Here is a 55,977-nt window from a genome sequence, read left to right as displayed (position 1 = left end):
CGGTAGGAGACGGCCCAGTCGTGCAGGGCGGTCCGCCAGTCCCGCCCGTCCTCGAACATCGACAGGTCGACCAGTGCGCTCACCGAGTCCGCCACCGCCTCCAGGATCTGGTCCTTGGTGCGGAAGTGGTTGTAGAGCGAGGGACCGCTCACTCCCAGCTCGGCGGCGAGGCGGCGCGTCGAGACGGCCGCGAGACCCTCCGTGTCGACGAGCCCCCGCGCCGTCTCGACGATGCGGTCGGTGCTCAGCAGGGGCTTGCGCGGTCGGGCCATGGCGCACATAGTAGGGCTGCGAACAGAAACTAGCAGTGCTAATTTAAATGTTCGGTATTCAAGCTCGGCCTGCCAGTACGGCCTTCCATGTGGGGTGACGCGTCATGAACCTGGAGCTCAGCGAGGAGCAGACCGCGGTCCGGCGGCTCGCCAGGGACTTCGTGGACCGCGAGATCGCCCCGAACGTCATCGCCTGGGACCGCGCCGAGGAAGTGGACCGGTCCATCGTCAAGAAGCTCGGCGAGGTCGGCTTCCTCGGCCTCACCGTCGACGAGGAGTACGGCGGCTCCGGCGGCGACCACCTCGCGTACTGCCTGGTGACGGAGGAGCTGGGCCGCGGTGACTCCTCGGTCCGCGGCATCGTCTCGGTCTCCCTCGGGCTGGTCGCCAAGACGATCGCGCACTGGGGGAGCGAGGAGCAGAAGCGGCGGTGGCTGCCGGGTCTCACCTCCGGTGATCTCGTCGGCTGCTTCGGCCTCACCGAGCCCGGCACCGGCTCCGACGCCGGCAGTCTGACGACCAGGGCCGTCCGCGACGGCGACGACTACGTCCTCGACGGCACGAAGATGTTCATCACGAACGGCACCTGGGCCGACGTCGTGCTCCTCTTCGCCCGCTCCACGGACGCACCCGGGCACAAGGGGGTCTCCGCCTTCCTCGTCCCGGCCGATGCCCCAGGCCTCACCCGGCGCACCCTCCACGGCAAGCTCGGCCTGCGCGGCCAGGCCACCGCGGAACTGGTCCTTCAGAACGTGCGCGTCCCCGCCACCGCGATGCTCGCGCCGGAGGGCAGGGGCTTCTCCGTCGCCATGTCCGCGCTGGCCAAGGGGCGCATGTCGGTCGCCGCGGGCTGCGTCGGCATCGCGCAGGCGGCACTGGACGCGGCGGTGAAGTACGCGACCGAGCGCGAGCAGTTCGGCAAGTCGATCGCCCACCACCAGCTCGTCCAGGAGCTGATCAGCGACATCGCCGTGGACGTGGACGCCGCGCGGCTGCTGACCTGGCGGGTCGCGGACCTCGTCGACCGGGGCCAGCCGTTCGCGCCCGAGTCCTCGAAGGCCAAGCTCTTCGCCTCGGAGGCGGCGGTGCGGGCCGCGAACAACGCCCTCCAGGTCTTCGGCGGCTACGGCTACATCGACGAGTACCCGGCGGGCAAACTGCTGCGCGACGCCCGGGTGATGACCCTCTACGAGGGCACCAGCCAGATCCAGAAGCTGCTCATCGGCCGTGCGCTGACCGGCGTCTCCGCCTTCTGAGTACGTCCTCGCGTGTTCCGTGAGTATCCCGGCGGATGTGGCCGCGGCCGCATCCGCCGAAGCTGTACCCATGAGTGAGACACCGGTCAAGCAGCAGTCCACGGCGGCCTTCTACGGCCAGGCAGTGGCCTCTTTCTCGGTCGCCATCGCGGCGACCGCCCTCGGCATCTTCCGGCTGGACGCCAACGCCTGGGTGCGCGGGTTCCTCGGCATCGCCGTCCTCTATCTCGTGACCTCGTCCTTCACCCTGGCCAAGGTGATCCGCGACCGGCAGGAGGCCGGGCAGATCATCAGCCGCGTCGACCAGGCGAGGCTCGACAAGCTGCTCGCCGAGCACGACCCGTTCGACCAGCGCTGACCACTTTCGCGCGCCGCTGAGCGGGCACTCTAAGCGCCCGCTCAGCTTCGGGGGTATGGTGTTCGTCCTGTCACTGGAAGGGGCGCGAGCGATGAGTACGGCGGAGGAGACGGCCGGCGGCGAGATGCAGCCGTGGGGAGAGGTCACCCCGGACGCGGCCCGGCGGCTGCTCGTGGCCGCCGTGGAGGCCTTCGCCGAGCGCGGCTACCACGCGACCACGACCCGGGACATCGCGGGCCGCGCGGGCATGAGCCCGGCCGCGCTCTACATCCACTACAAGACCAAGGAAGAGCTGCTCCACCGGATCAGCCGCATCGGGCACGAGAAGGCGCTCGCGATCCTGCGGGCGGCGGCCGACGGCGAGGGCGGCGCCGCCGAACGCCTCGAGGTCGCCGTCTCCTCCTTCGTCCGCTGGCACGCCGCCCAGCACACGACCGCCCGGGTCGTGCAGTACGAGCTCGACGCCCTCGGCCCCGACACCCGCGCCGAGATCGTCGCCCTGCGCCGCCAGGTGGACGCCCAGGTCCGCGGCATCATCCAGGACGGCGTGGCGTCGGGCAGCTTCGACGTGCCGGACGTGCCCGGCACGTCGCTCGCCGTGCTGTCGCTCTGCATCGACGTGGCGCGCTGGTTCAACGTCGACGGGCCGCGGACGCCCGACGAGGTCGGCGCGCTCTACGCCGACCTCGTCCTGCGGATGGTGGGCGCGAGGAAGTGACCCGCGGCCGGCGCCGGCTCCGGTCCGCCCCGGGTCAGAAGTAGTAGCGGGAGACCGACTCCGCGACGCACACCGGCTTGTCGCCGCCCTCGCGCTCGACCGTCACCGCCGCCGTGACCTGGACGCCGCCGCCCGCTTCGGTGACCTCCGTCAGGACCGCGGTGGCGCGCAGGCGCGAGCCCACGGGCACCGGCGCCGGGAAACGCACCTTGTTGGAGCCGTAGTTGACGCCCATCTTCATGCCCTCGACCCGCAGCACCTGCGGCACCAGGGCGGGCAGCAGCGACAGCGTCAGATAGCCGTGCGCGATGGTCGTGCCGAACGGGCCCGCGGCGGCCTTCTCGGGGTCCACGTGGATCCACTGGTGGTCGCCCGTGGCATCCGCGAACAGGTCGATCCGCTTCTGGTCGATCTCCAGCCAGTCGCTGTGCCCCAACTGCTCGCCCACGGCCGCCTTCAGCTCGTCGGCGGATGTGAAGATCCTCGGCTCTGCCATGTCCCTGGCCTCCCACGCGTCAATGTCTAAGCGACTGCTTAGCATGGTCCGGCTCGGGGCTCATGTCAACGGACCGGCCGGGTGACGGGGTGGGTAGGGTTCCAGGGGTGCCCCAGATTTCCGACAAGATCCACGAACTCACGGTCGGCCAGCTGTCGGCCCGCAGCGGCGCCGCCGTCTCCGCTCTGCACTTCTACGAGTCCAAGGGCCTGATCAGCAGTCGCCGCACCGCGGGCAACCAGCGCCGGTACCACCGCGACACGCTGCGCCGCGTCGCCTTCGTGCGGGCCGCGCAGCGCGTCGGCATCCCGCTCGCCACCATCCGCGAGGCGCTCGCCGAGCTGCCCGAGGAGCGCACGCCGACGCGGGAGGACTGGGCCCGCCTCTCCGCGGCCTGGCGGTCGGAGCTGGACGACCGCATCACGCAGCTGAGCCGGCTCCGCGACCACCTGACGGACTGCATCGGCTGCGGCTGCCTGTCGCTGGAGAACTGCGTGCTCTCCAACCCCGACGACGTCTTCGGCGAACGCCGGGCCGGCTCCCGCCTCATGGTCGAACCGGCCGCGACCGCCCGGCGGCACAACCCGCGGGAGTCCGAGGGCTGCCGCTGAGCGACAGCCCTCGCCCGCCGTTGCCCGCTACGGGCACACCGCGGGTCAGGGCGCAGCGCCCCGTGGCTCCCCGGCGCAGACCGTTGGGTGGAGCCAGCGGTTTCGGGGTTGCTACCGTCCTGGGCCCGGGCTCTTTGCCGCGTCGAGGCGACAGCGTCCGCCGTGGAGCCGCAGCGCCGCCGTCACCAACTGGGCGTTGGACTCCGCCCGCCGGCCGTCCGGCAGAGCCGGTGTGTCCTCCAGGCCGATCCGGGTCGCGAGCCCCAGCCGCCCGGCCAGGCGCAGCACCGGCCAGGCGCCGCCCTCCTCGCCGTGCAGCAGCACGGGCCTGCCGTGCGCGGCGCCGAGGTCGCGGAGCAGGACCCGCGCCGCATCGGGGGCCGTCGCGGGGGAGGGGTCGGTCACCTCCGCCAGGACGCGCAGCACCCGCCCGGCCAGCGGCGACGCCGCGAACCGCGCGGCGCCCTCCGTGCCGGACCAGATGCCCGCCTCGACGCCCACTCCCCGGTCCAGCAGCGCGGCCGCGACCGCCTCGGCGCCCGGCTCGTGCCAGTTGACCGAGGCGTGGTCGGGCAGCACCCTCCAGGCGCGGATCCGGGCCACCCGGTCCGCGGGATCCGGCTCGGCCCACGCGCCCGTGGTCACGCCGACCGGGACGCGGACCTGTGAACGTATCGCTTCGAGCACGGCCGCAACCGCCTGCGCGGACAATGTGTCCTGTCCACAGGGAGACTTGGGATGGACGTGGATGTCCGCCGCCCCGGCCGCCACGGCCCCGGCGGCGGAGTCGGCCAGCGCTCCCGGCGACATCGGCACGACCGCACCGGCCTCGGCCCCCCGGGCCCCGTTCAGACAGACCTGCATCATGCCCCCGATGGTGCCCGACGCCACTGACAACCGCCGGATCCGCGCGGAACCCGGCGCAGCGGAGGAGGAACACGATGAGTGTCGTCATCAGCTCGCTCAAGTGGGAGGCCGCGCGCTCGGGGACCCAGCGCATCACGTACGACGAGGACGGCTACCACCTCGTCCGCTTCCCCTACGGCGCGGCCGAGGAGTCCTACGACCCGTGGCGGATGCACGACCCGGCGCACGGCGGCTCCGAGCCCTCCGCGTTTCCCGACGCCCGCTCCGGGCTGATCTGGCCGAGTCACGACGGCTGGGGCGTGCTGTCCGCCATGGTCTTCTGGGAGGCGGACACGCGCGCTCTGGAGTACCGGGCGCGCTTCGTGCGGGACCCGCTGAACTCGTCCACCGGGTACGACTCGACCGCCACGAACGACACGATGCTGACCCGGGGCGGCCAGTTCCGCACCTATCTGTGGCAGATGTTCGTGCATCCCGGGACCCCCGTCGGTCTGAAGATCTCGGCACGCGGCGCGGGGGACGCGAGGATCGCCACCCGGATCACGCTCGCCGAGTTCAAGCTCGCCGTCCACACGGACGTGCAGACGCCGTAGGCCGCCCGCACGGGGGTGCGTCCCCACGCGGCACACCCCCGCCGCCCTCACGCCGACATGAGCAGCAGCCGTCCGCGCCGCGTCTCCGCCAGGGCCTCGGGTGTCAGAACGGGCCGCGGCACGACGATGCCGCAGCCCGTGCACACCGGCCCCGACGACGGTTCGTGGGCCAGGTCGTACTTCCAGACGAGGCGGTCCTCCGCGCACACCGGGCAGACCGTGCCAGGCTCGCGCTCCAGCGCGGCGATCAGCCGCCGCAGCACCTCGGCGAGCGGTCCGTGCGGGTGGACCTCCGGGTCGTCGCACCAGGCCACCCCGAAGCCGCCCCAGGTCAGCCGGTGCCAGTCGTCCACGGTGCCCGGCCTGCGCAGTCCGTCGTGCTTCTCCTTCTTGCGGCGCTGCGCGAACGCGACCTCGTAGGCGAGCCAGACCTTGCGGGCCTCTTCCAGTTCGTCCAGCGCGGCCACGAGCCGCGCCGGGTCGGGGGATCGGTCCTCGGGGCCGAAACCGGCCCTGGAGCACAAGTGGTCCCAGGTCGCCCGATGCCCGTACGGGGCGAACCTCTCAAGGCACTTGCGCAGTGAATAGCGCCGCAGTGCCAGATCGCACCGCGGGTCGCGCACTTGTCTCGCCAGACTCCGGAAACCGGCCATCGCCCTGCACCTCCGTCACATCTGCACCTGAACTTCGGTCACTTCGGCGTCGTCGACCTGCGGACGTCGCCGAATAGACGTATCGACAGGCGATTCGGCTCCATCCGATGTCCGACGACCGCCACCATCCGTCCACCGATCCCTTCACGACGGGCCTCCCGCCGCTGTCAACCGCCTGCCGAAGTCCGCAGCGGACAAGGCCACTCGGCCCGGACCGCTCCGCGCGGAGCCGTCGTCCCGAGAAAGTGACGCATGTTCACCTTCCAGCGCGGGGATACCGGCGGTAACGTCCGGCACCACCCCGTCGGGAGGAGCTGCCATGCCACGGCACACCCCACGCACCACCCTCGACAGACTGAGAACTCCTCGCAGATTTCCCAAGTTCCTCAAGAGCGCATCCATATGCGTCCTCATTGCCGGTCTTTTGTCCCCCATTACCCAAGCGGCCGCCCGACCGGTGGCCGTCACCGCGGCCGAGGACCACTGCGGAGGCCGGTGTTCGGACATCCTTCCGCCCGGTGAGAACGGCAACGCCACCCTCGCCGAGATCCTGCTCAACCAGGCCTTCGGCACCCAGCCCGGCCACGCCGAGGACCAGCTCGCGCCGTACGCCAAACTCCCCTCGGGGTACTCCGCGCTCACCGACACCAAGATCAACGACTTCTTCAACGACGCGTCCTTCGGCGTCCCCTCCGATCAGGTCGCCTCGACCGTCAAGCCCGCCGGCCGCGGCGACGTGACGATCGTCCGGGACAAGAAGAGCGGCGTTCCGCACATCACGGGCACCACCCGCTACGGCACCGAGTTCGGCGCCGGGTACGCCGCCGCCCAGGACCGCCTGTGGCTGATGGACGTCTTCCGGCACGTCGGACGCGGCCAACTGACCTCCTTCGCGGGCGGAGCGCCGTCGAACCAGGGTCTGGAGCAGGAGTTCTGGCGCAACGCGCCCTACACCGAGGCCGACCTCCAGGCCCAGATCGACGACGCCACCGCGAACAACGGCCCCCGCGGGCAGCAGGCCCTCGCCGACGCCAAGGCCTACCTCGACGGTGTCAACGCCTACATCGACACCTCCGACAAGGGCCGTTACTTCCCCGGGGAGTACGTCCTCACCGGCCACAAGGACTCCATCACCAACGCCGGCACCATCGAGCACTTCAAGCTCACCGACCTGGTCGCGCTGGCCTCCGTCATCGGCGCGCTCTTCGGCTCGGGAGGCGGCGGTGAGGTCGGCAACGCCCTCTCGCTGCTCGCCGCCCAGTCCAGGTACGGCGTGACCGAGGGCACCGAGGTCTGGGAGTCCTTCCGCGAGCGCAACGACCCCGAGGCGGCGCTGACCGTCCACAACGGCGAGAGCTTCCCGTACGCCTCCAAGCCCGCGGACCCGCAGGGCCGGGCCCTGCCCGACGCGGGCTCGGTGACCCGGGAGCCCCTGGTGTACGACCGCACCGGGAGCGCGGCCACGTCCGGTGCCACCGGCGCCTCGGCCACGGCCTCCGCCGCCCTCACCTCGGCCAGGCGCGGCATGTCCAACGCCCTGGTGGTGAGCGGCAAACACACCGCGAGCGGCCATCCCGTCGCCGTCTTCGGCCCGCAGACCGGGTACTTCGCACCCCAGCTGCTCATGCTCCAGGAGATCCAGGGACCGGGGCTCAGCGCCCGCGGCGCCTCCTTCGCGGGCCTGAGCATGTACGTCGAACTGGGGCGCGGCCGGGACTACGCGTGGAGCGCCACCACCTCCGGCCAGGACATCATCGACACGTACGCGGTCGAGCTCTGCCAGGACGACCACCACTACCTGTACCACGGCACCTGCACGGCCATGGAGAAGGTCGAGCGGACCAACGCGTGGAAGCCGACCGTCGCCGACTCCACCCCGGCGGGCTCGTACCGCATGCAGGTCTACCGCACCAACTACGGACCGGTGGAGTACCGCGCGACGGTGGGCGGCAAGAAGGTCGCCTACACCACCCTGCGCTCCTCGTTCCTGCACGAGGCCGACTCGATCATCGGCTTCCAGATGCTCAACGACCCCGATCACGTGAAGGACGCGGCGACCTTCCAGAGCGCGGTCCAGCACATCAACTACACCTTCAACTGGTTCTACGCCGACTCCGAGCACACCGCCTACCACAACAGCGGCGACAACCCGGTCCGCGCCACCGGTGTCGACCCCGACTACCCGGTCCAGGCGCAGGCGGCCTACGAGTGGCGGAACTGGAAACCGGAGGACAACACCGCCGACTACACCCCGCCCTCCGCCCACCCCCACTCCGTCGACCAGGACTACTACATCTCCTGGAACAACAAGCAGGCCAAGGACTACTCGACGGCGTCCTGGGGCGACGGGTCCGTGCACCGCGGCAACCTCCTGGAGGACCGGGTCAGGAAGCTGGTGAGCGCCGGCGGCGTCACCAGGGCCGCGCTGGTGAAGGCGATGGCCGACGCGGCCCTCGCCGACCTGCGGGCCGAGGACGTGCTGCCGAAGCTGCTGAAGGTGGTGAACGGCGAGCCCGTCACGGACGCCACCGCCGCCGCGGCCGCCGGCAAACTGTCCGCCTGGGCGAGCGCCGGCGGACGGCGGGCCGAGACCGCGGCCGGCTCGAAGACCTATGCGCACGCCGACGCGATCCGGATCATGGACGCCTGGTGGCCGCTGCTGGTGAAGGCCGAGTTCGAACCGGGCCTCGGCGCCGACCTGTACACCGCCTTCACGAACAACCTGCCCGTCGACGAGTCGCCGTCCGCCGCGCACGGGCCGACCGGGGCACACGCCGGGAGCGCCTTCCAGTACGGCTGGTGGAGCTATGTCCACAAGGACATCCGGGCGGTCCTCGGCGAGTCGGTGCGGGGCGGCCCGGCGAAGAAGTACTGCGGCGGCGGCAGCCTCGGCGCCTGCCGGGACATCCTGATCAGCACGCTGAAGGAGGCGGCGGGAAAGACCGCGTCCCAGGTCTACCCAGGTGACGACCAGTGCTCGGCGGGCGACCAGTGGTGCGCCGACTCGATCGTGCACCGGACGCTCGGCGGCATCAAGCACGGCGGGATCGGCTGGCAGAACCGGCCGACCTACCAGCAGGTGGTGGAGTTCACGTCGCACCGGTGACCCCGGGTGACGCACCTCTCCGTACGGCGGCGGGCCGAATCGACACGATCCGCCGCCGCACGGGCCCGCCGGGGATGCCTCTGGACATCCCCGGCGGCTACCGGTAGAGGAGGTACTCCGCGCGCACGCGCCGGAACGCCGCCAGTTCTTCCTGCCAGGCCGCCACGACCTCGTCGGCACTCGCTCCCGCGTCGATCGTCGTGCGCACCAGCGTGGAGCCCGTCAGCTTGTCGATCCAGTTGTCCGGGCGCCACCCGAACCCGCTCCAGACCCGCTTCGCGGTCACCAGGAGCGCGATGCCGGCGCGAACGGGGTCGTACGCGGCCCGGTCGTGGACGTGGATCTGCACCCCGCCGACCGTCTTCCCCTGGAACTTGGAGAAGGTGGGCGTGAAGTACGCCTCCCTGAAGTGCACCCCGGGCAGCTCCAGGCGTTCGGCGGCCTCGGCCCACCGCCCGTCGAGCCCCTCCGCCCCGAGCAGTTCGAACGGCCGGGTCGTGCCCCGCCCCTCCGACAGGTTCGTCCCCTCGAAGAGGCAGGTGCCGGGGTACACGAGCGCGGTGTCGGGAGTGGGCATGTTCGGGCTCGGCGGCACCCAGGGCAGCCCCGACGCGTCGTAGAACTGCGACCGCCGCCACCCGGTCATGAGCACGGTCTCCAGCGGCACCGGCGTCGTCAGGAACTCGCCGTTGAACAGCCGGGCCAGCTCCGCCACGGTCATGCCGTGCGCCTGCGCGACGGGCTGCCGTCCGACGAAGGTCGCGAACTCCTTGTGCAGGACGGGCCCGAGGGCCGCCCGCCCGGTCACCGGGTTCGGCCGGTCGAGCACCACGAAGCGCTTGCCCGCGAGCTGCGCGGCCTCCATGCAGTCGTAGAGCGTCCAGATGTAGGTGTAGAAACGCGCGCCCACGTCCTGGATGTCGAAGACGACGGTGTCGACACCGGAGGCGGTGAAGACGTCGGCCAGCGGACGGCCGCTCTTCAAGTAAGTGTCGTAGACCGGGAGTCCGGTCGCCGGGTCGTCGTAGCGGCCCTCGGAGCCGCCCGCCTGGGCGGTGCCGCGGAAGCCGTGCTCGGGACCGAAGACGGCCGTCAGGTCCACCCGGTCGTCGGCATGCATCACGTCCACGATGTGGCGCACGTCGCGGGTGATGCCGGTCGGGTTGGTGACGACGCCGACCCGGCGTCCGTCGAGCAGCGCGTAACCGTCCGCGGCCAGGCGCTCGAAGCCGGTGCGCAGCCGCCGGCCGCTTCCGTGGGCGGCGGCCGGCGCCGCGGACACCGCGACCGCGGCCGAGGTGGCGGCGAGCAGGCCTCGTCTGGACAGCTTCATGCGGTGACCTCCGTGATCGACGGAACCGTCATGGTCACGCACGCTAGCGGTCACCGCGGCGCCACGGAACGAAGCGGACCGGCCTCGTCGGGGCCACCCCTTCCGCCACTACATACCGACTGGTTAGTCTGACGCTGCAGCAGGAGCCGATTCACGTCGCGCCGAAGGAGACCGATGGTGGAAGCCGTGCAGGATGCGGGAGTGGTCGTCACCGGAGCGGGGGGCGGCATCGGGGCCGCGCTGGCCCGTCGCTTCGCCGCCGAGGGCGCCCGGGTCGTGGTCAACGACCTCGACGCCGACAAGGCGAGGGCCGTGGCCGGCGAGATCGGCGGGACCGCGGTCCCGGGCGACGCGTCCACGATCGTCGCCGAGGCGCGCGAGGCACTCGGCGGCACGATCGACGTGTACTGCGCCAACGCGGGCCTCGCCTCCGGCGGCACCGAGGCGGCCGACGAGAAGGTCTGGGCGCTCGCCTGGGACGTCAACGTGATGGCCCACGTCCGTGCGGCCCACGAGCTGATCCCGGGCTGGCTGGAGCGCGGCAGCGGCCGCTTCGTGTCCACGGTCTCGGCCGCCGGACTGCTCACCATGGTCGGCGCCGCGCCCTACAGCGTCACCAAGCACGGGGCGTACGCCTTCGCCGAGTGGCTCTCGCTGACCTACCGCCACCGCGGAGTGAAGGTCCACGCGATCTGCCCGCAGGGCGTCCGCACGGACATGCTCACGGCCGCCGGCAGCGCCGGCGACCTGGTGCTGCGGCCGACGGCGATCGAACCGGACGACGTGGCGTCCGCCCTGTTCGACGGGATGGCGGAGGACCGGTTCCTCATCCTCCCGCACCCCGAGGTCGGCGCGTACTACGAGGCACGGGCCGCGCACCCCGACCGCTGGCTGACCGGCATGAACCACCTCCAGCAGAAATGGGAGGCGTCCCGGTGACCGCCTCCCGCTACGCGGCCAGGCCCTGGCTGTCCCAGCTCAACGAGGCGCAGCGGGCCCCGATCGACCCCCTCGACTCCCTCGTGCACGCCCTGCGCAGGGCCGCGGCGGCCACCCCGGACCGGCCCGCCCTCGCCTACTTCGACGGGCGGCTCGCCTACCGCGAGGTCGACGAGCTGAGCGACTCCGTCGCCGGGCACCTGGCCGCCCGTGGCATCGAGCGCGGCGACCGCGTGGCGATCCTGCTGCAGAACTCCCCGCACTTCGTGCTCGCGCTGCTCGGCGCGTGGAAGGCGGGCGCGATCGTCGTGCCCGTCAACCCCATGTACAAGTCGGGCGAGGTCCGGCACGTCCTCCAGGACGCCGAGGTCGGTGCCCTCGTCTGCGCCGACCGCGCCTGGGAGTCGTATCTCCGCGAGACGGCCGCCGACTCACCCGTACGCCTCGTCCTCACGGCCTGCGAGCTGGACCTGCAGACCCGCGACGACCCGCGCGTGCTCGGCTTCGAGCGGCTCCCCGCCGCCGCGGACGCCGACGACCTCCTGACCGTGGCCCGCCGGGGCCACCCGGCCCCCGGGGGCCGCGACGCGGCCCCGGCCGACATCGCGCTGATCAGCTACACCTCGGGCACGAGCGGCGCCCCCAAGGGCGCCACCAACACCCACGGCAACCTGATGCACAACGCCGAGCGCCAGCGCACCGGGCTCGGCCTGCCCGAAGCGCCGGTGTACTTCGCCATGGCGCCCCTGTTCCACATCACCGGGATGGTGGCCCAACTCGCCGGGTGCCTCAACAGCGCGGGGACGCTCGTCCTCGCGTACCGCTTCGAGGCGGGCGTCGTCCTCGACGCCTTCGCGGAGCACCGCCCCCTCTACACCGTCGGCCCCTCGACGGCGTTCATGGCGCTCGCCGCGCACCCCGCCGTCACCCGCGACCACTTCGCGTCGTTCCGGATGATCTCCTCCGGCGGGGCGCCGCTGCCGCCCGCCCTGGTGGAGAAATTCCGGGCCGGCTTCGGCCCGTACCTCCACAACGGCTACGGCCTGACCGAGTGCAGCGCGCCCTGCGCCTCCGTGCCGCCCGGCCGCGAGGCCCCGGTCGACCCGGTCTCGGGGACACTGGCCGTGGGCGTACCGGGCCCCGACACGGTCGTACGCGTCGTCGACGACCTCGGCCGGGAGGTGCCCTTCGGGGAGCAGGGCGAGATCCTCGTCCGCGGACCGCAGGTCGTCCCCGGCTACTGGCGCCGCCCCGAGGCCACCGCCGAGACCTTCCCCGACGGCGAGCTGCGCACCGGCGACATCGGCTTCATGGACGCCGACGGCTGGCTCTACGTCGTCGACCGCAAGAAGGACATGATCAACGCGTCCGGCTTCAAGGTGTGGCCGCGCGAGGTGGAGGACATCCTCTACACCCATCCCGCGGTCCGCGAGGCGGCCGTCGTCGGCATCCCCGACGGCTACCGCGGAGAGACCGTCAAGGCGTACATCAGCCTGCGCCCCGGCAGCGAGGCGGACCCCGACGGGCTCGCCGCGTACTGCAAGGAGCGGCTGGCCGCGTACAAGTATCCGCGCCGCGTCGAGATCCTGCCTGAGCTGCCGAAGACGGCGAGTGGGAAGATCCTCCGACGGGAACTGCGTTCCCGCCGGGACAGCACGTCACAGGCGGACAACGCGTAGCAGCGGACGACGCACCACAACAGGTACAGCGATACGGAAGGCAGGTGGCGGCAGTGCCCAGGACGACGGACGGGGACGGGCCTCCTGTTCCGCAGCGGCTGCTCGCCGCCGCCACCCGGCTCTTCGCGGAGCAGGGTTACGACCGGACCTCGGTGCAGGAGATCGTCGAGGCGGCGGGCGTCACCAAAGGCGCCCTCTACCACTACTTCGGCTCCAAGGACGACCTCCTGCACGAGGTCTACGCGCGCGTGCTGCGCGTCCAGCAGGAGCGGCTGGACGCCTTCGCGGACGCCGACGCGCCCGTCGAGGAGCGGCTGCGGGGCGCCGCGGCCGACGTCGTGGTGACCACCATCGACAACCTCGACGACGCGTCGATCTTCTTCCGCTCCATGCACCATCTGAGCCCGGAGAAGAACAAGCAGGTACGCGCCGAGCGCCGCCGCTACCACGAGCGTTTCCGCGCGCTCATCGAAGAGGGCCAGAAGGAGGGCGTCTTCTCCACGGCCACCCCCGCCGACCTGGTCGTCGACTACCACTTCGGGTCGATCCACCACCTGTCGACGTGGTACCGCCCCGACGGCCCCCTCACCCCCCAGCAGCTCGCCGACCAACTGGCCGACATGCTGCTGAGAGCACTGCGCCCCTGAGGGAGGATCCAGCCCCTCCGGCGCTTGGGGAGCGGGGTCCGCGGCGGAGCCCCGAGTCGGGACGGGTGGGGGCGGAGGGGGCGCAACCCACGCCCCCTCCGCCCCCACCCCCAGGCCCCGGCCGGTCACCCGTACTTCTTGATCTCCCGCCGCGCCAGCGACCGCTGGTGCACCTCGTCCGGCCCGTCAGCGAGCCTCAGCGTCCGCGCGCTCGCCCACAGCTCGGCCAGCGGGAAGTCCTGGCCCACCCCGCCGGCGCCGTGCAGCTGCACCGCCTTGTCCAGGATGTCCACGACCGTGCGCGGAGTGGCGATCTTGATGGCCTGGATCTCCGTGTGGGCCCCCTTGTTGCCCACGGTGTCCATCATCCAGGCCGTCTTCAGGACGAGCAGACGCAGCTGCTCGACGGCCACCCGGGCGTCGGCGATCCAGTTCTGCACCACGCCCTGCTGGGCGAGCGGCTTGCCGAAGGCGCTGCGGGCCACCGCCCGGCGGCACATCAGCTCGATCGCCCGCTCGGCCATGCCGATCAGCCGCATGCAGTGGTGGATGCGCCCCGGACCGAGCCGCGCCTGGGCGATGGCGAAGCCGCCGCCCTCCTCGCCGACCAGGTTCGACACCGGCACGCGCGCGTCGTCGAAGACGACCTCAGCGTGCCCGCCGTGCGAGTGGTCCTCGTAGCCGTACACCTGCATGGCCCGCCGGATCTCCACGCCCGGGGTGTCGCGAGGGACGAGCACCATGGACTGCTGGCGCCGGATGTCGGACCCCTCGGGGTCCGTCTTGCCCATCACGATGAAGATCCTGCAGTCCGGGTTCATCGCCCCGGAGATGTACCACTTGCGCCCGGTGACGACGTACTCGTCGCCGTCCCGCTCGATCAGCGTGGTGATGTTCGTGGCGTCGGAGGAGGCCACCTCGGGCTCGGTCATCGCGAACGCCGAACGGATCTCACCGGCGAGCAGCGGCTCCAGCCACTGCTTCTTCTGCCGCTCGTCGCCGAACTGCGTCAGCACCTCCATGTTGCCGGTGTCCGGGGCCGCGCAGTTCAGCGCGGTGGGTGCCAGATGGGGGCTGCGGCCGGTGATCTCGGCGAGCGGCGCGTACTGCAGGTTGGTGAGCCCGGCACCGTACTCGGAGTCCGGCAGGAAGAGGTTCCACAGCCCCTGGCGCCGCGCCTCGGCCTTCAGTTCGCCGACGACGGCGGGGGTGTCCCACGGCGAGGCCAGCCGCGCGCGCTGCTCCTCGGCGACGGCCTCCGCCGGGTACACGTACTCGTCCATGAAGGCGAGCAGTCTGCTGCGCAGCTCTTCGGTGCGCGCGTCGAATGCGAAGTCCATGGCGGGTCAGCCTTCCTGAAGGGTGGTCAGGCCGTGCTCGATGAAGACGGGGACCAGTTCGCCGATGCGGTCGAAGCCCGCGCCGACCGTCTGGCCGAGGGTGTAGCGGTAGTGGATGCCCTCCAGGATCACGGCGAGCTTGAACCACGCGAACGCCGTGTACCAGGAGACGGCGGACACGTCGCGCCCCGAGCGCGCGGCGTACCGCTCGACGATCTCGGTCGCGTCCGGGTGCCCGGCGGCCCTCGCGGTGGTGCTGATGGGGGCGTCGGGCAGATTCAGCGGCGCGCTGTACATCACCAGCAGCCCCAGGTCGGTGAGGGGGTCACCGAGCGTGGACATCTCCCAGTCCAGGATCGCCTTGATCCGGTCGTCCGTGCCGATCAGCACGTTGTCCAGCCGGTAGTCGCCGTGGACGACGGCCGGGGCGCCGGAGGTGGGCAGCTCGCGTCCCAGGGCCGCGTGCAGTTCGTCGATCCCCGCCAGCTCGCGGTTCCTGGACGCGTCCAGCTGCTTGCCCCAGCGGCGCAGCTGCCGGTCCAGGAAACCCTCGGGGCGGCCGAAGTCCGCGAGGCCGACCTCGGCGGGGTCCACGGCGTGCAGCTCGACCAGCGTGTCGACCAGGCCGAGGACCGCGCTGCGGGTGCGCTCCGGGCCGAGCGGGGCGAGCTGCTCGGCGGTCCGGTAGGGGGTGCCCTCGACGAACTCCATGACGTAGAAGGGCGCGCCGAGGACGGAGTCGTCCTCGCACAGCAGCACCGGGCGCGGCACGGGTACGGCCGTGGGATGCAGGGCGCTGATCACCCGGTGCTCGCGCTTCATGTCGTGCGCGGTGGCCAGGACGTGGCCCAGCGGCGGCCGGCGTACGACCCACTGCGTGGCGCCGTCCGTGACCGCGTACGTGAGGTTCGACCGTCCACCCTCGATCAGCCGGCCGGACAGCGTGCCGTTCACCAGTCCGGGCCGCTCGCCGTCCAGCAGGTCGCGCAACCGGTCGAGATCGAGACCCGGGGGGTGGTCTGGGCTCATCATTGCTCCTACGCACACGGAAAACAGGACGACACACATGATGCCGACCGGTCGGTATGTCGTCCAGTGTCCGCGCAGAACGTGATCGGCGTCTCCCCGCTCCTCCGGCCGCCGGAAGGCGCCGTGCCGGGTCCCGGACAGCCGGGGTCTCAGAACACCAGGGCCACCGCGCACGCCGCGATCGCCACCGTGCACAGTGTCGCCGCCGTCGCGTCCCGGGGCCTGAGCGCCGTCGTGCGGCCCGCGCCGGAGGCGAGGGTGCGGATACGGCGGTGGGCGACGGCCAGGAAACCCAGCCAGAGCGCGCAGCACAGCGCGCAGGCGACCAGCCCGAGCGGTGACGGCCCGCCGTGCAGGGCGGCCTTCACGGCGAGCACGGCGGCCACGGTGCTAGACAGGGTCGTACGCCGCCAGGCCAGCCGCGTACGTTCCGGCTGGAGCCCCGGGTCCCGGTCCCGGGCGGGCCCGGTCACCCTTCCCAGCCGACGAGGACGACCAGCACCATCGCGACGGCGACGACCGCGACGGCGATCCCGAGCAGCGCGGGGAAGCGGGACACCGGCAGATCCTCGCCCCGCCGCATCGCCCGCTCGCAGCGCACCCAGTGGTTGACCGCCCGCAGGGAACACAGCACGCCCGCCACGAGCAGCGCGAGAGCCAGTCCGACCCGCCATCCCCACCGGAGGTCGGGCAGGAACTGGTCCACGGCGAATCCGCCGCCGATGAGCGCCATCGCCGTGCGCAGCCACGCCAGGAAGGTCCGCTCGTTCGCCAGCGAGAACCGGTAGTCGGGCGTCCCGCCCTCCTCCCGGATCTCCTGGGGCGCGAACCACAGCCGGACGTTCCCTACGAATTCGATCACGCCAGGGACCCTACCGGGGCGCTCGCGGCCCACCCGGCCGGGGCGCCGGGCCCGGCACGGGCGCGCGGGAACGGTCAGCCCGGCGAGCGGTGGGCCTTCAGACGCTCGTACGCCGCCAGGCCGTCGGGGACCCACTCCCAGTCCGTCAGGCGCCGCTCCACCTCGTCCTCGGGCAGGAAGCCGTGCCAGGCGACCTCCTCGGCCTGCGGGCGCACCGGCAGCTCGCAGCGCACCTCGTACACGGCCGACCACCAGCTCTGCCCGCCGCCGTTGTCGTACAGGAAGGTGAAGAGCCGGCGCGGGCGGGGGAGCCCCCGGACGCCGAGCTCCTCCTCGGCCTCGCGCAGCGCCGCGTCGTCGTACGTCTCACCGGCGCCGACGACGCCACCCACGAACATGTCGTACAGCGAGGGGAAGACCAGCTTCGTCGGAGTGCGGCGGTGGACGAAGATCCGGCCCTCGGCGTCACGGACCTGGACGAACGCGCAGCGGTGGCGCAGGCCGCGCGCGTACGCCTCCCCGCGGGGCGACTGTCCGATCACCCGGTCGTTCTCGTCCACGATGTCGAGGATCTCGTCGGCGGCGCTCATGGCCCCATCCAAGCAGGTGCCGGCCGCCTTCGGAGCGGGGCCCGCGTGCACTCAGTGCGGCTGGAGGTCCCGGGACCGCTCGGCGTCCGAGGCCCCCTGGGGCATCGCCGGGTGCAGGCCCAGCAGCACGATTCCGGCCACGACGGCCGCGAGCCCGGCCGCCTGCCAGGCGAGCGCGCCCGTGTCCGTACGCAGCCGGTCCCCGAGGAAACCCACCCCGCAGACGATCCCGGCCAGCGGCTGGGCGGCGGTCAGCGCCGGCAGCGACATCCGCAGCGGTCCCGTCTCGAAGGCGCTCTGCACCAGCACCAGCCCGGTGACGCCGAGCACCAGCACGCCGTACGGCTGCCATCCGGTGAGCAGTCCGGCCCACCCGCCCTCGGCGAACCGCTCCCCGCAGACCCGGGTCAGCGCGTCCTGCACGCCGTAGAGCAGGCCCGCGGCCGTGGCCAGCAGCACCGGCGCCGAGCTGAGCCGGGTCCGTTTCGCGTACGCGGTCAGCAGCAGCGCGATCCCGACCATGATGCCGATGATCAGCCAGTGCCGCAGCGGGTCGGAGACCGCGTCGCCGCCCTCCGGCTGACCCGCCACGATGAACGCGGTGACCCCGCCCGCGAGCAACACGAGACCCGCCCAGCCCTGCCGACCGAGCGGCTGCTTGGTCTGGTGGCGCGAGAGGGCGAGCGCGAACAGGAGGTTCGTGGCGAGGAGGGGCTCCACCAGGGACAGCTCGCCGCGGCTCAGGGCGACCGCGCCGAGCACCATGCCGGCCACCATGAGCCCGATGCCGCCCAGCCAGGTGGGGACGCGGACGAGGTCGAGCAGCAGCCGGGGGGAGAGGAAGTCGCTCAGCGGGGCGTGGGAGGCGGCCTTCTGCTGGAGGACGAAGCCGAAGCCCAGACAGCAGGCCGCACTCACGGCGAGGACCAGAACCAGAACCGACACGCTGCGTACCTCGATGACTCGGACGGGCCACGGTGCGTATCCCGCCGACTGTAGCGCTCCGGGCTGTGACCCGCCCATGGGAGAACCCGGAACCCGGCAGTTGACTCGGTCAGCCATCTGCCGAAGGATCTGACCGACCAGTAACAACGCCCCCGGCGCCGCTGGTCGACTGTTACCACTGTCTCACCTGCCGGCCGCGAGCCGCCGTCCCGTGCGGGCGGCGATCCCGACCGGTCGGAATGCCGAGAGGACGCGTACATGGCCTACGACGCAGACGTGATCGTGATCGGAGCCGGCCTCGCGGGCCTGGCGGCGACCGCGGAGCTCGTCGATGCCGGCCGGCGAGTGATCCTCCTCGACCAGGAGCCCGAGCAGTCGCTCGGGGGCCAGGCGCACTGGTCCTTCGGCGGCCTGTTCTTCGTGAACTCCCCCGAGCAGCGCCGCATGCGGATCAAGGACAGTCACGCGCTGGCGCTCCAGGACTGGATGGGCACGGCCGGCTTCGACCGGCCCGAGGACCACTGGCCGCGCCGCTGGGCCGAGGCGTACGTGGACTTCGCGGCCGGCGAGAAGCGGTCCTGGCTGCACCGGCAGGGTGTCCGGTTCTTCCCGGTGGTCGGCTGGGCCGAGCGCGGCGGCTACGACGCCAACGGGCACGGCAACTCCGTTCCGCGCTTCCACATCACCTGGGGGACCGGGCCCGGCCTGGTCGCCCCCTTCGAGCGCCGGGTCCGCGCCGGGGTCGCCCGCGGCCTCGTGCAGCTCAGGTTCCGCCACCGCGTGACCGGTCTGGCGCGCAGCGCGGGCGCCGTCGACACGGTCACCGGCGAGATCCTGGAGCCGACCGGTATCGAGCGCGGCCGGGCCAGCAGCCGCACGGTCACCGGCGCCTTCGAACTCAGGGCGCAGGCGGTGATCGTGACCTCCGGCGGCATCGGCGGCAACCACGACCTGGTCCGTGCCAACTGGCCGGAGCGGCTGGGCAGCCCGCCCGGGAAGATGGTCGCGGGGGTGCCCGCGCACGTCGACGGCAGGATGCTCGCCATCGCCGAGGAGGCGGGCGCCCACCTCATCAACCGCGACCGCATGTGGCACTACACCGAAGGCATCCAGAACTGGAACCCCGTCTGGGAGAACCACGGCATCCGCATCCTGCCCGGCCCGTCCTCGCTCTGGCTGGACGCCCGCGGCAACCGGCTCCCCGTGCCGCTCTTCCCCGGCTTCGACACCCTCGGCACGCTCGAACACATCATGCGGACCGGGTACGACTACACGTGGTTCGTGCTCGACCAGAAGATCATCGGCAAGGAGTTCGCGCTCTCGGGCTCGGAGCAGAATCCCGACCTCACCGGAAAGTCCGTGCGGGGCGTCCTGGAACGGGCCCGCACCGAGGTGCCGGGACCGGTCAGGGCGTTCATGGACAACGGCGTCGACTTCGTCGTGGAGAAGGACCTGAGCGCGCTGGTACGGGGCATGAACGCGCTCACCGAGGAGCCGCTCATCGACGAGGCCGCGCTGCGCCGGGAGATCGTCGCCCGGGACCGGGAGATGGCCAACCCGTTCACCAAGGACCTCCAGGTGACCGCGATCCACGGGGCCCGCAAGTACCTCGGGGACAAGCTGATCAGGACGGCGACGCCGCACCGCATCCTCGACCCCAAGGCGGGTCCGCTGATCGCCGTCCGCCTGAACATACTCACCCGCAAGACCCTCGGCGGCCTGGAGACCGACCTCTCCTCACGCGTGCTGACGGAGGGCGGCGACCCGCTGGCCGGCGTGTACGCGGCGGGGGAGGCGGCCGGTTTCGGCGGCGGCGGGGTGCACGGGTACCGCTCCCTGGAGGGCACCTTCCTGGGCGGCTGCCTGTTCTCCGGCCGCACGGCGGGCCGAGCCGCGGCCAAGTCCGTGAGCTGACCCCGGGGGCCACCGTGCCGGAAGCGACCGTCCCGCCTGCGTGCCCTGTCGCCTCGGCACCTGTCCCGGAGGGGCCGCCCGAACCCAACCGGAAGCGAACCCCTCCCGCCGGGCGGCGACGCACCGGCCGACGCTGGAGCGGACGGGGCCCCGCCCCGGCGTCTCTGCCCGGCGGGAGCTGACGGCCCCCGCGGAAGCGGCTGGCTCGCGGCCCCGCAGTCGCGGACGCCCCGCCCACGGCTACCCGTGCTCCGCGCGGGAGCGGCCCCGCCGGCGTGGCCGCCCCGGCAGCGAACCCCTCCCGCCCGGCGGCGACGCACCGGCCGACGCTGGAACGGACGGGACCTCGCCCCGGCGTCTCTGCCCGGCGGGAGCCGACGGCCCCCGCCCCCGCGGGACTGGCCGCCCGCGGCCCGCAGGCGTGGCACGCCCGCTCCGCCGCGGAAGCGGCTCGCGGCCCCGCAGGTGCGGACGCCCCGGCCACGGCGACCCGTGCCCGCGCGGGAGCGACCCCCGTCGGCGTGGCCGCCCCCGCCGCCCCGGCAGCGAATCCCTCCCGCCCGGCGGCGACGCACCGGCCCCCGCCGCCACGCGACCGGCTGGCCCCCGCTGGAGCGGACGGGGGCCCCGCCCCCGGCGTCTCTGCCCCCGCGGGAGCAGACGGCCCCCTGGCCTCTGCGGGACTGGCCGACTCGCGGCCCCCGTCGGCGTGGCCGCCCCCGCCGCCCCGGCAGCGAACCCCTCCCGCCCGGCGGCGACGCACCGGCCGCCACGCGACCGGCTCAGCCTCCGCGCCTGTGGGAGCGGGCCGGGTCTGCCCGGGGCGGTCCGGCTCCCGGCCTGCGGCGAAGGGCCTCCGCTGCTCGGGAGCGGGCCGACCCCGCCCGTCGGCCACGGACCGCACCCGCCCCCCGCCCCGCGCGGGTCAACTCGGCCCGCGCCAGGGCATCCCGGCCGGAACCGATGAGCGACGAGAGCCAACCTTGCTGGCGCTGCGTACAGTTGACACGTGTCGGAAGACAAGCCGCCCTTGACGCCAGCCGTTGGCTGAGGGTTTGCTTTGCGTGATCAGGCCCCGCCGGGCCCCGCTCTGTCTGGACCACCCGCATAAGGACCGCCCGCGGTGCCCCCACCCCCACCCCCTCTCGGCCGCGGCCGCAAGCGCGCGACCCAGGCCTTCGACGCCGCGCTCGACGACGTCGAACTGGTCACCGCACGCGCCGCGTTGGCCCAGGGCCGGTGGGCCGGCGTCCGCGCGCTGCTCGGTGCGACCGGGGACGACTGGGACCGCCGGGGGCACCGTGTCACAGTGCTCGCCCAGGAACCCACGGCCCTCACCTGGGCGCGCGACTGGCTGCTCGCCGAACCCGAGTCGACCTGCGCCTCCGTGTTCCTCGCGGTCGCCACCGTCCAGCGCGCGCTGGACGGCAAGGAGCGGCCGGACGGCGCCCGTGAGGCATGCCGCGCCGCCGCCGCGCTCGCGCCCGCCGACCCCACCCCGTGGCTCGGACTGCTGATGCTGGAGCGCTCGATCGGCAGCGAGGAGGACGTCGTCCGCCTCTTCGACGAGGTCCGCCACCGCTACCCCGACCACCACCACGCGCACCACCTGATGGTCGCGCGCCTCGCCGAGCGCCGCGCCGACGCCGGCCAGGACCCGCTGCACGAGGTCTACGACTTCGCCAACTGGGCCGCCGAACAGGCCCCCGCCGACTCGCCGCTCGCCATCCTCCCGGTGGTCGCGCACGCCGAGCGCTACCGCGTGCTCGCCGCGGCGGGCCTCGAACCCGCCGACCCGGTCGCCTCCGGGCACTGGGTGGGACGCCGGGCCCGACAGGTGATGAAGGCGGCCTTCGACTGGTGGCTGGAGTGGGAGCGCGACGACCACCCACGCCGCCACATCGACCTCAACTTCCTCGCCCACGCGAAGTCCTGCGAGGGCCGGGGCGCCGAGGCAGCCGCCCTCTTCCACCGCATCGGACCGCACGCCACCCCGGCGCCCTGGTCGTACCCCGACCGCGATCCGCGCAAAGCCTTCCGTGCCGCCCGCGACAGCGCGCTGGGCACGGCCTGATCCGCACACCACCTGAGAGGACGACCCCGCCATGACGACGGGCAGTTCGAGCACGAGTGAGAGCAGCAGACCCACCGCCGGGACCGGCATCAGCACGTTCAAGGGGCAGGACCGCGCACTGCGCGCCGACCGGCTGGGCACGGCCGGCCTCCTGCTCTCCGTGCTGGCCGCGACCGGCCCCCTCATGGTCGTCGCGGGTGTCATGCCCACCACATTCGGGGTGATGGGGATCGTCGGGCAGCCGCTGCTCTTCGTCGTCCTCGGCGTGGTGCTGGCCCTGTTCTCCGTCGGGTACGCCGAGATGAGCCGCCACGTCCACAACGCGGGCGCCTTCTACGCGTACATCTCCCGCGGCCTCGGCGGCACCGCGGGCGCCGGCGCGGCACTGGTCGCCCTCGTCGCCTACAGTGCGCTCCAGGTCGGCATCTACGGCATCTTCGGCTTCGAGGTCTCCAACCTCTGCGCCACCTACCTCGACGTCGACATCGCCTGGTGGATACCGGCCCTGGTGTCCGTGCTCGTGGTCGGCGCGCTCGCCTGGCTGAAGATCGACGTGAACGCCCGCGTACTCGGCGTGCTGCTGCTCATCGAGGTGGCCCTGGTCGTCGCCTTCGACATCGCGGCCGTCGCCGACCCGGCCCGGGAAGGCCTGTCGCTGCACGCCTTCAACCCGGACACGCTCACCGGCGCGGGCGTCGGCACCGCCCTGTGCTTCTGCATCGCGGCCTTCACCGGCTTCGAACAGGCGCCGGTGTACGCCGAGGAGACCAGCCGTCCGCACATCCTCGTACCGCGGGTGATGTTCCTGGCGATCGCCTTCGTCGCCGTCTTCTTCGCGATCAGCTCCTGGGCGCTCACCGTCGCCGCCGGACCCTCCGCGATCGTGCCCGCCGCCCAGAAGCAGAGCGCGGGGCTGCTGTTCTTCCTCACCGAACCGCGGCTCGGCGACACCTTCACCGACGTCATGCACGTCCTGTTCGTGACCGGCATGTTCGCGGCGATGCTCAGCTTCCACAACGTCGTCGCGCGGTACGCCTTCGCCATGGGCCGCGAGGGACTGCTCCCCGCCGTCTTCGGACGCACCACCGGCGCCGGCGGCGCCCCCGGCACGGGCTCGCTCCTGCAGACGGCCGTGTCGGTGCTGATCGTCGGCGCCTTCGCGGTGGCGGACGACGGCCCGGCCGGCGACCCGACCGCGCCCGTACTGCACCTGTTCACCTGGGGCGGCAACGTCGGCGCCCTCGGCGTCATCCTCCTGATGGCCACCGCCTCCTTCTCGGTGGTCGTCTTCTTCGCCCGCCGCGGCGCCGCCCGCGCCCAGGCCTGGCGCCTGGTCACCTCCGTGCTCGCGGGCCTCGCCCTGCTCGTCATCGCGGGTTACACGGTCAAGGACTTCGACGTCCTCGTCGGCACCGGCCCGGACTCCGCGCTGAACTGGGCGCTGCCCGCCGTCATCGGGGCCGCTCTGGTCGTCGGCCTGGTCCAGGGGCTCGTCCTGCGCTCCCGCAAGCCCGAGGCGCACGCCAGGATCGGACTGGGCAACGAGGCGTTCCAGCTGGACAAGGCGGCGGGATCGGCGTCCTGAGCACGGCCCGGGAAGTGGTTACGGAATTCTGACGGGCACCCGCGGCCCCTGGCCCGAAGGGGGTCGCGGGTGGTCGAATCAGTACGTGAACTCCGAACGGCCCGACGAGCAGGGCAAACCCGTCGGCCGGCGGGTGTTGCTAGGCACCCTCGGCCTCGGCGCGCTGGGCGTGGTGACCGCGCCCACGCTCCAGCGCGGCCTGGAAGGCTTCCTGGGCGGCGCCGCCGACAAGGACCCCACCGGCCTCACCGGGCTCCTGCCCAACGGCGGCGGCTTCCGCTACTACTCGGTGACCTCGTCGGTCCCCCGCAAGAGCGCGCCGGACTACCGCCTCACGGTCGACGGACTCGTCGACCGCCCCACCGCCTACACCCTCGCCGACCTGCGGGCCCTGCCCCGGACCCGGCTCGTCCACGACGTGCAGTGCGTCACCGGCTGGCGGGTGCCCGGCACTCCCTTCGAGGGGGTGCGCCTGTCCCGGCTCCTGGACGCCGCGGGCGTGCACGCGTCGGCCGGGGCGGTCCGCTTCACCTGCTTCGACGGCGCCTACAGCGAGAGCCTCACGCTCGACCAGGCCCGCCGCCGGGACGTCCTGGTGGCCCTGCGCATGCAGGACAAGGACCTCGCTCACGCGCACGGCGGCCCGGTCCGCCTGTACGTGGCACCCATGTACTTCTACAAGTCCGCCAAGTGGCTCTCCGGCATCACCGTCACCGAGGACGTCGAGCCCGGGTACTGGGAGAAGCGGGGCTACGACGTCGACGCGTGGGTCGGCCGCTCGAACGGACGTGACGATGCGCCCACCGGCTGACACCCCGGCCCTCGCCGCCCGCGTACGGCGCTTCACGCCCGCCGAACGCTGGGTCCACCGCGCGACGGCCGCGCTGATGGGCCTGTGCGTCGCGACGGCGGCCTGCCTCTACCTGCCGGTCTTCGCCGAACTCGTCGGCCGACGCGCACTCGTCGTCCGGGTGCACGAGTGGACGGGCCTGCTGCTGCCCGTCCCGGTCCTGGCGGGCCTTCTCTCGCGCGCCTTCCGGGCGGACCTCGGCCGCCTCAACCGCTGGGGCCCGCACGACCGGACGTGGCTGCGCGCGGCCCTGCGCCGCCGCGCCGGCCGCCCCGCGGGCAAGTTCAACGCGGGCCAGAAGACCTACGCCGCCTGGATCGCCGGGGCGAGCCTGGTGATGCTAGGCACCGGGCTGCTGATGTGGTTCACCCACCTCACCCCCCTGCTGTGGCGCACCTCGGCGACCTTCGTGCACGACTGGCTGGCTCTGACGATCGGCATCGTCCTCGCCGGGCACATCGGGACGGCCCTCGCGGACCCGGAGGCCCGCCGGGGGCTGCGCACGGGCTCGGTGGCCCGGGAGTGGGCGGAGCGGGAGCACTCGCTCTGGCGCCCGTAGTCCCGGACGCGGTGCCCCTCCCGGGCCGTCCGCTAGATCACGAGGGACAGCAGCAGGACCAGCCCGCCGGCGACCACGGAGATGATGGTCTCCATGACCGACCAGGTCTTGACCGTCTGTCCGACGTTCAGGCCGAAGTACTCCTTGACCAGCCAGAACCCGGCGTCGTTGACATGGCTGAAGAAGAGCGAGCCCGCACCGATCGCCAGCACCAGCAGCGAGGTGTGGGCGGTCGACATGTCGGCGGCCAGGGGCGCGACGAGACCGGCCGCCGAGATCGTCGCCACGGTCGCCGAGCCGGTCGCGAGCCGGATCGCCACCGCGATCAGCCAGGCCAGCAGCAGCGCGGGGATCGACCAGTCCTCGGAGATGTCCAGAATCATCCGGCCCACCCCGCAGTCGATCAGCGTCTGCTTGAAGCCGCCGCCGGCACCGACGATCAGCAGGATCCCGGCGATCGGGGCGAGGGACTTCTCGACGGTCGTCGACAGCCGCTCCCGGGTGAACCCGGCCGCCCGGCCCAGCGTGAACATACCCACGATGACGGCCGTGAGCAGCGCGATCAGCGGCGAGCCCACGACGTCGAAGACGCGCTGGACCATGTGCGTGGGGTCGTCCACGACGATGTCCACGAGCGCCTTCGCCAGCATCAGCACGACCGGCAGCAGCATGGTGAAGAGCGTGGCACCGAACCCGGGGCGCTTGTGGAGGTCCTCGGACGCGCGGGCGGGGATCATGCGCTCCGGCGCCGGGACGTCCACCCAGCGGGCCGCGTACCTGGAGAAGACGGGACCCGCGATGATCACCGTCGGGACGGCGACCAGGACGCCGAGCGCCAGGGTGACGCCGAGGTTGGCCTTGACCGCGTCGATCGCGACGAGCGGGCCGGGGTGCGGCGGGATCAGGCCGTGCATCACGGACAGTCCGGCGAGGGCCGGGATGCCGATGCGCATCAGCGAGTAGTTGCCCCGCTTGGCGACCATCAGCACCACGGGGATCAGCAGGACGATGCCGACCTCGAAGAACAGCGGCAGACCGATCACGGACGCGATCAGCACCATCGCCCACGGCATGGCACGCCCGCCCGCTCTGGCGAGGATCGTGTCGACGATCTGGTCGGCGCCGCCGGAGTCGGCGAGCAGCTTGCCGAGGATCGCGCCCAGGGCGATGAGGACGCCCACGCCCGCGACGGTCGAGCCGAGTCCCGCGGTGAAGCTGAGGATCGTCTTGTCGAGCGGAGCCCCGGCGAAGGCGCCCAGTGCGAGCGATCCGATGGTCAGGGCGAGAAAGGCGTGCAGCTTGAACTTCGTGATGAGCAGGACGATGACGGCGATGCCGGCCAGGACGGCTATGCCCAGCCGGGCATGGCCTGCCGAGGTGATCGGCTCGACGGCGTCCGCTGCCAGCATCTCGACGCTGAGTCTGGTCACGGTGCTTCCCTTGCGAGTACGGGATGGTCGGAAAGACCCCGGGGCTCCGGCGGAGACCCCGGGGGACCTACTGCGGGGGCTCGGACAGACCGCGCAGCGCGGTCACGGCCCGTTCGGTGATGTCGCCGGGGCCGCCGGACACGTCGACCGCGACACCCGCCTCGTCCGCTCCCAGCGGCTGGAGGGTGGCGAACTGGGAGTCCAGCAGCGCGGCCGGCATGAAATGCCCCTGCCGCTGCGACATCCGGTCCTCGATGAGCTCGCGGTCGCCCGCGAGGTGGACGAAGACGACCTCGGGCGCCGCGGCCCGCAGCCGGTCGCGGTAGCTCCGCTTGAGCGCCGAGCAGCTGACGACGCCGCCGAGCCCGGCGCGGTCGTGCGCCCAGGCGCCGATCGCGTCCAGCCACGGCAGGCGGTCGTCGTCGGTCAGCGGCGTCCCCGCCGACATCCTGGCGATGTTGGCCGGCGGGTGGAAGTCGTCGCCCTCGGCGTACGGAACACCGAGCCGGTCGGCCAGCAGGGGGCCGATGGTGGTCTTGCCGGTCCCTGACACGCCCATGACCACGACCACGTAGGGGGTGTGCGTCTGCTGCATCATGCTCCCGCTGTCCTCGTCGACACCTGATGTCGACGACACTGAAACCCATTAGGTATGACGAATTCAAGAGTCTGTGACATATAAGTCTGACTTTTTCCCGGGGGTGAAGTCCTCGTACGCTGGCCCCATGAGCACACGGGGCCGGGGGCTGCACGGACACGTACTGGACACCCTCGGGCCGGCCATCACAGCGGGCGACTACCCGCCGGGCAGCGTGTTGCGCACGGACGAACTCGCCCAGCGCTTCGAGGTGTCGCGCTCGGTGATGCGCGAAGCGGTCCGGGTCCTCGAATCCATGTACCTGGTCGAGTCCCGCCGCCGCGTCGGCGTCACGGTCCGCCCCAGGGCCGAGTGGAACGTCTACGACCCGCAGGTCATCCGGTGGCGGCTGGCCGGCGCCGACCGCCCCCACCAGCTCCGCTCGCTCACCGTGCTGCGCTCCGCCGTGGAACCCGTCGCCGCCGGCCTGGCCGCACGGCACGCCACGGCCGCCCAGTGCGCCGAGCTCACCGAGTGCGCGCTGGGCATGGTCGCCACGTCACGCGGCCGGCAGCTGGAGAAATACCTCGTCCACGACGTCGCCTTCCACCGCGTGATCCTGGACGCGTCCGGCAACGAGATGTTCGCCCGGCTCGGTGACGTCGTCGCCGAGGTCCTCGCGGGCCGCACCCACCACGAGGTCATGTTCGAGGATCCCGCCCCGGCAGCCGTCACCCTGCACGTCCGGGTCGCCGAGGCGGTCCGCGCGGGCGACGGGGCCCGCGCCGAGGAACTCACCCGCGAGATCACGGTCGGCGCCCTGCGGGAACTGGACATCCTGGCCCCCTGAACTGCCTTCGCCGCGAGGGCCGCCTACGGCGGGGTCACTCCACGAAGTCACCGTCGACGTACACCCAGGCCCCCTCGACCCGCTCGAACCGGCTGCGTTCGTGCAGCACACCTCCGGCGTGGCCCGCCCGGAAGGTCACGGTCCCCTTGGAGTGGAACGCGGATCCCTCGCCCGTCTCCAGGATTTCCAGCCCGGTCCAGCGCATCCCCGGCTCGAACTCCACCCGCGGCGGCCGGGTCCCGGGGTGCCAGGTCCGCAGCAGATACCCCTCGTCGCGCTTGACGAAGGCGCTGTACCGCGAGCGCATGAGCGCCTCGGCGGTGGGCGCGGCGGCCTCGCCGCGGTGGAAGCGGCCACAGCACGCGGCGTAGGGCCGGGGGAGTCCGCACGGGCAGGAACGCGTGATCATGCCGGCCATTGTGTCGTGCCGACCCCGCCCGTCGCGCCGGGGACCGGCACACGACGAGCGAGGCCGTGACCTCGCGGTCACGGCCTCGCTCTGTGATGTGTCCGAGGGGGGACTTGAACCCCCACGCCCGATAAAGGGCACTAGCACCTCAAGCTAGCGCGTCTGCCATTCCGCCACCCGGACAAGGTGTCTGTCGTGCGGGGTTTCCCTCGCGGCGACAGAGGAAACATTACCAGGCTTCCACGGGCGCCCGATCACACCCCGTCGGGGCGTGAACGACGTGTGACGGGCCCGGCCCGCCCTTGGGGCGGACGGGGTGCCGGAGAGAGGATGAGGGGGACCACCAGCAGTGACAGCGGGAGGAAGCAGCGTGAGCGAGTCGAACACGGCCAGGGGTGTCTCCGGCGAGGACGAGGTCGTCGACCTCTGTCGCGAGCTGATCCGGATGGACACCAGCAACTACGGAGACCACTCGGGGCCGGGCGAGCGCAAGGCCGCCGAGTACATCGCCGAGAAGCTCGCCGAGGTGGGCCTCGAACCGCAGATCTTCGAGTCGCACCAGGGGCGCGCCTCCACGGTGGCCCGCATCGAGGGGGAGGACCCCTCGCGGCCCGCGCTGCTCATCCACGGCCACACCGACGTCGTACCCGCCAACGCGGCGGACTGGACCCACCACCCGTTCTCCGGCGAGATCGCGGACGGCTGCGTGTGGGGCCGGGGCGCGGTCGACATGAAGGACATGGACGCGATGACCCTCGCGGTCGTCCGTGACCGGCTGCGCACCGGCCGCAAGCCCCCGCGCGACATCGTCCTCGCCTTCCTCGCGGACGAGGAGGCGGGCGGCACGTGGGGCGCGCGGCACCTGGTCGACAAGCACCCGGGCCTCTTCGAGGGGGTCACCGAGGCCATCGGCGAGGTCGGCGGCTTCTCCTTCACGGTCAACGAGAACCTGCGGCTCTACCTCGTCGAGACGGCCCAGAAGGGCATGCACTGGATGAAGCTGACCGTGGACGGCACCGCCGGCCACGGTTCGATGATCCACCGGGACAACGCGATCACCGAGCTGTCCGAGGCGGTCGGCCGGCTCGGTCGGCACAAGTTCCCCGTCCGGGTCACCAAGACGCTCCGGCACTTCCTCGACGAACTCGGCGACGCGCTCGGCACCGAACTCGACCCCGAGAACATGGACGCGACGCTCGCCAAGCTCGGCGGTATCGCCAAGCTGATCGGCGCCTCCCTGCAGAACACGGCCAACCCGACCCAGCTGGGCGCCGGCTACAAGGTCAACGTGATCCCCGGGCAGGCCACCGCGCACGTCGACGGCCGCTATCTGCCGGGTTACGAGGACGAGTTCCTCGCCGACCTGGACCGGATCCTCGGCCCGCGGGTGAAGCGTGAGGACGTGCACGCGGACAAGGCACTGGAGACGACTTTCGACGGCGCGCTGGTCGACGCCATGCAGATCGCGCTGTCGGCCGAGGACCCGATCGCGCGCGCCGTCCCGTACATGCTCTCGGCGGGCACCGACGCCAAGTCCTTCGCCGACCTCGGCATCCGCTGCTTCGGCTTCGCCCCGCTGAAGCTGCCGCCGGAGCTGGACTTCGCGGGCATGTTCCACGGGGTCGACGAACGGGTGCCGGTGGACGCCCTGCGGTTCGGCGTGCGCGTGCTGGACCGCTTCATCGACGCGTCCTGAACGCCGCTCCGCGGGCGCCGCGGAGCGCGTCGTGCAGTACGCGGGAAAAACGACACTCCCGTAATCGCCAGCGCGTGCGGAGCCGACTGAGAAGAGTGAATGCGACCATAAGCTCGTAGCTTGATTACTCCCTCCTCGTTACAGCTCGTGTGACCCGAAGCTGGGGTCGCATTTGTCTACGAGGAGGAACAATGATCAAGAAGATCGTCGCCGCCGCCGTTGCCACCAGTGGTCTGGTTCTCGCCGGTGCGGGCCTGGCCGCCGCCGACTCGGGTGCCCAGGGTGCCGCCGTGAACTCCCCCGGTGTCCTGTCCGGCAACGTTGTCCAGGTTCCCGTTCACATCCCCGTGAACGTCTGCGGCAACACGGTCTCCGTGATCGGGCTGCTGAACCCCGCCTTCGGCAACGCCTGCGTCAACAAGTGACGCTGTGCCTCGTCCCATGAGGCTCTGAGCCCTCGTCGGCCCCGGGGCGCGTAGCACGCGCCCCGGGGCCGACCGGGCTTTCCGTGTCCGCGTCCACCGCGCGGACACGTACCGCAAGGTCCCAGGCAAGGTCGAAGGCAGGTAACAGCAATGCGACAGGTCACCCGCAAGAGCCTGATGACGATGGCGGCCGCGACCGGCGTGCTCGCCGCCGCGGGCGGCTACGCGCACGCCGACTCGGGAGCGCACGGCGCCAGTGAGCACTCGCCCGGCGTGCTGTCGGGCAACACGGTCCAGGCGCCGGTGCACGCACCGGTCAACGTCTGCGGCAACACCGTGAACGTCGTCGGGCTGCTCAACCCCGCGACGGGCAGCACGTGCGTCCAGCAGGGCGGCCGGGGCGGTTCCGCCGGGGGGCACGGCACCGGCTCGCACCCGGGAGGCGGCGCGCACGCGGGCGGACACACCGGTGGCTCGCCCGGCGTCGGTTCCGGCAACCGCGTCCAGGTGCCGGTCGACGCACCGGTCAATGTCTGCGGCAACAGCGTGAACGTGGCCGGCGTCGGCAACCCCGCGGCGGCCCACGCGTGCGGCCCTCACTCCGGCACCGGCGGCCACGGAACCCCGCCGTCGGGCGTCCCGAACCACCCGGGACACCCGAACCACCCGAACCACCCGGGACACCCGGGCGGGTCGAACCACCCGGGCCACCCGGGCGGGTCGGGGCAGGGCGGCCACCGGGGTGCGACGTCCACAGCGGGCGGCGAGGACCGCACCGGTGCCTCGCGGATCAGCGCGGCCGGCGCACGGTCCGACGCTGCACGGCAGGGAGCGGGACAGCTCGCCCACACCGGCAGTGACCTGCCGGTGGGCCTGCTGCTTCCGGCGGGCGCGGGCGCGCTGCTCGGGGGCGCGCTCCTCTACCGCAGGGCACGCTCGGCGGCGTAGGACCGGCCGATACGCCGGAACGCCGCATGACGCCCCGGCGTCGGGCCGCATCACGTCACGGCGACGCAGTGGACCGGAGCCGGCCCGCACGGGCGGACCCGCTCCGTTTCAGCCGCGTCCGCTCACCACGTGGCGCGTACCTGGCGGATGATCCGCCGCCGCAACCGCACTCTGCGGCTGCCGTCGGCATGCAGGCTCAGGCGGTCCAACTCCCAGTGTCCGTACTCCGCATGGTCCGTCAGCAGACGTGTGGCTTCCTTGCGGGAGACCCCGCGCGGTACGTACACGTCGACAAATTCGTATTCCGGCATCGCATCTATTGTGCGGGCAGAGGCCGTGTACGGATAGCGTCTGCACTATGTCTGATGCTGCGCAGCCCACCGCTGCCGAGGTACGTGCCGCCGCCGAGGCGGTCAAGACCGCTCTCGACCGCCACCTGGCCGCGGTCGAGCGCAGGACGGGTGAGGACGACCCGGCCGTGTACGAGGCGTTCAACGAGCTGGCCGCGGCCGCGGAGGAGTACGACGAACTGCTCTACGAGCGCTACGACGAGGTCACGCCCTTCGAGATTCCCGGTACGGACGACGAGCTGCCGCCGTACACGGGCCCCGAGGAGCCGAACGCGCTCAGTGTGCTGATCCGCCGGGACTACTCGGTGGCGGAGCCGCAGCGACTGCTGGCGCAGGCCCGGCGCATCGAGGCCGTGGACGACGACGCGGACGTGGAGACCACGGCCTCCGGCACGGTGCACGGAGCGGTCGGTCTGCTCTTCGGCGAGTTCGAGCCGGACGAGATCGCTTCCCGGCACAAGGAGTTCGGGCTGGAGGAGGGCGACTCCACGCTGTGGGTGACCGCAGCGGACGAGCCGGCCGAGGCGGGGGAGTGGCTGGAGGCGCCCTTCGAGCAGGCCGACACCCAGCGGATCGTCTGCCGCTTCGACGTCAGCGCCGTCTTCGACGACGAGACCGACGACGACCTCGACGACGATCCGCGCCGCGGCGTCGGCCCCGGGCTGGACGGGATCCTGGACGACGACGAGGACCTGGAGCCGCTCGACGCGGATCACTGAGGCAGCCCGCACGGGGGCCTGTACGGACCTGGCGCCCGCGGACGCACGAGGTGGCGGTCACCGGATCACCGGTGGCCGCCACCTCGCTGTCCGCGCTCGTCACCCGGCGGGCGGCATCTGGGCCTTGAGCAGCGCCGGCAGGCGCGTGGTGCGCGGCTTCTGCGGGACCTCCGCCACCGCGCGCGGCAGTGCCCCCTCGACCCCGTGCACGACGGAGAGGTGGCGGGCCGCCCGGCCGAAGGCCGTGTACACCCAGGGGCGGGTGAGGGATGCCGCGGCGTCGCCCGGCAGGACCACGACCGCGGCCGGCCAGCGGTGGCCCACCGCCTGGTGCGCGGTCAGCGCCCAGGCGTGCCGCACGGACTGCTCCACCCGCTCCTTCGGTACGACCACGGGGGCGCCGGCGCACTCCAGGTGCAGCCCCTCGGCGTCGGCCTTCACGACGTGCCCGGGCACCGTACGGCCCGGGGCGGGGGAGTGGACGACCCGGTCACCGGGGTCGAAGCCGCCGAAGCGGCCGGGGCCCGGATTGAGGCGCTCCTTGAGCACGGTGTTCAACGCGCGGGTGCCGGCGGCGCCGCCGTGTCCCGGAGTGATCACCTGCGTCTGCTCCGCCGGGATTCCGATGGCCCGCGGCACCGAGTCCGCGACGAGCTGCACGGTCCGGTGCACCGCCTCCCCGGCGTCCCGCACCGGGACGATCACCACTTCCTTGCCGGGCGCCTCGACCTGGTTCAGCTCCCCGATGCCGATGCCCGAGACCAGCTCGCCGAGGGGACCGGGATCCGGTGTCCGCGAGGCGACCTGCGGGCAGACCCGGGAGGCCAGCAGGTCGGCGAAGACGCGGCCGGGTCCGGCCGACCACAGCACACCCGGGTCCCCGCTCAGCACCAGCCGGGCTCCGTCGGGCAGCGACTCGGCGAGCACGGCCGCGGACTCGACGTCGAGCTGCGGAGCGTCCAGGAGCACCAGCAGGTCGAGTGCCAGGGCACCGTCCGCGTCCCTTCCCGGCCCCTCCGCGCCCGAGAGCAGGCCTGCGACCGTGGTGACGACCTCGGACGTGTCGCCCTGGACCGCCGTGAGGGACGAGGCGAAGCGGTCCCGGCCGTCCGTCGTGTGCGTGGCGGCGCAGGCGCGCAGCCCGAGCGTCCGGGCCGCCGCGAGCAGCTCGGCCGGCTGCCCGCGGGACGCCTCGCCGCCCGTGTGCAGGACGAGTCCGTGGCCCGCGACGGCACGGATCAGCTCGGCGGTGGAGCGGGAGGCGGCCTCGGCGGCCGCCTCCCAGCCGGGGGACGCGTCCTTGGGCAGGGCGTTGACGACACGGGCGAGACCGTCGGCGAGGCTCTCCTCGGCGAGCGCGTACCGCTCCAGACCGATGAGGACGCGGACCGGGCGCTCCTCGCCCTCGCCCTCGTCCGCGTCCGGTTCGCGGGCGGGAACCGGACCGTCGAGAGCGTCCTGGAAGACCAGCGCCTCTCCCTCGGCGACGGTGCTCTGCACGGCGGCGTCCGGGTCGGGCACCGCGCGCTGGGCCAGCGCGGCGGTGAGCACCGGGGCCTCCAGGGCGGTGTGCCCGGCGAGGGCGGCCTGCTCCAGCAGCCACACCGTGACCGCCCGGCCGCGCCGCTCGTCGTCCGGGCCGCACTCCGCGCCGAGCAGCGCCCGCGCGAAGCCGTCGGCCTGCTCGGGCCGTACACCGGCGATCCGCAGCAACTGCCACGGGTCCTCGCGCAGCTGCCCGTCGGCGTTCTCACCCAGGGTGGCGGCGACCTGCGGTGCGAGCGTGTCCGGGGCGCCGCCCTCGGTCAGGACGGCCTTCACGGCATCGACCGTCTCGGCCGGGGGCGCGCCGGCGCCGGGAGCCGCCGGCTGCGGACGCCGCACCGGCTCGGGCGCCGACCTGCGAGGCGTCGGCTCCGGCTCGCGGAACGCCGTGGCCACGGGCTTCTCGCCGCTCTCCACCGCGCGGATCGCCGCGAGCAGGTCGGCGGCCGTCCCGCTGAGCTTGGTCCCGGCCGGGATCGGCCCCTGCTTCTCGGCCTTGCGCCGCTCGATCCGCTCCCGCAGCTCGCGCTGGGCCGCCAGCTCGGCCTCGGCCTCGGACAGCTCCCCCGCGGCACCGCTGCCCTCCGTGCCCCCGGCCTCGTCGGCCTCGTCGGCCTCGTCGGCCTCCCCGGCCTCGTCGCCCGAGGCTCCGTCGGACGCGTCCCCGGCCAGGTCTCCCGAGGCTCCGTCGGACGCGTCCCCGGCGTCCCCGGCCTGGTCTCCCGAGGCTCCGTCGCCGGGGGCGTCGGACGCGTCCCCCGTGCCCCCGGCATCGTTCGCCGCCGGGGCGTCGTCGTCGCGGTCGGCGGGCGGCGCGGACGGGGTTCCGGCGTCCTCGCCGTCCCCCGGCACCTGACCCGCGGCCGCCCCGGTGTCGCCCGCGGCCGCCCTTGTGTCGCCCGCGGCCGCCCCGGTGTCGTCCGCGGCCGCCGGGGACGCCAACCCGGGGCCGCCCCCGCTCACGTCGCCGGAACCAGCCGTCGGCTCGCCCTCCGGGGCCGCGGCGCCGTCCTCCGTGCCCGCGCCCGGGGCCCCCGGCTCCGCTTCCTCCGTGGTCTCGGGCTCCGTGCTCACAGCGTGCTCCAGTCGTGATCGGGATAGTGGTGCACCGGTGCCGACACGTCGTCGAGCGCCCGGCAGATCTCGTCAGGAAGACTAAGGGTCTCCACTGACAACGCCGCCGTGAGCTGCTGCGCGTTGCGCGGGCCGATGACCGGGGCGGTGACCCCCGGCCGGTCGCGGACCCAGGCGAGGGCCACCTGGAGCGGGGTCACGGCGAGCCCGTCGGCGGCGGTCGCCACCGCGTCGACGATGCGGCGGGCCGCGTCGTCCAGATACGGCGCGACGAAGGGCGCGAGGTGCTCCGTGCCGCCCCGGGAGTCGGACGGTGTCCCGTTGCGGTACTTGCCCGTGAGCACGCCCCGCCCGAGGGGTGAGGAGGGCAGCAGACCCACGCCCAGGTCGAGGGCCGCGGGCAGCACCTCGCGCTCCACCCCGCGCTGCAGCAGCGAGTACTCCATCTGCGTACTGGCCAGCCGGGTCCGTGTCCCGGGCACCGCGAGCTGCCAGGTCGCCGCCTTGGCGAGCTGCCAGCCGCAGAAGTCGGACACCCCGGCATACCGGGCGCGACCGCTGCTGACCGCCAGGTCCAGGGCCTGGAGGGTCTCGTCCAGTGGGGTCACGGGGTCGTAGGCGTGCACGTGCCACACGTCCACGTACTCGGTGCCGAGCCGCTTGAGGGAGGCGTCCAGCGCGGAGAGCAGATGCCCGCGCGAGGCGTCGAAGCGCCGGTCCGGGTCCGGCACGCTCCCCGCCTTCGTCGACACGACCAGGTCCCGGCGCGGCACCAGGCCGTCCATGAGGCGTCCGAGCAGGTACTCGGACTCCCCGTCCCCGTACACGTCGGCCGTGTCGACGAGGGTCCCGCCCGCTTCCCAGAACGCCTTCAACAGATCCGCGGCGTCGTGCTCGTCGGTGTCCCGGCCCCAGGTGAGGGTGCCGAGTCCGATCCGGGACACGCGAAGGCCGGTCCGGCCGAGATGCCTCTGCTCCATGGACGCCGAGATTACTGGCCGGAACTCGTTGTGTGGTGGCCCTGTGGACAACCGGGATCACCGGGGAGCGAGCCTGTCCCTGCCGCCGTGCCCGCCAGGGCGCTAGTGTTCCCGGCACAAGGGACGTTACTGATCGGTAAGGGGAAACGGCCATGCAGCTCGGGATCAACCTCGGCTACTGGGGCGCCGGAATGGACGCGGACAATCTCGCCGTCGCCCAGGAGGCCGACCGACTGGGATACGCCGTCTGCTGGGCCGCCGAGGCCTACGGCTCCGACGCGGCCACGGTGCTCAGCTGGGTCGCCGCCCGGACCGAGCGCATCGACGTGGGCTCGGCCATCTTCCAGATCCCCGCCCGCCAGCCCGCGATGACGGCGATGACGGCCGCGACCCTGGACTCGCTGTCCGGCGGCCGCTTCCGCCTCGGGCTCGGCGTCTCCGGGCCGCAGGTCTCCGAGGGCTGGTACGGCGTCAAGTTCGACAAGCCGCTGGCGCGCACCCGCGAGTACGTGGAGATCGTGCGCCGGGCGATGACCCGCGAGCGTCTCTCCTTCGAGGGCGAGCACTGGACGCTGCCCCTGCCCGGCGGTCCGGGCAAGCCGATCAGACTGACGGTGCACCCGGAGCGCGAGCACATCCCGCTGTACATCGCCGCGATCGGTCCGAAGAACCTCGAACAGACCGGTGAGATCGCCGACGGCGCCCTGCTGATCTTCCCGTCGGCCGAGCACCTGGAGGACACCGCGATCAGTCACCTGCGGGCCGGCCGGGAGAAGGCCGGGAAGACGATGGAGGGCTTCGACGTCTGCCCGACGCTCCCGCTCGCGCTCGGCGACGACAAGAACGTGGCCGCCCTCGCCGACATGTTCCGCCCGTACACCGCGCTGTACGTAGGCGGCATGGGCAGCCGCAAGCAGAACTTCTACAACCAGCTCGCCCGGCGCATGGGGTACGAGAAGGAGGCCGCCGAGATCCAGGACAAGTACCTGTCCGGCGACAAGGAGGGCGCTGCCGCCGCCGTACCGCACGAGCTGATCGACCGGACGACCCTGCTCGGGTCCGTGGACCGCATCGCGGACCGGATGAATGCCTACGCGGCGGCCGGGGTCACCACCCTCACGCTGGCACCCGCGGGCTTCACCCTGGAGGAGCGCATCGCCTCGCTGCGGGCCGGCACCGACGCGCTGGAGCGCGCCGGACTCGCCTGACGCGGCCGGAGCGATGAGTCTGCGGCCGTGGTGGGGGCTCGGGGGTCTTCCCCGCCACGGCCGTCACGGGGAACAACGCGCCACCGGCCCCTTCGGTTACGCCCCGGAACGGGCGGCACCGTCCCCCGTTCGGCGGAGCCGTCCGGCGCAGGTGTTGCCGCGTCCTCCCGACGGCGTTTGACTCGGTCTCTGCGGAGTCCCGCAGAGAGGTGGGCAGTGATGCTTTCGGCCAGGAGTCTGTTCCAGGAGATCCTCGACAACGACGAGTCGTTCCGGCTCTTCTGCTCCATCGCGGCGAGCGGCGAGGCACAGGGCGGCTGGGAGAACGCCCGCATCGCCGCGCTCGTGCCGCCGGGCGAACGCGGACTCGCCCCCAAGATCGCCCGGCACGGCGCCGACGAGGACAAGCACGGGCGGATCTTCCACGCCCTCATCAAGAAGCGCGGCCTCCGGCCCGTCGAGGTCCCGCCCGACGCCGACTACACGATGCTCCTCGAGCGGCACGGCATCGGTCTGCCGCACGAGAAGCTCAGGGCCGACCGGCCGCTGACCGTCCCGGACGTCGTCACCTACCTCGCGCACAGCAGGGTCACCGAGCAGCGGGCCTCCGAGCAGATGGAGCTGCTGCGCAAGCACTTCGCCGACGACCCCGACATCGGCCGCGCGGTCCGGATGATCTCGCAGGACGAGGACGACCACCTCGCCTACTGCCACGAGGAACTGCTGCGCTTCGCGCACGCCGGACACGGCCGCACCATCCAGCGGACGCTGCGGGAGTGCGCGCTGGCCGAGATCCGCATCTACCGCGACGTCAGCCTCGCCGTGATGAGCCACATGGGGCGCATCCTCGGCTGGTCGAAGGCCAAGTCGGCGACGCTCGCCGTAGGCATCCACGCCGTGTACGCCTACGAACGGCTGGCGGGCTGGCGGCGGATGGTCCGTCTGGCGATGCCCGAGCGGCGAGGCGCGCTGGACGGGCCCCCCGCGACGGCGCCCGAGTTCGCCTGAACCGGACGACGCCCGCCCGCGCACACCGCAGGCGCGGCCCGGGCCGCTACAGCCAGCCCCGCTGCTTGAACATCCGGTAGAGCCCGACCTCCAGGACCGCCATCACCAGGATCACGGCGGGATACGACCACACCCAGCGCAGCTCGGGCATGTGCTCGAAGTTCATGCCGTAGATTCCCGCGATCATCGTCGGGAGCGCGGCCATGGCGGCCCAGGCGGAGATCTTCCGCATGTCGTCGTTCTGCCGGACGCTCATCTGCGCGAGGTGAGCGGAGAGGATGTCGGAGACCAGCCGGTCCAGGCCCTCCACCGACTCGTTCACACGCGTCAGGTGGTCGCTGACGTCCCGGAAGAAGGGCTGCGTCTCGTCCGCGACGAACGGCAGTCCCGCACTGAACGAGCCGGCGCCCGCGAGGCGGGTCATCGGAACCGCCAGCGGGCCGGTGGCCCGGCGGAACTCCAGGATCTGCCGCTTGAACGTGTAGATGCGGGACGCGGTGTGGCGCGTTCCCCCGTCGGAAGGCGAGAAGACCTCGCTCTCCAGCTCCTCCAGGTCGGTCTGCAGCTCGGTCGCCACGTCCAGATAGTGGTCGACCGTGGCGTCGGAGATCGCGTACAGCACCGTCGTCGGACCGTGCCTGAGCATCTCCGGGTCCTGCTCCAGCCGGTGCCGCACCTCCTTCAGCGGCGCGCCCTCGCCGTGCCGCACGGTGACTATGAAGGAGTCACCCAGGAAGATCATGAGCTCACCGGAGGAGACCGCGTCGCTGTCCTGCTCGTACGTGACCGGCTTCAGGACCATGAAGACCGAGTCGTCGTACACCTCCAGCTTGGGGCGCTGGTGCGCCTTCAGGGCGTCCTCGACCGCCAGCGGGTGCAGCCCGAACTCGCTGGTGACGTGGGCGAACTCCTCCGCGGTCGGCTCGTGGAGACCGATCCAGAGGAACGTGTCGTCCTGGTCGCGAGCAGCGTCCAGGGCGTCGGAGAGGTCGTCGGGGCCCTGGGAGCGGCGCCCGTCGCGGTAGATGGCACAGTCGACGATCACAGAGCGTATTCTCCTGCCTTCCGAGCCGTCCGACACACCGGCCCCGTCCTAGGCTGGGCCGCATGCCCACCCTGATCCTCGTCCGGCACGGACGTTCCACCGCCAACACCGCGGGGCTCCTCGCCGGCTGGACGCCCGGCGTCGCCCTCGACGAACGCGGCAGCGCGCAGGCCGCCGCGCTCCCCGGCAGACTCGCCGGCCTGCCGATCTCCGAGGTCGTCGCCAGCCCGCTCCAGCGCTGCCAGGAGACCGTACGCCCCCTGCTCGACGCCCGCCCCGGACTGCGCCTGCACAGCGACGACCGCATCGGGGAGTGCCATTACGGCGACTGGTCCGGCCGCAAGCTCGCCGAGCTCAAGGACGAACCGCTCATGGAGGTCGTGCAGGCGCACCCCTCCGCCGCGGCGTTCCCCGGCGGGGAATCCATGCGCGCGATGCAGACGCGTGCCGCCGAGGCGGTACGCGAGTGGAACGCGCGCGTGGAGCGCGATCACGGCGGTGACGCCGTCTACCTCATGTGCTCGCACGGCGACATCATCAAGTCCCTTGTCGCGGACGCACTCGGACTTCATCTCGACCTCTTCCAGCGGATCTCTGTGGAACCGTCTTCCATCACCGCGATCCGTTACACCCGTATGCGGCCATTTCTCGTCCGGCTCGGCGACACCGGCGATCTCGCCTCGCTGGCGCCGCGCGAGGAGACCCCGGGCGGTGACGCCCCGGTCGGGGGCGGTGCGGGCGCACCGTGATCGTCGGCCGCAGTAGGGTGAAGCGGTCGAAGCAGCGCAGCAGTTGTCAGTAACCGATGCGGACCGACGGCTGATCCGGCCGGTTGGTCCCGACGCAGATCCCCATGGAGACAGGACGTGTCCCGTCAGGTGTTCCTCTACGACCCCCCGGACCGTTTCGTGGCCGGTACGGTCGGGCTGCCCGGGCGCCGTACCTTCTTCCTGCAGGCCACCTCGGGCCCGCGGGTGACCAGCGTGGCCCTGGAGAAGACGCAGGTGGCCGCACTCGCCGAGCGGATGGAAGAGCTGCTCGACGAGGTCGTACGGCGGACCGGGGGCAGTGCGCCCGTACCCGCCGTCGCTCCCGCCGAGGTCTCCGACACCGCCCCGCTGGACACCCCCGTGGAGGAGGAGTTCCGGGTCGGCACCATGGCCCTGGCCTGGGACGGCGACGAGCAGCGCATGATCGTCGAGGCGCAGGCCCTGGTGGAGCTGGACGCCGACTCCGACGAGGACCTCGCGGAGGCCGAGGAGCGGCTCCTGCAGGACGAGGAGAACGGCCCGCCGATGCTCCGGGTCCGGCTCACCGGGGCGCAGGCCCGGGCCTTCGCCAAACGCGCCCTCGACGTCGTCAACGCGGGCCGGCCGCCCTGCCCGCTGTGCAGCCTCCCGCTCGACCCGGAAGGACACGTATGTCCGCGCCAGAACGGATACCGCCGCGGAGCGTGACCACGACCGAGCTGCTCGCCCGCGGCGAGCTCACGGTGCGCGGACAGATCCGTGAGGCCTCCAACGCGGTGCTGCACTGCTCCGTCTCCCACGACGGGCAGGAGGCGTTCTGCGTGTACAAGCCGGTCGCCGGGGAGCGGCCCCTGTGGGACTTCCCGGACGGGACGCTGGCGCAGCGCGAGGTCGCGGCGTACGAGATCTCCGAGGCGACCGGCTGGGGGCTCGTGCCGCCCACCGTGCTGCGGGACGGGCCGTACGGCGAGGGCATGTGCCAGCTGTGGATCGAGGGGGAGGCCGGTTCCGAACTGCTCGCGCTGGTGGACGGCGAGGAGCCCGGGGCGGGCTGGAAGGCCATCGGGTTCGCCGACGTGGGCGAGGGGCGTACGGCCCTGCTGGTGCACGCCGACGACGAGCGGCTGCGACGGCTCGCCGTGCTGGACGCGGTGATCAACAACGCGGACCGCAAGGGCGGGCATCTGCTGCCCGCGGGCGAGGGCCGGCTGTACGGCATCGACCACGGGGTCACCTTCAACGCCGAGAACAAGCTGCGCACGCTCCTGTGGGGCTGGGCGGGCGAGCCGCTCACCCCCGAGGCGGTCGAGGTGCTCACGTCGCTGCGGGGCTCCCTGGCGCCCGGCGCACCGCTGGCCACCCGGCTGGCGGAACTCGTCACGCCCGCCGAGACCGACGCCACCCGGGCGCGGGTCGAGGCCCTGCTCTCCTCGGGAAAGCACCCGGAGCCGAGCGGGGAGTGGCCGGCGATCCCCTGGCCCCCGGTGTGACGGGACCGGACGGCCGACGGCCGGGAGCACCGGCCGCGGGCCGTCGCCGGGGCACGCCGGTCCGCGCCGTCCGTGGGCACGTCGGCCCGCGCCGCACGTCGGTACCGAGAAGTCCGGCAGGACCGCCCTCCCCGCCGTCGTTCCCGGTCCGGTTCGTATACGGAACTCCCGTCCGGTTAGGCTCAGGGCATGTATGCCTGGCCCGCTTCTGAGGTCCCCGCCCTGCCCGGTGAGGGCCGCGACCTCCGGATCCACGACACCGCGACCGGGGGGCTCGTCACCCTCGACCCCGGTCCCGTCGCCCGTATCTACGTCTGCGGCATCACGCCGTACGACGCCACCCACCTGGGACACGCGGCGACCTACAACGCGTTCGACCTCGTGCAGCGCGTGTGGCTCGACACGAAGCGGCAGGTCCACTACGTCCAGAACGTGACCGACGTCGACGATCCGCTCCTGGAGCGGGCCGAGCGCGACGGCGTCGACTGGGTGGCGCTGGCCGAGAAGGAGACCGCCCTCTTCCGCGAGGACATGACCGCCCTGCGGATGCTCCCGCCGAAGCACTACATCGGTGCCGTCGAGGCGATACCGGGCATCGTCCCGCTCGTCGAGCGGCTGCGCGACGCCGGTGCCGCCTACGAGCTGGAGGGCGACGTCTACTTCTCCGTCGAGTCCGACCCGCACTTCGGGCAGGTGTCGAACCTGGACGCCGCCGCGATGCGTCTGCTGTCCGCCGAGCGGGGCGGCGACCCCGACCGGCCGGGCAAGAAGAACCCCCTCGACCCGATGCTCTGGATGGCGGCCCGCGAGGGCGAGCCGAGCTGGGACGGCGGCTCGCTGGGCCGGGGACGCCCCGGCTGGCACATCGAGTGCGTGGCCATCGCACTCGACCACCTCAAAATGGGCTTCGACGTCCAGGGCGGCGGCTCCGACCTCGCCTTCCCGCACCACGAGATGGGCGCCTCGCACGCCCAGGTGCTGACCGGCGAGTTCCCCATGGCCAAGGCGTACGTCCACGCCGGCATGGTCGCGCTCGACGGCGAGAAGATGTCGAAGTCCAGGGGCAACCTGGTCTTCGTCTCGAAGCTGCGGCGCGACGGCGTCGACCCGGCGGCCATCCGGCTCGCGCTGCTCGCGCACCACTACCGGGCCGACTGGGAGTGGACCGACGCGGTCCTCGAAGAGGCAGTCGCGCGCCTGGCGGACTGGCGCGCCGCGGTGTCGCGGCCCGACGGCCCCTCCGCCGACGCGCTCGTCGAAGAGATCCGCGCCGCCCTCGCCGACGACCTGGACGCGCCGTCCGCGCTCGCCGCGGTCGACCGCTGGGCCGCGGTCCAGCACGAGCACGGCGGCACGGACGAGGGCGCGCCCGGCGTGGCCTCGCGTGCCGTGGACGCGCTGCTCGGCGTCGCGCTGTAGCCGACGGCCGCCGGGCGCGGCGCCCCTCACCCGCTGCACGGCCAGCGGTGCCGGACGGAAAGGAACTCCGCCCGGCACCGCCACCGGCCGCCGTGCGACCGGGGCGCCCCCGCCCGCTTCGACGACGTCCAGCCGATGCCGGACACGGAGTACGACGCGGGGACGGTCGCCCCGGTCCGAGGTCTGAGGGTCCACGACGGCCGAGGGGCGGTGCGCGTCGCGCGCACCGCCCCTGCCGTTCAGTCCTCCGTGCCGTTGGAGGAGTCCGGGGAGTCCGGGGAACCGGAGGAACCCTGGGTCCCCGGGGAGCCCGTCGCGTCCGGAGACCCCGCGGCGCCCTCGGTGCCGGTGTCCCCGGCGTCCGTACCGGCGCCCGTCTCCGCGCCGGCCCCGGCGTCGGACTCGGGGCCGGGCCGCTGCGGTTTCGGACGGCCCCGGCCCGCCGGGGCGTCGCGCAGGTACGAAGCGGACTCGCCGCTCTCCGTGGCGTGCCCCCCGGGCTGCGCCGCGGGACCGCCGCCGTCCCGGCGCCGCAGATAACGCTCGAACTCGCGGGCGATCGCCTCACCCGACGCCTCGGGCAGCTCGGCGGTGTCCCGGGCCTCCTCCAGCGTCTGCACGTACTCGGCGACCTCGCTGTCCTCGGCGGCCAGCTGGTCCACGCCCAGCTGCCAGGCCCGCGCGTCCTCGGCCAGATCGCCCAGCGGGATGCGCAGGTCGATGAGGTCCTCCAGACGGTTGAGCAGGGCCAGGGTCGCCTTCGGGTTGGGCGGCTGCGACACGTAGTGCGGGACCGCCGCCCACAGCGACACCGCCGGTACGCCCGCGTGCGTGCACGCCTCCTGGAGAATGCCGACGATGCCCGTCGGGCCCTCGTACTTGGTCTCCTCCAGATCCATCGTGCGGGCCAGATCGGCGTCGGAGGTGACACCGCTGACCGGAACCGGACGGGTGTGCGGAGTGTCGCCGAGCAGGGCGCCCAGGATGACCACCAGCTCCACGCCCAGCTCGTGCGCGAACCCCAGCAGCTCGTTGCAGAACGAGCGCCAGCGCATGGACGGTTCGATGCCCCGGACCAGCACCAGGTCGCGCGGCCTCTCGCCGCCGACCCGGACCACGGACAGCCGCGTCGTCGGCCAGGTGATCTTGCGGACGCCGCCGTCCAGCCACACGGTGGGGCGGTTGACCTGGAAGTCGTAGTAGTCCTCGGCGTCGAGCGCCGCGAACACCTCGCCCTTCCATTCCCGGTCGAGATGCGCGACCGCGGCGGAGGCGGCGTCACCGGCGTCGTTCCAGCCCTCGAACGCGGCCACCATGACCGGGTCGACCAGCTCGGGAACCCCCTCGAGCTCGATCACCCAGCGCCTCCTTCCGACGTGCCCTCGCGTACGTCCCAACCTTACGGCGTGCGCGGGGCGCCTCCGCAGCCCCCTTGCACGGGGGAGTGAACGGATCACTGCCCCGAACACCACCCCGGAACACCCGTCAGTCATCCGAGCTGTGCCGAGCCGGCCGGACGGCACCGCGCGTGGCCGGCGGCGGGAGCCGGCCGACGGGGGGTCAGAGGGCCGATCGCAGCCACTGCTCCACGCTCGCGATGTGCACCGTCGCCCACGACCGGGCCGCCTCCCCGTCCCGCTCGCGCAGGGCGCCGAGGATGGCCCGGTGCTCGTGCAGCGTGCGGCCGACCGCGTCCTCCTGGGTCAGTCCGCGCCAGACGCGGGCCCGGGTGGCCGGCCCGGACAGCCCTTCGAGCAGGGAGCTCAGGACCGCGTTCCCACAGCTCCGCGCGATGACCCGGTGGAACTCCAGGTCGCAGGCGACGAATTCGCCCACCGAGGGCACGCCGCCGAGCGCGTCCAGCCGGGCGGCGAGCGCGTCCAGCTCCGCCTCGGCGATGCGCGGGGCGGCCAGCGCCGTCGCGGCCGGCTCCAGGATCCGGCGCACCGCCAGAAATTCGAGAACGGTGTCGTCGCGGTGGAAGTCGACGACGAAACTCAGCGCCTCCAGCAGGAGTTGGGGGTCCAGACTGGTGACGTAGGTCCCGTCGCCCTGCCGTACGTCGAGGATGCGGATGAGGGAGAGCGCGCGCACCGCCTCACGCAGGGAGTTGCGGGACAGCCCGAGTACGGCGGCGAGTTCGCTCTCTCCGGGGAGCCGGTCGCCGGGCCGCAGCGCACCGGAGACGATCATCTCCTTGATCTTCTCGATCGCCTCGTCCGTGACTGCCATGGCGGGGCCCCTGTCGCTCAGACATCCGATGTCTCACGACAGTATGGGGGCGCGCCGGCCGCCTCGGTGCGGCAGCCGGCCCGGGCACGCGGAAGGGGCGGATCCCCCCGTGGGACCCGCCCCTCACTCCCGCTCGGACGCCTACTTCTCGTCGAGCAGGCCCTGCACCCTGGCGCGGATCTCGTCGGTGGCGAGCCCGCGGATCGTCAGCGTCGTACGGCGGCGCAGCACGTCGTCCGGCGTCTCGGCCCACTCGTTGTCCCGGGCGTAGACGACCTGGGCCCAGATCTCCGGGGCGTCCGGGTGGACGCGCTTGCCGAGCTCCGGGTTCTCGTTGGCCAGACGCGCGATGTCGAAGGCCAGCGAGCCGTAGTGCGTGGCCAGGTGCGTGGCGGTGTCGGCCGCCATGCGCGGGCCGGGCGCCGGGCCGTCGACCAGCAGCCGGTGCGCCACGGCACGGGGGTTGGCGACACCCGGCAGCGGCAGCTTCTTGGGCAGCGCCTTGACCGGCTCGAAGTCCTCGCCGAGCGGGTGGCCCGGCAGCGACTCCAGCTTCTGCATGACCGTTCGGCCGATGTGGCGGAAGGTGGTCCACTTGCCGCCCGCGACGGACAGCATGCCGCCGCGGCCCTCCGTCACGACGGTCTCCCGCTTGGCCTTCGACGTGTCGCCGGGGCCGCCCGGCAGCACCCGCAGGCCGGCGAAGGAGTAGGTGATCAGGTCACGCGACAGCTGCTGGTCGCGGACCGAGAACGCGGCCTCGTCCAGGATCTGGGCTATGTCCTTCTCGGTGACCGCGACCTCGCCGGGGTCGCCCTCGTACTCCTCGTCGGTCGTGCCGAGCAGCAGCATGTCCTCCCAGGGGAGGGCGAAGGTGATGCGGTACTTGTCGATCGGGGTGGCGAGCGCGGCCTTCCAGGGGGAGGTGCGCTTCAGGACCAGGTGCGCGCCCTTCGACAGCCGGATGGAGGGCGCCGCGTTCGGGTCCTCCATCTTGCGCAGGTGGTCGACCCAGGGGCCGGTCGCGTTCAGGACGAGGCGCGCGTCGACGCCGAACTCGTCCCCGGTCGTACGGTCCTTCAGGTCCGCGCCCGTGACCCGGCCCCGGGTGAAGCGCAGGCCGGTGACCTCGGCGTGGTTGAGCACGACGGCGCCGGACTCGACGGCCGCGCGGACCGTCATCAGCGCCATGCGGGCGTCGTTCATCTGGTCGTCGCCGTACACGGCCACGGCCTTCAGGTTCTCGGTGCGCAGCTCCGGGACGTCCTGCTGTGCCTTGGCGGGGGAGAGCAGGTGCCCGACGCCGTCGCCGAAGGCGGACAGCGCCGAGTACGCGAACACGCCCGCGCCGAGCTTCGCGGCGCCGTGCGGGCCGCCCTTGTACACGGGGAGGTAGAAGGTCAGCGGGTTCGCCAGGTGGGGAGCCACCTGGCGGGAGATCGCACGGCGCTCGAAGTGGTTCTCCGCCACCAGCTTCACCGCGCCGGTCTGCAGGTAGCGCAGGCCGCCGTGGAGGAGCTTGGAGGAGGCGGAGGACGTGGCGCCGGCGAAGTCACCGGCGTCGACCAGAGCCACCCGCAGCCCGGACTGCGCGGCGTGCCAGGCGGTGGAGATGCCCAGGATGCCGCCGCCGATGACGAGAAGGTCGTACGTTGCCTTGGAGAGCTGCTCCCGGGTCTCGGCGCGGCTCGGGGCGGAGCCGGAGGCCGGGTGCGTACCGAGGGCAGGCACGGACTGCAGGGTGGTCTGGGTACTCATGCGGGTCTTACTCCTCGCCAGTGTTTCCATCGTCGAGCCAGCCCATGGACCGCTCCACGGCCTTGAGCCAGCTCTTGTACTCGCGGTCGCGGGTTTCCGCGGCCATGTTGGGGGTCCACTCCGCGGCCCTGCGCCAGTTGGCGCGCAGGTCCTCGGTGTTGGACCAGAAGCCGACGGCGAGACCGGCGGCGTAGGCGGCGCCGAGGCAGGTGGTCTCGGCGACCATCGGGCGCACCACGGGTGCGTCCAGGACGTCGGCGAGGGTCTGCATCAGCAGGTTGTTGGAGGTCATGCCGCCGTCGACCTTGAGGGCCGCGAGCTCGACGCCGGAGTCCTTCGTCATGGCGTCGCTGATCTCACGGGTCTGCCAGGCGGTGGCCTCGAGAACGGCGCGCGCGATGTGCGCCTTGGTGACGTAGCGGGTCAGGCCGGCGATCACACCGCGGGCGTCGGGGCGCCAGTACGGGGCGAACAGACCGGAGAAGGCCGGCACGAAGTACGCGCCGCCGTTGTCCTCGACCGACGACGCGAGCGTCTCGATCTCGGCAGCCGACTTGATCAGGCCCATCTGGTCGCGCATCCACTGCACCAGCGAACCGGTGACGGCGATCGAGCCCTCCAGGGCGTAGACCGGGTCCTGGTCGCCGATCCGGTAGCCCACGGTGGTCAGCAGCCCGCTGTACGAGTTGATGATCTTGTCACCGGTGTTCATCAGCATGAACGTGCCGGTGCCGTACGTGGACTTGGCCTCACCCTCGGAGAAACAGGTCTGGCCGAACAGGGCCGCCTGCTGGTCGCCGAGCGCGGAGGCGACCGGGATGCCGCCGAGCAGGTCGCCCAGCTTGCCGCCCGTGACCTCGCCGTACACCTCGGCGGAGGAGCGGATCTCCGGGAGCATCGACAGCGGGACGCCGATCGACTCGGCGATCTTCGGGTCCCACTCCAGCGTGTGCAGGTTCATCAGCATGGTGCGGGAGGCGTTGGTCACGTCGGTGACGTGCCTGCCGCCGTTGACGCCGCCGGTCAGGTTCCAGATGACCCAGCTGTCCATCGTGCCGAAGAGGATGTCGCCGGCCTCGGCGCGCTCGCGCAGACCCTCGACGTTGTCCAGCAGCCAGCGGGCCTTCGGACCGGCGAAGTAGGAGGCCAGCGGCAGGCCGGTCTCGCGGCGGAAGCGGTCCTGCCCGACGTTGCGGCCGAGCTCCTTGCAGAGGGCGTCGGTGCGGGTGTCCTGCCAGACGAGGGCGTTGTGGACGGGCTCACCGGTGTTCTTGTCCCACAGCAGCGTGGTCTCACGCTGGTTGGTGATGCCGATGGCCTTGATGTCGTCGCGGGTGATGCCGGCCTTCTCGATGGCTCCGGCGACGACCTCCTCGACGTTGGTCCAGATCTCGGTGGCGTTGTGCTCCACCCAGCCCGGCTTCGGGAAGATCTGCTCGTGCTCCTTCTGGTCGACGGAGACGATGCGGCCGTCCCGGTCGAAGACGATGCAGCGGCTCGACGTCGTGCCCTGGTCGATCGCGGCGATGAAGGGGCCGGCGGTGTGTGCGTCGGTCACGGTGTGCTCCAGGAGGTCTCGGGTGGCGTGCTCGGGCCGCCGTCGGCGGTGATGGGCCGGGGGCTCACTTGAAGGCGATGTTGTACAGGCCGCCCGCGACGGCGCCGCCGATCAGCGGTCCGACCACGGGGATCCAGGCGTAGCCCCAGTCGGACCCGCCCTTGTTCGGCAGCGGCAGCAGGGCGTGCACGATACGGGGGCCGAGGTCACGGACCGGGTTGATCGCGTAGCCGGTCGGACCGCCGAGCGAGAGGCCGATGCCGACGACCACGAGCGAGGTCACCAGGACGCCGAGGACGCCCAGTCCGTTGCCGCCGTCGTTCAGGCCCTGGGTCAGGATCGCGAGGACCAGGACGACGGTGGCGATGATCTCGGTGACGACGTTCTGCGCCACGTTCCGGATCTCGGGGCCGGTGGAGAAGATGCCCAGGACCGGACCGGCCTTGGGCGCCGCCTTCTGGTCGACCAGGGCTTCCTCGGCCGGCTGGGCCGCGAGGATCTCCGGGTCCGTGAGGTGGGCCTGGAACTGCCCGTAGTACGTGATCCACACCAGTACGGCGCCGATCATGGCGCCGAGGAGCTGGGAGCCGAGGTAGAGCGGAACATCGCTCCACTCGGTGCCGCCCTCGATGGCGAGGCCGATCGTGACCGCGGGGTTGAGATGAGCGCCGGAGACGCCGCCCGCGAGGTAGGCGGCCGTCAGGACCGCGAAACCCCACCCGAAGGTGATCGCGAGCCAGCCGGCGTTGAGAGCCTTCGAGCGCTTCAGCGTGACGGCGGCGCACACGCCACCGCCGAGCAGTATGAGTACGGCGGTACCGATGGTCTCGCCGATGAAGATGTCGGAGCTGGACACCCGCGACTCCTTTGTCCTTCGTCCAGGGGAAGCCGAACCCCGGGTCCCGCCGGTGGTTCGTGCTCTCGGGGAGTGAGAGCGATTCGGCCCTTGGCACTGTCACACCCTAACGCTTATTGCCGGTAGGTGTTCGACAATGCCGACCGATGGACGGGAGTCTCGCTCCGCCGTCAGCGGATCGTCAAGGGTTCTGTTATCGAAAACACGATCGTTATTGATCGCTGCGGGCTATCGGTCCCGCCGAGCCCCTGAGCAGGCCGCCGACGTGCGCCGACAGGGCTCCCAGGGGCGGCACGACGAAGGCCGGGACGCCCCTGGCGTCCCGGCCCCGCGTACGCGTCCTCAGAACCGCCCGGCACCCAGATCGCGCGACACCGCGCGGGCGCAGTCGCGCACCGCGGCGATCAGTTCGGGACGCAGCTCCCCGTCCTTGCAGATCCGCTCGACGGCCCCGGTGATGCCCACGGCCCCGACCGGCATCCGGCGCCGGTTGTGGATCGGCGCGGCCACCGAGGCGACACCGGTCCAGGTCTCCTCGACGTCGTCCGCGTACCCCCGCGCGCGCGTCAGGTCGAGGACACCCTCGAACTCGTCCATCTCGCTTATGGTCCGGGCCGTGAACGTCTTGCGCTCGGCCTCCAGGACCTCGCTGTGCGCCACCGGGTCGTACGCCGTGAGGACCTTGCCCAGGGCCGTGGAGTGCAGCGGCTGCATGGCGCCCACCTCCAGCACCTGACGGCTGTCGTCCGGCCGGAACACGTGGTGCACGATCAGGACGCCCTGCTGGTGGAGCACCCCGAGATAGACGCTCTCGCCGCTGGAACGGGCCAGGTCGTCCGTCCACACCAGGGCGCGCGCCCGCAGTTCGTGCACGTCGAGATAGGTGGTGCCCAGCCGGAGCAGCTCGGCGCCCAGCTGGTACCGCCCGGACGCGGTGTCCTGCTCGACGAAGCCCTCGTGCTGGAGGGTCCGCAATATGCCGTGGGCCGTACCCTTGGCGAGGCCCAGCGAGGAGGCGATGTCCGACAGGCCGAGCCGCCGCTCACCGCCCGCGAGCAGGCGCAGCATCGCGGCCGCCCGCTCGAGCGACTGGATGTTCCGTGCCATCGCCGTGCTGCCCTCCGTCCCCTTCGGCCGTCGACGAGCCTCTACGCTGCCGCCGTTCGGCAATGTCGAACACTACCGGTCCTTGCCGACCTCCCGCCAATACGCGGCCCACATCCGTCCCCTTCCCTTGTCCGGCGCCACCCGGTCGAGTTCGGCGCGCGCGGCCCGCCCGGAGCGTCCCGGACCGCACCGCCGTCGTACTCGTACGCACGGGGTCCTTTCCGCACGCCACGCCGGTCCGCCCCGTGGACGTCCCGTCCGAACCGTGGCGCTCCGGGCTACCCTGACGGCGTGCGCCTTCCATGGGAAGCGCAAAGCCGACAGCCGTCGCACTCCAGGGAGCACCTTCATGGCCTCGTCGCCGAACCCGCCGTCCCCCTCGTCCGCAGCGGCGGAGAGCCGGACCCGAACCGACGCCCTCCGCCGAGCGCTCGCCACCCGGGTGGTGGTGGCCGACGGCGCGATGGGCACGATGCTCCAGGCACAGGAACCGACGCTCGAGGACTTCGAGAACCTCGAAGGCTGCAACGAGATCCTGAACATCACCCGGCCCGACATCGTCCGCTCCGTCCACGACGCTTACTTCGCCGTCGGCGTCGACTGTGTCGAGACGAACACCTTCGGCGCCAACCACTCCGCGCTCGGCGAGTACGACATCCCGGAGCGCGTCTTCGAGCTGTCCGAGGCCGGTGCCCGTATCGCCCGCGAGGCCGCCGACGAGTTCACCGCGTCGAGCGGACAGCAGCGCTGGGTGCTCGGCTCCATGGGCCCCGGCACCAAGCTGCCGACCCTCGGCCACGCCCCGTACACCCTCCTGCGCGACGCCTACCAGCGGAACGCCGAGGGCATGATCGCCGGCGGCGCGGACGCCCTGCTCGTGGAGACCACCCAGGACCTGCTCCAGACGAAGGCCGCGGTCCTCGGCGCCCGCCGCGCGCTGGACGCCACCGGACTTGACCTGCCCGTCATCGTCTCGGTCACCGTCGAGACCACCGGCACCATGCTGCTCGGTTCGGAGATCGGCGCCGCGCTCACCGCCCTCGAACCGCTCGGCGTCGACATGATCGGCCTGAACTGCGCCACCGGGCCCGCCGAGATGAGCGAGCACCTGCGCTACCTGGCCCGCCACTCGCGCATCCCGCTGTCCTGCATGCCGAACGCAGGCCTGCCCGTCCTCGGCAAGGAGGGTGCGCACTACCCGCTGACGGCGCCCGAACTGGCCGACGCCCAGGAAACCTTCGTACGCGAGTACGGCCTCTCCCTGGTCGGCGGCTGCTGCGGCACCACCCCGGAGCACCTGCGCCAGGTCGTCGAGCGGGTCCGCGAGCTGTCGCCGGCCCCCCGGGACCCGCACCCCGAGCCCGGCGCGGCCTCCCTCTACCAGACCGTGCCGTTCCGTCAGGACACCGCCTACATGGCGATCGGCGAACGCACCAACGCCAACGGTTCCAAGAAGTTCCGCGAGGCCATGCTGGAGGGCCGCTGGGACGACTGCGTGGAGATGGCCCGCGACCAGATCCGCGAGGGCGCCCACATGCTCGACCTCTGCGTCGACTACGTGGGCCGCGACGGCGTCGCCGACATGGAGGAACTCGCCGGCCGCTTCGCCACCGCCTCCACCCTGCCGATCGTCCTCGACTCCACCGAGGTCGAGGTGCTGCGCGCCGGACTGGAGAAGCTGGGCGGCCGCGCCGTCATCAACTCGGTCAACTACGAGGACGGCGACGGCCCCGAGTCCCGCTTCGCGAAGGTCACGAGGCTCGCCCAGGAGCACGGCGCCGCGCTGATCGCGCTGACCATCGACGAGGAGGGCCAGGCCCGCACCGTCGAGACCAAGGTCGCCATCGCCGAGCGGCTGATCGAGGACCTCACGGCCAACTGGGGCATCCACGAGTCGGACATCCTCATCGACTGTCTGACCTTCACGATCTGCACCGGCCAGGAGGAGTCCCGCAAGGACGGCGTCGCCACGATCGAGGCGATCCGCGAACTCAAGCGCCGCCACCCCGACGTACAGACCACACTCGGCCTGTCGAACATCTCCTTCGGCCTCAACCCGGCCGCGCGCGTCCTGCTCAACTCGGTCTTCCTCGACGAGTGCGTCAAGGCGGGCCTCGACTCGGCGATCGTCCACGCCAGCAAGATCCTGCCGATCGCCCGCTTCGACGAGGAGCAGGTCAGCACCGCCCTCGACCTGATCCACGACCGGCGCCGCGAGGGCTACGACCCGCTCCAGAAGCTGATGGCCCTGTTCGAGGGAGCCACCACCAAGTCCCTCAAGGCCGGCCGGGCCGAGGAACTGGCCGCCCTGCCCCTGGACGAGCGGCTCAAGCGCCGCATCATCGACGGCGAGAAGAACGGCCTGGAGAAGGACCTGGACGACGCGCTCCGGGAGCGCCCGGCCCTCGACATCGTCAACGAGACGCTCCTCGACGGCATGAAGGTCGTCGGCGAACTCTTCGGCTCCGGCCAGATGCAGCTGCCGTTCGTCCTCCAGTCGGCGGAGGTCATGAAGACCGCGGTGGCCCACCTCGAGCCGCACATGGAGAAGACCGACGACGAGGGCAAGGGCACCATCGTCCTCGCCACCGTCCGCGGCGACGTGCACGACATCGGCAAGAACCTCGTCGACATCATCCTGTCCAACAACGGCTACACGGTCGTCAACCTGGGCATCAAGCAACCCGTCTCCGCGATCCTGGAGGCCGCCCAGGAGCACCGCGCCGACGTCATCGGCATGTCCGGTCTCCTGGTCAAGTCCACCGTGATCATGAAGGAGAACCTGGAGGAGCTGAACCAGCGCAGGCTGGCCGCCGACTACCCCGTCATCCTCGGCGGCGCCGCCCTGACCCGGGCGTACGTCGAGCAGGACCTGCACGAGATCTACGAGGGCGAAGTCCGCTACGCCCGCGACGCGTTCGAGGGCCTGCGCCTGATGGACGCGCTGATCGCCGTCAAGCGCGGTGTGCCGGGGGCCTCGCTGCCCGAGCTGAAGCAGCGCCGGGTACGGCCGGCGGCCGCCGTCGTGACCGAGGAACGGCCGGAGGAGGGGCACGTCCGCTCCGACGTCGCCGTCGACAACCCCGTGCCCGAGCCGCCGTTCTGGGGCTCGCGCGTCATCAAGGGCATCCAGCTCAAGGAGTACGCCTCCTGGCTCGACGAAGGCGCCCTGTTCAAGGGCCAGTGGGGCCTCAAGCAGGCACGCACGGGCGACGGCCCCACGTACGAGGAACTCGTGGAGAGCGAGGGCAGGCCCCGGCTGCGCGGCCTGCTGGACCAGCTCCAGACCGGCAACCTGCTGGAAGCGGCCGTGGTCTACGGCTACTTCCCCTGCGTGTCCAAGGACGACGACCTGATCCTCCTCGACGAGCGGGGCAACGAGCGCACCCGCTTCACCTTCCCGCGCCAGCGCCGCGGCCGGCGCCTCTGCCTCGCGGACTACTTCCGGCCCGAGGAGTCGGGCGAGACGGACGTCGTCGGCCTCCAGGTCGTCACCGTCGGATCCCGGATCGGCGAGGAGACCGCCAAGCTCTTCGAAGCCAACTCCTACCGCGACTACCTCGAACTGCACGGCCTGTCGGTGCAGTTGGCGGAGGCGCTGGCCGAGTACTGGCACGCACGCGTGCGGGCCGAACTCGGCTTCGGGGGAGAGGACCCCGCCGCCGTCGAGGACATGTTCGACCTGAAGTACCGCGGCGCCCGCTTCTCCCTCGGTTACGGCGCCTGCCCGGACCTGGAGGACCGCGCCAAGATCGCCCGGCTGCTCGAACCGGAGCGCATCGGCGTCCACCTCTCCGAGGAGTTCCAGCTCCACCCGGAGCAGTCCACGGACGCGATCGTCATCCACCACCCCGAGGCGAGATACTTCAACGCACGCTGAGTCGTCCCGAGCACGCCCGGGCGTGTTGAGCCCGCCCCGGCGAGGGCGGGCTCAGGCGTGACGCGAGGCGGGCCCGGGCGACCGCCGAGGCGTCCCCGGGCGTCCCCAAAGGCATGTGCGGGCGTCCCCCGAGGCATTCCGGCCGGACACGTCGTACACTGGTCGGTCCACTGCAGGCCGGCTGCCCCTTGATCGAAAAGGGCAGCCGGCCTGATCGTCCCTCAAGGAGGTGCGCCCGGATGACCAGTACGGTCCCCGCGCTCGGTACCCGTACGGCCGAGGGCTCAGCCCTGCAGGCCGTACTCCTCGACATGGACGGCACCCTGGTGGACACCGAGGGCTTCTGGTGGGACGTCGAGGTCGAGGTCTTCGCCTCCCTCGGCCACGTCCTCGACGACTCCTGGCGCCATGTCGTGGTGGGCGGCCCCATGACCCGCAGCGCCGGCTTCCTCATCGAGGCGACCGGCGCCGACATCACCCTGACCGAGCTGAGCGTGCTGCTCAACGACGGGTTCGAGGACCGCATCGGCCGCACGCTCCCGCTGATGCCGGGGGCCGCCCGGCTGCTCGCGGAACTCGCCGCGCACGAGATCCCCACCGCACTGGTCTCCGCCTCGCACCGGCGCATCATCGACCGCGTCCTGGCCTCCGTCGGCCCGCAGTACTTCGCGCTGACCGTCGCGGGCGACGAGGTCGAGCGGACCAAGCCGTTCCCCGACCCGTATCTGCTGGCGGCTGCGGGGCTCGGCGCCGACCCGGCCCGGTGCGCGGTCATCGAGGACACCGCGACCGGCGTCGCGGCCGCCGAGTCGGCCGGCTGCCACGTGGTCGCCGTGCCGTCCGTGTCGCCCATCGCGCCCGCCCCGCGTCGCACCGTCGTGTCCTCTCTCGAAGAGGTGGATCTGCGATTTCTGCGGGGCCTCATGACGGCGGAAATGAGCTAGAACTTCACTCAGCGTGTGGGACCGAATGCGCGGAATTCGCCCGGGCGACGGCCCCGGCAATTGACGACCAAGCCGGATGGCCGAATTCCGGTACCTGTCAGCCGAGTTGACACTGTGACGTTCCTCACGCATTTAGGGGTCGACAGCGCGGCTGCGTTGTGCTGAATCCCCCTTTTCGGGGGTACTGGGTGTGCCCTTGTGTCCTGATTGGTGGAACCGTGCGCGGTTCCTTCCGCTGTCGGGTTTTCGGTGCGTCCGCGCCCGGTTTCGCAGCGTGATGGGAGGGTGGCTCCCGTCCCTGTGAGCCGCCGCGCAGGCGCGGACTAATCTCGTCGCGAGAACCTCGCCACAACTCCCCGTGATCCGCAGCACCACCCCTGCATGCCGGGTACACGGACTCGACAGCTCTGGAGAAACTCGAGCATGAACCGCAAGACTTTGGTG

The 55,977-nt window shown here is 72.2% G+C and carries 52 protein-coding genes and 1 tRNA gene (2 of these 53 running past the window's edge); 28 read left to right on the top strand and 25 right to left on the bottom strand.

Translation table 11 applies throughout. The features are described from left to right. Positions 1-272 carry the 5' portion of a TetR/AcrR family transcriptional regulator gene (locus AC0ZLC_RS13425; RefSeq protein ID WP_476752153.1) on the bottom strand. It extends 370 nt beyond the left edge of the window, so only the first 272 of its 642 coding nucleotides appear in the window; it begins with the start codon at positions 270-272; its stop codon lies off the left edge, out of view. Positions 273-376: 104 nt separating this feature from the next. Between AC0ZLC_RS13425 and AC0ZLC_RS13420 the strand changes: the two genes are divergently transcribed. The 3 genes from AC0ZLC_RS13420 to AC0ZLC_RS13410 all read left to right on the top strand — a co-directional run bounded on the left by AC0ZLC_RS13420 (position 377) and on the right by AC0ZLC_RS13410 (position 2,604). Further along, positions 377-1,528 carry an acyl-CoA dehydrogenase family protein gene (locus tag AC0ZLC_RS13420; protein WP_476752152.1) on the top strand — a complete coding sequence of 384 codons (1,152 nt, stop codon included), beginning with the start codon at positions 377-379 and terminating at the stop codon, positions 1,526-1,528. Positions 1,529-1,598: 70 nt separating this feature from the next. Next, positions 1,599-1,886, top strand: coding sequence for a YiaA/YiaB family inner membrane protein (locus AC0ZLC_RS13415; RefSeq protein ID WP_476752151.1), 288 nt, complete (start codon positions 1,599-1,601; stop codon positions 1,884-1,886). Positions 1,887-1,977: 91 nt separating this feature from the next. Continuing rightward, positions 1,978-2,604, top strand: coding sequence for a TetR/AcrR family transcriptional regulator (locus tag AC0ZLC_RS13410; protein WP_476752150.1), 627 nt, complete (start codon positions 1,978-1,980; stop codon positions 2,602-2,604). A 34-nt stretch (positions 2,605-2,638) separates the two neighbouring features. Here AC0ZLC_RS13410 and AC0ZLC_RS13405 read toward each other — a convergent pair whose 3' ends face one another. Continuing rightward, entirely contained in the window at positions 2,639-3,100 is a 462-nt protein-coding gene (locus AC0ZLC_RS13405; protein ID WP_476752149.1) for a MaoC family dehydratase, read from the bottom strand. A gap of 62 nt (positions 3,101-3,162) precedes the next feature. Between AC0ZLC_RS13405 and soxR the strand changes: the two genes are divergently transcribed. Then, the gene (soxR, locus tag AC0ZLC_RS13400; protein ID WP_476752148.1) at positions 3,163-3,711 is read left to right on the top strand and encodes a redox-sensitive transcriptional activator SoxR; all 549 of its coding nucleotides are present in this window, start codon (positions 3,163-3,165) and stop codon (positions 3,709-3,711) included. A 111-nt stretch (positions 3,712-3,822) separates the two neighbouring features. On the opposite strand, the gene AC0ZLC_RS13395 is transcribed toward soxR, so the two are convergent. Further along, positions 3,823-4,578 (bottom strand): 3-keto-5-aminohexanoate cleavage protein, encoded by a 756-nt coding sequence (locus tag AC0ZLC_RS13395; RefSeq protein WP_476752147.1) that lies wholly within the window; start codon positions 4,576-4,578, stop codon positions 3,823-3,825. A gap of 74 nt (positions 4,579-4,652) precedes the next feature. Between AC0ZLC_RS13395 and AC0ZLC_RS13390 the strand changes: the two genes are divergently transcribed. Continuing rightward, positions 4,653-5,171: a hypothetical protein gene (locus AC0ZLC_RS13390; protein WP_476752146.1), complete on the top strand. Its 519-nt coding sequence runs from the start codon at positions 4,653-4,655 to the stop codon at positions 5,169-5,171. Between the two features lie 47 nt (positions 5,172-5,218). Here the strand turns inward: AC0ZLC_RS13390 and AC0ZLC_RS13385 are convergent, their stop codons facing one another. Continuing rightward, positions 5,219-5,824 carry a hypothetical protein gene (locus AC0ZLC_RS13385; protein ID WP_358852452.1) on the bottom strand — a complete coding sequence of 202 codons (606 nt, stop codon included), beginning with the start codon at positions 5,822-5,824 and terminating at the stop codon, positions 5,219-5,221. A gap of 319 nt (positions 5,825-6,143) precedes the next feature. On the opposite strand from AC0ZLC_RS13385, the gene AC0ZLC_RS13380 reads away from it, so the two are divergent. Beyond that, a complete protein-coding gene (locus AC0ZLC_RS13380) occupies positions 6,144-8,930 on the top strand; it encodes a penicillin acylase family protein (protein WP_476752145.1) in 2,787 nt (928 codons plus the stop codon). A gap of 97 nt (positions 8,931-9,027) precedes the next feature. On the opposite strand, the gene AC0ZLC_RS13375 is transcribed toward AC0ZLC_RS13380, so the two are convergent. After that, positions 9,028-10,263 (bottom strand): exo-beta-N-acetylmuramidase NamZ family protein, encoded by a 1,236-nt coding sequence (locus tag AC0ZLC_RS13375; RefSeq protein WP_476752144.1) that lies wholly within the window; start codon positions 10,261-10,263, stop codon positions 9,028-9,030. Between the two features lie 174 nt (positions 10,264-10,437). Here AC0ZLC_RS13375 and AC0ZLC_RS13370 point away from each other — a divergent pair, with 174 nt between their 5' ends. From AC0ZLC_RS13370 to AC0ZLC_RS13360, 3 genes are read left to right on the top strand one after another with little or no spacing between them, the layout of a single operon-like run. After that, entirely contained in the window at positions 10,438-11,202 is a 765-nt protein-coding gene (locus AC0ZLC_RS13370; protein WP_476752143.1) for an SDR family oxidoreductase, read from the top strand. Beyond that, positions 11,199-12,881, top strand: a complete 1,683-nt coding sequence (locus tag AC0ZLC_RS13365) for a class I adenylate-forming enzyme family protein (protein WP_476752142.1) — start codon at positions 11,199-11,201, stop codon at positions 12,879-12,881. Before AC0ZLC_RS13370 ends, AC0ZLC_RS13365 begins: the two co-directional genes overlap by 4 nt. A gap of 53 nt (positions 12,882-12,934) precedes the next feature. Next, the gene (locus AC0ZLC_RS13360) at positions 12,935-13,528 is read left to right on the top strand and encodes a TetR/AcrR family transcriptional regulator (RefSeq protein WP_467724238.1); all 594 of its coding nucleotides are present in this window, start codon (positions 12,935-12,937) and stop codon (positions 13,526-13,528) included. A 125-nt stretch (positions 13,529-13,653) separates the two neighbouring features. Here the strand turns inward: AC0ZLC_RS13360 and AC0ZLC_RS13355 are convergent, their stop codons facing one another. The 6 genes from AC0ZLC_RS13355 to AC0ZLC_RS13330 form a co-directional block, all read right to left on the bottom strand. Then, a complete protein-coding gene (locus AC0ZLC_RS13355; RefSeq protein WP_476752141.1) occupies positions 13,654-14,868 on the bottom strand; it encodes an acyl-CoA dehydrogenase family protein in 1,215 nt (404 codons plus the stop codon). Positions 14,869-14,874: 6 nt separating this feature from the next. After that, positions 14,875-15,897 carry a phosphotransferase family protein gene (locus AC0ZLC_RS13350; RefSeq protein WP_476752140.1) on the bottom strand — a complete coding sequence of 341 codons (1,023 nt, stop codon included), beginning with the start codon at positions 15,895-15,897 and terminating at the stop codon, positions 14,875-14,877. Between the two features lie 149 nt (positions 15,898-16,046). Next, the gene (locus AC0ZLC_RS13345; protein ID WP_476752139.1) at positions 16,047-16,370 is read right to left on the bottom strand and encodes a DUF202 domain-containing protein; all 324 of its coding nucleotides are present in this window, start codon (positions 16,368-16,370) and stop codon (positions 16,047-16,049) included. After that, entirely contained in the window at positions 16,367-16,759 is a 393-nt protein-coding gene (locus tag AC0ZLC_RS13340; RefSeq protein WP_476752138.1) for a YidH family protein, read from the bottom strand. The genes AC0ZLC_RS13345 and AC0ZLC_RS13340 overlap by 4 nt, the downstream gene beginning before the upstream one ends. Before the next feature lie 74 nt (positions 16,760-16,833). Further along, positions 16,834-17,349, bottom strand: a complete 516-nt coding sequence (locus AC0ZLC_RS13335) for an NUDIX hydrolase (RefSeq protein ID WP_476752137.1) — start codon at positions 17,347-17,349, stop codon at positions 16,834-16,836. 51 nt (positions 17,350-17,400) lie between these two features. Then, complete coding sequence (locus AC0ZLC_RS13330; RefSeq protein ID WP_476752136.1) at positions 17,401-18,294, bottom strand: DMT family transporter; 894 nt, start codon at positions 18,292-18,294, stop codon at positions 17,401-17,403. A gap of 258 nt (positions 18,295-18,552) precedes the next feature. Here AC0ZLC_RS13330 and AC0ZLC_RS13325 point away from each other — a divergent pair, with 258 nt between their 5' ends. The 5 genes from AC0ZLC_RS13325 to AC0ZLC_RS13305 all read left to right on the top strand — a co-directional run bounded on the left by AC0ZLC_RS13325 (position 18,553) and on the right by AC0ZLC_RS13305 (position 25,276). Beyond that, complete coding sequence (locus AC0ZLC_RS13325) at positions 18,553-20,208, top strand: FAD-binding dehydrogenase (RefSeq protein WP_476752135.1); 1,656 nt, start codon at positions 18,553-18,555, stop codon at positions 20,206-20,208. Positions 20,209-21,331: 1,123 nt separating this feature from the next. Further along, positions 21,332-22,282 carry a hypothetical protein gene (locus tag AC0ZLC_RS13320; RefSeq protein ID WP_476752134.1) on the top strand — a complete coding sequence of 317 codons (951 nt, stop codon included), beginning with the start codon at positions 21,332-21,334 and terminating at the stop codon, positions 22,280-22,282. Between the two features lie 31 nt (positions 22,283-22,313). Then, positions 22,314-23,867: an APC family permease gene (locus tag AC0ZLC_RS13315; protein WP_476752133.1), complete on the top strand. Its 1,554-nt coding sequence runs from the start codon at positions 22,314-22,316 to the stop codon at positions 23,865-23,867. A gap of 85 nt (positions 23,868-23,952) precedes the next feature. Then, a complete protein-coding gene (locus tag AC0ZLC_RS13310; RefSeq protein ID WP_476752132.1) occupies positions 23,953-24,678 on the top strand; it encodes a molybdopterin-dependent oxidoreductase in 726 nt (241 codons plus the stop codon). Further along, on the top strand, positions 24,662-25,276 hold the full coding sequence (locus tag AC0ZLC_RS13305) for a cytochrome b/b6 domain-containing protein (protein WP_476752131.1): 615 nt from the start codon (positions 24,662-24,664) through the stop codon (positions 25,274-25,276). The genes AC0ZLC_RS13310 and AC0ZLC_RS13305 overlap by 17 nt, the downstream gene beginning before the upstream one ends. Before the next feature lie 32 nt (positions 25,277-25,308). Here AC0ZLC_RS13305 and AC0ZLC_RS13300 read toward each other — a convergent pair whose 3' ends face one another. Together AC0ZLC_RS13300 and AC0ZLC_RS13295 are read right to left on the bottom strand one after the other, a co-directional pair. Continuing rightward, positions 25,309-26,706 carry a GntT/GntP/DsdX family permease gene (locus AC0ZLC_RS13300; protein ID WP_476752130.1) on the bottom strand — a complete coding sequence of 466 codons (1,398 nt, stop codon included), beginning with the start codon at positions 26,704-26,706 and terminating at the stop codon, positions 25,309-25,311. A gap of 67 nt (positions 26,707-26,773) precedes the next feature. After that, complete coding sequence (locus AC0ZLC_RS13295; RefSeq protein ID WP_476752258.1) at positions 26,774-27,301, bottom strand: gluconokinase; 528 nt, start codon at positions 27,299-27,301, stop codon at positions 26,774-26,776. 130 nt (positions 27,302-27,431) lie between these two features. Between AC0ZLC_RS13295 and AC0ZLC_RS13290 the strand changes: the two genes are divergently transcribed. After that, complete coding sequence (locus AC0ZLC_RS13290) at positions 27,432-28,133, top strand: FadR/GntR family transcriptional regulator (protein ID WP_358852470.1); 702 nt, start codon at positions 27,432-27,434, stop codon at positions 28,131-28,133. A gap of 34 nt (positions 28,134-28,167) precedes the next feature. Here the strand turns inward: AC0ZLC_RS13290 and AC0ZLC_RS13285 are convergent, their stop codons facing one another. Together AC0ZLC_RS13285 and AC0ZLC_RS13280 are read right to left on the bottom strand one after the other, a co-directional pair. Next, on the bottom strand, positions 28,168-28,551 hold the full coding sequence (locus AC0ZLC_RS13285; protein ID WP_476752129.1) for a YchJ family protein: 384 nt from the start codon (positions 28,549-28,551) through the stop codon (positions 28,168-28,170). A gap of 89 nt (positions 28,552-28,640) precedes the next feature. Beyond that, positions 28,641-28,725 (bottom strand) — tRNA-Leu (locus AC0ZLC_RS13280). A gap of 187 nt (positions 28,726-28,912) precedes the next feature. On the opposite strand from AC0ZLC_RS13280, the gene AC0ZLC_RS13275 reads away from it, so the two are divergent. The 3 genes from AC0ZLC_RS13275 (at position 28,913) to AC0ZLC_RS13265 (ending at position 31,611) form a co-directional block, all read left to right on the top strand. Further along, positions 28,913-30,238 carry a M20/M25/M40 family metallo-hydrolase gene (locus tag AC0ZLC_RS13275; RefSeq protein ID WP_358852472.1) on the top strand — a complete coding sequence of 442 codons (1,326 nt, stop codon included), beginning with the start codon at positions 28,913-28,915 and terminating at the stop codon, positions 30,236-30,238. A gap of 191 nt (positions 30,239-30,429) precedes the next feature. Continuing rightward, entirely contained in the window at positions 30,430-30,663 is a 234-nt protein-coding gene (gene chpH, locus AC0ZLC_RS13270) for a chaplin ChpH (protein WP_358852473.1), read from the top strand. Positions 30,664-30,813: 150 nt separating this feature from the next. Next, on the top strand, positions 30,814-31,611 hold the full coding sequence (locus tag AC0ZLC_RS13265; protein WP_476752128.1) for a chaplin: 798 nt from the start codon (positions 30,814-30,816) through the stop codon (positions 31,609-31,611). A gap of 122 nt (positions 31,612-31,733) precedes the next feature. Here AC0ZLC_RS13265 and AC0ZLC_RS13260 read toward each other — a convergent pair whose 3' ends face one another. Then, the gene (locus tag AC0ZLC_RS13260; RefSeq protein ID WP_016641768.1) at positions 31,734-31,922 is read right to left on the bottom strand and encodes a DUF5703 family protein; all 189 of its coding nucleotides are present in this window, start codon (positions 31,920-31,922) and stop codon (positions 31,734-31,736) included. A 47-nt stretch (positions 31,923-31,969) separates the two neighbouring features. On the opposite strand from AC0ZLC_RS13260, the gene AC0ZLC_RS13255 reads away from it, so the two are divergent. After that, entirely contained in the window at positions 31,970-32,680 is a 711-nt protein-coding gene (locus tag AC0ZLC_RS13255) for a hypothetical protein (RefSeq protein WP_476752127.1), read from the top strand. Between the two features lie 99 nt (positions 32,681-32,779). Here AC0ZLC_RS13255 and AC0ZLC_RS13250 read toward each other — a convergent pair whose 3' ends face one another. Together AC0ZLC_RS13250 and AC0ZLC_RS13245 are read right to left on the bottom strand one after the other, a co-directional pair. Continuing rightward, positions 32,780-35,299, bottom strand: coding sequence for a helix-hairpin-helix domain-containing protein (locus AC0ZLC_RS13250; RefSeq protein WP_476752126.1), 2,520 nt, complete (start codon positions 35,297-35,299; stop codon positions 32,780-32,782). Further along, on the bottom strand, positions 35,296-36,279 hold the full coding sequence (locus AC0ZLC_RS13245) for an aldo/keto reductase (protein ID WP_476752125.1): 984 nt from the start codon (positions 36,277-36,279) through the stop codon (positions 35,296-35,298). Before AC0ZLC_RS13245 ends, AC0ZLC_RS13250 begins: the two co-directional genes overlap by 4 nt. 152 nt (positions 36,280-36,431) lie before the next feature. Here AC0ZLC_RS13245 and AC0ZLC_RS13240 point away from each other — a divergent pair, with 152 nt between their 5' ends. Both AC0ZLC_RS13240 and AC0ZLC_RS13235 read left to right on the top strand, forming a co-directional pair. Next, entirely contained in the window at positions 36,432-37,487 is a 1,056-nt protein-coding gene (locus AC0ZLC_RS13240; RefSeq protein WP_476752124.1) for an LLM class F420-dependent oxidoreductase, read from the top strand. A 219-nt stretch (positions 37,488-37,706) separates the two neighbouring features. Then, a complete protein-coding gene (locus AC0ZLC_RS13235) occupies positions 37,707-38,495 on the top strand; it encodes a ferritin-like domain-containing protein (RefSeq protein WP_476752123.1) in 789 nt (262 codons plus the stop codon). A 46-nt stretch (positions 38,496-38,541) separates the two neighbouring features. On the opposite strand, the gene corA is transcribed toward AC0ZLC_RS13235, so the two are convergent. Then, a complete protein-coding gene (gene corA / locus AC0ZLC_RS13230; protein ID WP_476752122.1) occupies positions 38,542-39,540 on the bottom strand; it encodes a magnesium/cobalt transporter CorA in 999 nt (332 codons plus the stop codon). A 62-nt stretch (positions 39,541-39,602) separates the two neighbouring features. On the opposite strand from corA, the gene AC0ZLC_RS13225 reads away from it, so the two are divergent. The 4 genes from AC0ZLC_RS13225 to mshC all read left to right on the top strand — a co-directional run bounded on the left by AC0ZLC_RS13225 (position 39,603) and on the right by mshC (position 43,198). After that, entirely contained in the window at positions 39,603-40,289 is a 687-nt protein-coding gene (locus tag AC0ZLC_RS13225) for a histidine phosphatase family protein (protein ID WP_476752121.1), read from the top strand. Positions 40,290-40,406: 117 nt separating this feature from the next. Then, entirely contained in the window at positions 40,407-40,997 is a 591-nt protein-coding gene (locus tag AC0ZLC_RS13220; protein ID WP_358853481.1) for a DUF3090 domain-containing protein, read from the top strand. Then, on the top strand, positions 40,961-41,779 hold the full coding sequence (locus AC0ZLC_RS13215; RefSeq protein WP_476752120.1) for an SCO1664 family protein: 819 nt from the start codon (positions 40,961-40,963) through the stop codon (positions 41,777-41,779). Before AC0ZLC_RS13220 ends, AC0ZLC_RS13215 begins: the two co-directional genes overlap by 37 nt. A 189-nt stretch (positions 41,780-41,968) precedes the next feature. Then, entirely contained in the window at positions 41,969-43,198 is a 1,230-nt protein-coding gene (gene mshC, locus AC0ZLC_RS13210; protein ID WP_476752119.1) for a cysteine--1-D-myo-inosityl 2-amino-2-deoxy-alpha-D-glucopyranoside ligase, read from the top strand. Positions 43,199-43,437: 239 nt separating this feature from the next. Here mshC and AC0ZLC_RS13205 read toward each other — a convergent pair whose 3' ends face one another. From AC0ZLC_RS13205 to AC0ZLC_RS13180, 6 genes are all read right to left on the bottom strand, one after another. Beyond that, positions 43,438-44,556 carry a PAC2 family protein gene (locus AC0ZLC_RS13205; protein ID WP_476752118.1) on the bottom strand — a complete coding sequence of 373 codons (1,119 nt, stop codon included), beginning with the start codon at positions 44,554-44,556 and terminating at the stop codon, positions 43,438-43,440. A 202-nt stretch (positions 44,557-44,758) separates the two neighbouring features. Next, complete coding sequence (locus AC0ZLC_RS13200) at positions 44,759-45,430, bottom strand: FadR/GntR family transcriptional regulator (RefSeq protein WP_476752117.1); 672 nt, start codon at positions 45,428-45,430, stop codon at positions 44,759-44,761. Between the two features lie 141 nt (positions 45,431-45,571). Continuing rightward, positions 45,572-47,188: a glycerol-3-phosphate dehydrogenase/oxidase gene (locus AC0ZLC_RS13195; RefSeq protein ID WP_476752116.1), complete on the bottom strand. Its 1,617-nt coding sequence runs from the start codon at positions 47,186-47,188 to the stop codon at positions 45,572-45,574. Positions 47,189-47,195: 7 nt separating this feature from the next. After that, complete coding sequence (gene glpK, locus AC0ZLC_RS13190; RefSeq protein ID WP_358853475.1) at positions 47,196-48,746, bottom strand: glycerol kinase GlpK; 1,551 nt, start codon at positions 48,744-48,746, stop codon at positions 47,196-47,198. A 64-nt stretch (positions 48,747-48,810) separates the two neighbouring features. Beyond that, positions 48,811-49,602, bottom strand: a complete 792-nt coding sequence (locus AC0ZLC_RS13185) for an MIP/aquaporin family protein (protein ID WP_476752115.1) — start codon at positions 49,600-49,602, stop codon at positions 48,811-48,813. Between the two features lie 342 nt (positions 49,603-49,944). Further along, the gene (locus AC0ZLC_RS13180; protein ID WP_476752114.1) at positions 49,945-50,709 is read right to left on the bottom strand and encodes an IclR family transcriptional regulator; all 765 of its coding nucleotides are present in this window, start codon (positions 50,707-50,709) and stop codon (positions 49,945-49,947) included. 349 nt (positions 50,710-51,058) lie between these two features. On the opposite strand from AC0ZLC_RS13180, the gene metH reads away from it, so the two are divergent. The 3 genes from metH to AC0ZLC_RS13165 all read left to right on the top strand — a co-directional run. Continuing rightward, positions 51,059-54,589 (top strand): methionine synthase, encoded by a 3,531-nt coding sequence (gene metH, locus AC0ZLC_RS13175; RefSeq protein ID WP_476752113.1) that lies wholly within the window; start codon positions 51,059-51,061, stop codon positions 54,587-54,589. A 239-nt stretch (positions 54,590-54,828) separates the two neighbouring features. Then, on the top strand, positions 54,829-55,533 hold the full coding sequence (locus AC0ZLC_RS13170) for an HAD family hydrolase (protein WP_476752112.1): 705 nt from the start codon (positions 54,829-54,831) through the stop codon (positions 55,531-55,533). Positions 55,534-55,956: 423 nt separating this feature from the next. Continuing rightward, positions 55,957-55,977, top strand: the 5' portion of a protein-coding gene (locus AC0ZLC_RS13165) for an ABC transporter substrate-binding protein (RefSeq protein ID WP_476752111.1). Its footprint extends 1,575 nt past the window's final position; 21 of the gene's 1,596 nt are visible here — the first part of the coding sequence; it begins with the start codon at positions 55,957-55,959; the stop codon falls past the right edge of the window.

The organism is Streptomyces sp. GLSS-08 (genome assembly GCF_056387915.1).
The sequence above is the reverse complement of the archived record's forward strand: the minus strand, read 5'-3'. Positions and strand labels throughout refer to the sequence as shown.

Coding starts and splice junctions, on each gene's coding strand:
- AC0ZLC_RS13420 (WP_476752152.1), top strand. CDS start 377: ATGAACCTGGAGCTCAGCGAGGAGCAGACCGCGGTCCGGCGGCTCGCC.
- AC0ZLC_RS13415 (WP_476752151.1), top strand. CDS start 1,599: ATGAGTGAGACACCGGTCAAGCAGCAGTCCACGGCGGCCTTCTACGGC.
- AC0ZLC_RS13410 (WP_476752150.1), top strand. CDS start 1,978: ATGAGTACGGCGGAGGAGACGGCCGGCGGCGAGATGCAGCCGTGGGGA.
- AC0ZLC_RS13405 (WP_476752149.1), bottom strand. CDS start 3,100: ATGGCAGAGCCGAGGATCTTCACATCCGCCGACGAGCTGAAGGCGGCC.
- soxR (WP_476752148.1), top strand. CDS start 3,163: ATGTCAACGGACCGGCCGGGTGACGGGGTGGGTAGGGTTCCAGGGGTG.
- AC0ZLC_RS13395 (WP_476752147.1), bottom strand. CDS start 4,578: ATGATGCAGGTCTGTCTGAACGGGGCCCGGGGGGCCGAGGCCGGTGCG.
- AC0ZLC_RS13390 (WP_476752146.1), top strand. CDS start 4,653: ATGAGTGTCGTCATCAGCTCGCTCAAGTGGGAGGCCGCGCGCTCGGGG.
- AC0ZLC_RS13385 (WP_358852452.1), bottom strand. CDS start 5,824: ATGGCCGGTTTCCGGAGTCTGGCGAGACAAGTGCGCGACCCGCGGTGC.
- AC0ZLC_RS13380 (WP_476752145.1), top strand. CDS start 6,144: ATGCCACGGCACACCCCACGCACCACCCTCGACAGACTGAGAACTCCT.
- AC0ZLC_RS13375 (WP_476752144.1), bottom strand. CDS start 10,263: ATGAAGCTGTCCAGACGAGGCCTGCTCGCCGCCACCTCGGCCGCGGTC.
- AC0ZLC_RS13370 (WP_476752143.1), top strand. CDS start 10,438: ATGGTGGAAGCCGTGCAGGATGCGGGAGTGGTCGTCACCGGAGCGGGG.
- AC0ZLC_RS13355 (WP_476752141.1), bottom strand. CDS start 14,868: ATGGACTTCGCATTCGACGCGCGCACCGAAGAGCTGCGCAGCAGACTG.
- AC0ZLC_RS13350 (WP_476752140.1), bottom strand. CDS start 15,897: ATGAGCCCAGACCACCCCCCGGGTCTCGATCTCGACCGGTTGCGCGAC.
- AC0ZLC_RS13335 (WP_476752137.1), bottom strand. CDS start 17,349: ATGAGCGCCGCCGACGAGATCCTCGACATCGTGGACGAGAACGACCGG.
- AC0ZLC_RS13325 (WP_476752135.1), top strand. CDS start 18,553: ATGGCCTACGACGCAGACGTGATCGTGATCGGAGCCGGCCTCGCGGGC.
- AC0ZLC_RS13315 (WP_476752133.1), top strand. CDS start 22,314: ATGACGACGGGCAGTTCGAGCACGAGTGAGAGCAGCAGACCCACCGCC.
- AC0ZLC_RS13305 (WP_476752131.1), top strand. CDS start 24,662: ATGCGCCCACCGGCTGACACCCCGGCCCTCGCCGCCCGCGTACGGCGC.
- AC0ZLC_RS13295 (WP_476752258.1), bottom strand. CDS start 27,301: ATGCAGCAGACGCACACCCCCTACGTGGTCGTGGTCATGGGCGTGTCA.
- AC0ZLC_RS13290 (WP_358852470.1), top strand. CDS start 27,432: ATGAGCACACGGGGCCGGGGGCTGCACGGACACGTACTGGACACCCTC.
- AC0ZLC_RS13285 (WP_476752129.1), bottom strand. CDS start 28,551: ATGGCCGGCATGATCACGCGTTCCTGCCCGTGCGGACTCCCCCGGCCC.
- chpH (WP_358852473.1), top strand. CDS start 30,430: ATGATCAAGAAGATCGTCGCCGCCGCCGTTGCCACCAGTGGTCTGGTT.
- AC0ZLC_RS13265 (WP_476752128.1), top strand. CDS start 30,814: ATGCGACAGGTCACCCGCAAGAGCCTGATGACGATGGCGGCCGCGACC.
- AC0ZLC_RS13260 (WP_016641768.1), bottom strand. CDS start 31,922: ATGCCGGAATACGAATTTGTCGACGTGTACGTACCGCGCGGGGTCTCC.
- AC0ZLC_RS13255 (WP_476752127.1), top strand. CDS start 31,970: ATGTCTGATGCTGCGCAGCCCACCGCTGCCGAGGTACGTGCCGCCGCC.
- AC0ZLC_RS13245 (WP_476752125.1), bottom strand. CDS start 36,279: ATGGAGCAGAGGCATCTCGGCCGGACCGGCCTTCGCGTGTCCCGGATC.
- AC0ZLC_RS13240 (WP_476752124.1), top strand. CDS start 36,432: ATGCAGCTCGGGATCAACCTCGGCTACTGGGGCGCCGGAATGGACGCG.
- AC0ZLC_RS13235 (WP_476752123.1), top strand. CDS start 37,707: ATGCTTTCGGCCAGGAGTCTGTTCCAGGAGATCCTCGACAACGACGAG.
- AC0ZLC_RS13225 (WP_476752121.1), top strand. CDS start 39,603: ATGCCCACCCTGATCCTCGTCCGGCACGGACGTTCCACCGCCAACACC.
- AC0ZLC_RS13215 (WP_476752120.1), top strand. CDS start 40,961: ATGTCCGCGCCAGAACGGATACCGCCGCGGAGCGTGACCACGACCGAG.
- mshC (WP_476752119.1), top strand. CDS start 41,969: ATGTATGCCTGGCCCGCTTCTGAGGTCCCCGCCCTGCCCGGTGAGGGC.
- AC0ZLC_RS13200 (WP_476752117.1), bottom strand. CDS start 45,430: ATGGCAGTCACGGACGAGGCGATCGAGAAGATCAAGGAGATGATCGTC.
- AC0ZLC_RS13195 (WP_476752116.1), bottom strand. CDS start 47,188: ATGAGTACCCAGACCACCCTGCAGTCCGTGCCTGCCCTCGGTACGCAC.
- AC0ZLC_RS13180 (WP_476752114.1), bottom strand. CDS start 50,709: ATGGCACGGAACATCCAGTCGCTCGAGCGGGCGGCCGCGATGCTGCGC.
- metH (WP_476752113.1), top strand. CDS start 51,059: ATGGCCTCGTCGCCGAACCCGCCGTCCCCCTCGTCCGCAGCGGCGGAG.
- AC0ZLC_RS13170 (WP_476752112.1), top strand. CDS start 54,829: ATGACCAGTACGGTCCCCGCGCTCGGTACCCGTACGGCCGAGGGCTCA.